The sequence below is a fragment of the Pseudomonas sp. BAV 4579 genome (genome assembly GCF_009765395.1).
Taxonomy (GTDB): domain Bacteria; phylum Pseudomonadota; class Gammaproteobacteria; order Pseudomonadales; family Pseudomonadaceae; genus Chryseomonas; species Chryseomonas aestiva.
Genome location: NZ_WHOV01000150.1, coordinates 1 through 50,302, shown reverse-complemented (window position 1 = coordinate 50,302; position 50,302 = coordinate 1). Strand labels below are relative to the sequence as shown.

Here is a 50,302-nt window from a genome sequence, read left to right as displayed (position 1 = left end):
CGTCTATCCCAAGGAGGAGCGCGGGCGGGTGACCGGCTGGTGGGGCGGGGCGGTGATGCTGGCGCCGGCAGTGGGGCCCTTGTGCGGCAGCCTGCTGCTGGAGGTGTTCGACTGGCGCGCCCTGTTCCTGCTCAACGTCCCGGTGGGCCTGCTGGCCCTGGCCATGGGGCAGGTGGTGCTGCCCGCGGATGCCCCCCGCGAACACCAGCCCTTCGACCTGGCCGGCTACCTGCTGATCGCCACTGGCCTGGGGTTGCTGCTGGTGACCCTCGGCCGGCTGCGCGAGCTGACGGCGCTGGGCGAACCCCTCAATCTGCTGGCCCTGGCGGCCGGATTCCTGTGCCTGCTGGCCTTTGTCCGGCTGCAATTGCGGCGCAGCCATCCGCTGCTGCCGCTGCGACTGTTCGCCCTGCGCGGCTACCGGGCCAGCGTCATCATCGCCGTGGTCCAGGCGGTGGGCATGTTCGAATGCCTGGTGTTGCTGCCGCTGCTGATCCAGCTGGTACTGGGCCACAGCGCGCTCTGGACCGGTCTGGCACTGCTCTGCACGGCGCTGGCGGCGGCGCTGTTCGGTCAGGTCGGCGGGCGCCTGCTCGACCGCCGCGGACCCCGTGGCGTGATCGCCACCGGTCTGGCGCTCAGCGGCCTGGCCACCCTGGCTCTGGGTGTGGTCGGCAGCCATGCCGGACTCGCCTGGATCTGCGCGCTGATGGTGCTGCGCGGCATCGGCCTGGGGCTGTCCTACATGCCGGCCACCACCGCCGGCCTCAATACCCTGCCGGATGCCCAGGTCACCCAGGGCGCGGCCATGAACAACATCGCCCGGCGCCTGGTGTCCTCGGTGGCCGTGGTGGCCGCCTCCCTGTGGCTGGAACTGCGCCTGGGCGGCGCGGCCGGCTGGGGCCCGCGCCAGGCCGCCACCGGCGTCGCCATCCAGGACGCCTTCAGCGTCACCGGTCTGTTCATCCTGCTGGCACTGCCCTGGGCCTGGCGTTTTCCCGCCGGCCAATCCCTTTCCGTTCGGAGGTACTCATGACCGCTCAGCTTTCACTTCCTGCGCAGCCCTGGCCGTCGCCCGCCGACGCCGCCCTCTATTGCCAGGTCGAGCAGCGCGTGGTGGCGCAATTGCTGCAGACGCTGATCTACGAAGAGGTGCTCAGCGCCCAGGTACAGCCAGTGGCGGATGGCCTGGCGCAGTATCGCCTGGCCGGTCGCGCCGCCGATGGCCAACCGGTGCAGTACCTGGGCTATGCGCCTGCCGCTGCCAGCTTCGGTCTGATCCGCCTGGACCCCCAGCGCCTGGTGCGCCAGGACGCCCAGGGGAGCCGTGCGCCGACGCTGCATGAGACCCTGGCCGAATTGCTCGGCGAGCAGAGCGACGCGCCGCTGTGGCCACGCTTCGTCCAGGAGCTGGAGCAGACCCTGCTCAAGGACCTGCAGTCGCGCCGCCAGGATTATCGTCCCGATCGCCCGGCCCACGAACTGGAAGTGGATGCCCTGGAACGGCACTTCATGGATGCCCATGGCTACCACCCCTGCTACAAGTCGCGCATCGGCTTCTCCCTGGCCGAGAATCGCCGCTACGGACCGGAATTCGGCGAGCCGATCCAACTGGTCTGGCTGGCTCTGGCGCGCGAGCGGGCCTCGGTGGGGCACTCTCGCCATCTGGATTTTCCGGCCTTCATCGCTGAGGAATTCGGTGCCCAGCGCTGGGCGGCCCTGGCCGCCGAGTGGCGCGAACAGGGGCGGGCGCTGGACGACTACCAACTGATCCCGGTGCATCCCTGGCAGTGGGAGCAGCACCTCGCCGCGCTGTTCCAGCCCGAGCTGGTGAGCGGCGAGCTGCTCTACCTGGGCACCTCTCGCGACCAGTACGCCGCCCAGCAGTCGATCCGCACCCTGGCCAATCGCAGTGCGCCCCGGCGGCCCTACGTCAAGCTGGCGATGTGCCTGACCAATACCTCCAGCACCCGCATCCTGGCGCGTCATACGGTGCTCAACGGCCCAATCATCACCGACTGGCTGCAGCGCCTGATCGAAACCGATGCCACGGCCCGCGACCTGGACTTCGTGGTGCTCGGCGAGGTCGCCGGCGTCGCCTACGACAGTCGCACGCTGCCGGTCAGTCGCGCGGGGCACGTCTACGGCACCCTCGGCGCCGTCTGGCGCGAGAGCATCCATGCCTATCTGCGTGCGGATGAACAGGCGGTACCCTTCAACGGCCTGACCCAGGTGGAGCATCGTTATGGCCAGGGTACGCCGCAGCCCTTCGTCGCCGCCTGGATCGAGCGCCACGGCCTGGACGCCTGGCTGGGGCAACTGCTCAGGGTTACGGTGACGCCGCTGATGCACATGCTCCACGCCGAAGGCATCGGCATGGAGTCCCACGGCCAGAACATCGTGCTGATCCACCGCGACGGCTGGCCGCTGCGCATCGCCCTCAAGGACTTCCACGACGGCGTACGCTACGCCGAGCGCCACCTGGCACGTCCGGAGCTGCGCCCGACCCTGGAGCCCTTGCCGGCGAGCCACGCGCGGATCAACCGCAACTCCTTCATCCTCACTGAGGACGTGGACGCGGTCCGGGACTTCACCTGCGATGCCTTCTTCTTCATCGCCCTGGGCGAACTGGTGGTGTTTCTGCGCCAGCACTTCGCCCTGGCCGAAGCCGACTTCTGGCAGGCGACCGCCACGGTCATCCTCGACTACCAGCGCGCCCATCCCCAGCACCGGGAGCGCTATGCGCTGTTCGATGTCTTCGCCCCCACCTTCGAGGTGGAGGAGCTGACCAAGCGGCGCCTGCTGGGCGATGGCGAGCGGCGTTTCAAGGCGGTGGCCAATCCCCTGCATCCCTACCGGTCCGCCGCATGCTGAGGCGCAATCGACTCAAGGCCGCCCTGGCGGCCGGCACGCCCAGCCACGGCCTGTTCGCCTCGTTGCCCACGCCCGCCAGCATCGAGCTGATCGGCGAAGCCGGCTACGACTTCGTGATCATCGACCTGGAGCATGTGCTGATCAATCCGGAAACCCTGGAGAACATGATCCGCACCGCCGAGAGCTACGACCTTACGCCGCTGGTGCGGGTGCCGGACGCCGAGCCCAAGCGCCTGCTGGGCCTGCTCGATGCCGGGGCCCAGGGGATCGTGCTGCCTTGCGTGGAAGACCCGACGGTGCTGGCCGCCGCGGTGCGCGCCTGCAAATACCACCCGGAGGGCGAGCGTAGCCTCAATGCCGGGCGACCTGGCTCCTTCGGCAAAACCAGCCTGGCTGACTACGTGACCCGCGCCAATGCGCAGATCCTGGTGGTCGCCATGATTGAGAGCGCCACCGGCGTTGCCCGGGCAGCGGAGATCGCTGCGGTGCCGGGAGTGGACCTGCTGCTCGAAGGGGCGGCGGACCTGTCGCAATCCCTCGGTCGCCCCTGGCGCATCGCCGATCCGGAGGTGCAGGAGGCCCTGCGCCAGACCTGGGCCGCCGCCCAGCGGCAGGGCACACCCTACTGCGCCATCCCCCGGCAGCCGGAGGACCTCGACCTCTGGCGCGCCCGGGGCGTCATCACCTTCGTGCTCGGCGACGAGCGCGGCATCGCCTTCCGGGCCCTGCAGGCCCGCCTGACCGCCCATTCCTGCGGAGAATCCCCATGAACGCCCAGACCCTCGCCACCGATCTGATCCTGCAGGACCTGTTCGACTGCCTGCTGGCCGAAGACGTCTTCGCCCCGCTGGCCGTGACCCTGGCGGCCGCGGCCCCGGAACATCCCGTCATCCTGCAACCGGCCGCCCCGGAGCAGCGCCTCTGGGAGTGCTGCTGCGATCCCCGCGAGCAGCGCTTCATCGCCGCGCGGGTCCGCCCGGGTATCACCCAGGCCTGGGTGAAGGTGCCCGGTACGCCGATCCTGGCGCGCCAGGGCGACGCCTGGAGCACCCTCACGCCGGAAGCCTTCGTCTCCCTGGTCTTCGCCGAGGCGGCTGCCGACCCCGAGCAGGCACGGGGCATCGCCCTGCTGCGCGAGACCCTGGCCACCAGCCTGCGGCAGACCCGGCTGTCGCTGGCACAACCCCTGGTCCCGGGGCCGCTGCTGGAGGGCGACGGCCAGGCCGCCTTCCTGCAACTGGAGCGCTGGGCCGCCCTGCGGGATCGACCCTATCACCCCCTGGCCAAGGCCAAGCTGGGCCTGAACGACGCCGACTACCAGGCCTACCAGGCCGAATTCGGCCAACCCGTGCGCCTGGCCTGGGTCGCGGTGCGCCGCGATCAGCTGCTGTGCGGCGAGGGGGTGGCGGCGGAGGGCCAGGGGCCGGCGGCCGACCTGCTGACCCCAGCGGCGCTGGCCGAGTTGCAGGCCGAATTGCAGCAGCGCGGCCTGGCCGAGAGTCACCTGGCGCTGCCGGTACACCCCTGGCAACTCGCCGAGGGGCTGCCGGGGCGGCTGGACGAGGCCTTCGCCAGCGGCGTCTGCCAGCACCTGGACTTCGCCGGCGCACGTTGCCACGCGACCTCGTCGCTGCGCTCCATGCTCATGGAGGAGGGCGCGGGCGTGGCCCAGCTCAAGTTGCCCATGGCGGTGCATTCCCTGGGCGCCTCGCGCTACCTGCCGGCGGTGAAGATGATCAACGGCTCGCGCAGCGAGGCTCTGCTGCGCCAGGCGCGGGCCCTGGACCCAGTGCTCGCCGAGAGCCTGCACCTGTGCGACGAGAGTCGCTGGTGGGCCTTCATGCCGCCGGCGGCGACCCTCTTCGACGAGGCGCCGCGGCATCTGTCGGCCATGGTGCGCGGCTATCCCGCGGCACTGCTGGCCGATCCCGACTGCCGGCTGCTGCCCATGGCCCCGCTCGGCACAAAGCTGCCGGGCAGTCGCCGGCATTTCTTCGACGACTGGCTGGCAGCACGGGCGCTGGCACCGACGCCGGCCAATGTCCTGCTGTTGCTGGGTGAGCTGTGCCACAGTTTCATCGACCTCAACCTGCGGATGTTCCGCCTCGGCCTGCTCGGTGAGGTGCACGGGCAGAATGCCGTGCTGGTCTGGCGCGCCGGACGCATCCAGGGCCTGCTGCTACGCGACCACGACTCCCTGCGCCTGTACGTGCCCTGGCTGGAGCGCCAGGGGCTGGCCGATCCGCAGTACCGGATCAAGCCCGGCCATGCCCAGACGCTCTATCACGAGCATCCGCGCGATCTGCTGTTCTGGTTCCAGACGCTGGGCATCCAGGTCAATCTCAGGGCCATCTTCGAGACCGTCGCGAACTGCTACGCTGTCCCGCTGACCGCTGCCTGGACGCTGCTGCGCGAGGTACTGGAGGAGCGCATCGCGGCCCTGGATTTCGACGCCGAGGCCCGGGCGCTGCTCCGGGAGACGCTGTTCGAAGCGCCGGACTGGCCGCAGAAGTGGCTGCTGCGCCCGATGATCGAGCGGGCCGGTGGGCCAGGCAGCATGCCGTTCGGCAAGGGCAGGGTGGTCAATCCCTTTCATCAGGTGAGCCATGCCCCCTAGTGTTTCCCTCTCTATGACCCGCCGCCGGCTCCTCGGGCTCGGCGGCGTGCTTGCCACCGGCCTGGCGCTGCCGCCAGGCGTCGCCCGGGCGCAGTCCAGGCGCGTGGCCACGCTGTTCCAGGGTGCCACCGACAGCGCCGTGGCCCTGGGGCTCAGGCCCTGCGGGGTGGTCGAATCCTGGAGCGAGAAACCCGTCTATCGCTACCTGCGCCCGGCGCTGGCGGGGGTGCCCTCGCTGGGTCTGGAAACCCAGCCGAGTCTGGAGGACCTGGCGCTGCTGGCGCCGGAGCTGATCGTCGCCTCGCGCTTTCGCCATGGCCGGATCGCACCCTTGCTGCAGCAGCTGTGCCCGGTGGTGATGCTGGAGGAGGTCTTCGAATTCAAGCAGACCCTGCTGGCCCTGGGCACCGCTGCGGGGCGTGAAGCGGACGCCAGGGCCCTGCTGCAGGCCTGGCAGGCGCGCATCGCCCGTCTGCGCGAGGCGCTGCAACGGCATTACGGGACCCAGTGGCCGCCGACGGTGGCGGTCCTGGACGTGCGCGCCGATCACCTGCGCAGCTACCTGCCCGACAGCTTCGCCGGACGGGTACTCAGCGAACTGGGCTTCGCCTGGCCGGCGGCCAGCCAGGGTAGCGCCGCGCCCTCGATCAAGCTGACCTCCCGGGAAAGCCTGCCGGTGGTGGAGGCCGAGGTGTTCTTCGTCTTCCTGCGCGCCGACCAGGCCGCGGTGCAGCGCAACTACGCCAGTCTGCTCGAACACCCGCTCTGGCAACGCCTGAGCGCCCCCCGCCGCGGGCAGGTCTGGCGGGTCGACGGGGTGGCCTGGAGCCTGGGCGGCGGCATGCTCGCGGCGAATCGGCTGCTGGACGATATCGAGGGTGTTCTGGCCGCCCAGGGGGCCGCATGAGCGCACCCTTCAGATTGCTGCTGCTCGCCCTGGCCCTGGCGCTGACCGCCGTGCTGAGCCTCTCGGTCGGTGCGCGCTGGATCGCGCCTAGCAGCGTGGTGGCGGCGCTGGTGCAGGATCCTTCGCTGGCGCTGGATGCCACCCTGGTCAACACCACGCGCCTGACGCGGCTGCTGGTCGCTCTGGTGGTGGGTGCCAACCTGGCGGTGGCCGGTGCCCTGATGCAGGCCATGACGCGCAATCCCCTGGCTTCGCCGGGGTTGTTCGGCATCAACGCCGGGGCCACCTTCGCCCTGGTGCTGGGCATCACCCTGCTGGGGCTGTCCAGCACGGAAGGCTGGATGCTCTGCGCGCTGCTGGGCGCGGCGGTGGCCGGCATCCTGGTCTGGATCCTGGGCAACCGGGGCCAGGCGCGCCTGACGCCGCTGCGCATCGTGCTGGCTGGCGCCGCCCTGGCGGCGCTGTTCACCGCCTTCAGCCAGGCGTTGCTGGTGATCAATCAGGAGGGCCTGGACAGCGTGCTGTTCTGGCTGGCCGGTTCGGTGGGTGAGCATAACCTGGCCATGGCTGCGCCCCTGCTGGTGTTCAGCCTGCTGGCCCTGGCCGCCGCCATGGTCCTGGCCGGGCAGCTGGATGTACTGGTCGCCGGTGACGACCTGGCCCGCGGCCTCGGCCAGCCCATCGGCCTGATCCGGTTGCTGGCCGGGGTGCTGGTGATCTGCCTGGCCGGCAGCGCCGTGGCCCTGGCCGGCAATATCGGCTTCATCGGCCTGATGATGCCGCACCTGGTGCGCGGGCTGTTGGCCCGCGCGCGCAACGAGCATCGCTGGCTGATCCCCGGCTGCGCCCTGGGCGGGGCGCTGCTGCTGGTGCTGGCCGACAGCCTGGCGCGAGTGGTGATCCTGCCCCAGGAGGTGCCCGTGGGCATCATGACCGCCCTGTTCGGCGGGCCGTTCTTCATCCATCTCGCGCGCCGGGGAGGCCGCCATGGCCGTTGAGATCGTCTGGCGGCTCGGCCGTTTTTCCCGGCGCCTGGCCCCGGCCACCCTGGGGCGGCTGGCCGTCGCCGCGCTGGTGGCCCTGGCGGCCCTGCTGCTGTGCCTCTGCCTGGGCAAGGTCTGGTTGACGCCCACCCAGGTGCTGGCCGCCTTCGCTGACGACGCGCACGGCGGCCTGGGTTTCATCGTCACCCAGCTGCGCCTGCCGCGGGCGCTGCTGGCAGCCCTGGTCGGCAGCGCCCTGGCGGTGTCCGGCCTGCTGCTGCAGGGCCAGGTGCGCAATCCCCTGGCTTCGCCGGACCTGCTGGGCATCACCAGTGGCGCCAGTGCCGGGGCGGTCTGCTATCTGGCGTTTCTGGCCGGGAGTCTCGGGCCGCATGGCCTGCCGCTGGCTGCGATGCTCGGCGCGGGCCTGGCGGCGCTGCTGGTCTATGGCCTGGCCTGGAATCATGGCGCCTCGCCGTTGCGGCTGGTGCTGGTGGGGGTAGGGGTGTCGGCCATGCTCGCCGCGGCCACTACCTTCCTGCTGGTGTTCAGCCCGCTTACCACCACGCTGTCCGCCTACGTCTGGCTGACCGGCAGCGTCTATGGCGCCAGCTGGCCGGAGGTGCGCGCCCTGGGCCTGTGGTGGCTGGCCCTGTTGCTGCCACTGGCGGTCCTGGCGCGCCACGCCGTGCTGGCGCAACTCGACGACGACCTGGCTCGCGGCCTCGGCGTGCGCCTGCAGCGGCAACGCGCGGCCCTGCTGGCGCTGGCCGGGGCGCTGGCCGGGGTGGCCATCGCCTGGGGGGGCGCCATCGCCTTCGTCGGCCTCATCGCGCCCCATATCGCCCGCCGCCTGCTGCCCAGTGGGTTCGCCGGTCAGGCGCTGCTGGCGGCCCTGGTGGGGGCGCTGCTGGTAATGCTCGCCGACCTCCTGGGTCGTACCCTGTTCCTACCCCTGGATCTGCCGGCCGGCATCTTCGTCGCCGCCCTGGGGGCGCCCTTTTTCCTCTACCTGCTGATCCGGCAACGCCCCTGAAGGAGGCTTCATGGCAACCCTGGCCAGCCGCGGCCTGACCCTCGGCTACGGCACCCAGACCATCATCGAGGCCCTCGACCTCGACCTACCACCGGGTCGCGTCTCGGTCCTCATCGGCAGCAACGGCTCCGGCAAGAGCACCCTGCTCAAGGCCTGCGCCCGGCTGCTGGAACCGCGCCAGGGCCAGGTGCTGCTCGACGGCCAGAACATCCACCGGCAGTCCACCGCCGCCCTGGCCCGGCGATTGGCGGTCCTGCCACAGACCCCGGTGGCGCCCGAGGGCATCAGTGTGCGGCAGCTGGTCAGCCTGGGCCGCTATCCCTACCAGAACTGGATGCGTCAATGGTCGGCGGACGATGCCGCGGCGGTGGACAAGGCGCTGCGCCTCACCGACCTGCTGGCGCTGGCGGAGCGGCCGGTGGACGACCTCTCCGGCGGTCAGCGCCAGCGCGCCTGGATCGCCCTGACCCTGGCCCAGGATACCGACTGCCTGCTGCTGGACGAACCCACCACCTACCTGGACCTGGCGCACCAGATCGAGGTGCTGGACCTGCTGCGCCAGCTGAACCGGGAGGAGGGCAAGACCATCGTCATGGTGCTGCACGACCTCAATCTCGCCTGCCGCTATGCCGATCACCTGGTCGCCGTCCACCAGCGTCGCGCTTACGCTCAGGGCGCTCCCGCGGCGGTGTTGACGCAAGCCCTGGTACGGGAGGTGTTCGCCCTGGAATGCCGGATCATCGCCGATCCCTATTTCGGCACGCCGCTGTGCATTCCCTTCGGTCGCGAGGTACCGCCATGTGCCTGAGGCCCACCCTCGACAGTGCCCAACGGGACGAGCTGCGCGCAACCTTCGGCCTGCGCGAAGCCCGGGAGCGCGATGGGCAGCACAGCCAGCCGGTCGCCGCCTGGCTGGACGCCGCGCGCTGCGCCGAGTTGCTCGACGACCTGGGGGCGCGCATGCAAGCCCCCACACGACGGGTCGCGGCGTCGCTGCTGACCAAACGGCTGGGCTTTCTCACCACCGGGGTAGCCTTCCACGCCCTGTCGGCCTATGACCGGCGCCTGGACCTGACGCCGGGCAATGTCTGGATCGAGGATGGCCACGTCCAGGGACGCTGGCACTCGACGCTACCACTGAGCGATACCCGGCCGCTGCCTGCCGTGGAGGATCACGCCACCTCCCGGGCGTTGCTGGCCCGCACCCTGTTCGGCGAGTTGCTGCGGCCGCTCTGGGAGACCCTGGCGCAGGTTGGCCGCGTCTCGCCGCGCATCCTCTGGGAGAACGCGGCGGTGCGGCTCTATTCGCTGTACGACCGGCGCCTTGCCGAACTGGATGATCCGGCCATTCGTGCCCGCTGCGCCGAGGACTTCGCCTGGCTGCTGGCGGCCACGCCGGCGGAGCTGGGACTGGAGACCAATCCGCTGGCGCAATTCCGCCGGCCTGCAACGGCGAATACGGTGGGACGCCCCGTCCGCTTCCGGCGCACCTGTTGCTTTTACTACCAGGCCACGGCACCCGCCGAATACTGCTCCAACTGTCCGCTGATCCGCCCCCGGGAGGCGATATGCCCAGCCACCTGAACGAGCTGCCGGCCGCGCTGATCGCCGGCTACGCCCAGATTTCCGCCTCGACCCTGGGCCATCTCGGACGTACGGGTTACCTGCCCGAGCTCAAGCCGGCGATAGCTGGTGCGCGCCTGCTGGGCCGGGTGGTGACGGCGCGCATTCCCTTGCCCCACGGCGCCCTGTTGCGCGAGGCGCTGATCGCCAGTCGCCCGGGCGACGTCCTGGTGATCGAGGCCGTCGGCGATCCTCACTGCGCCTGCTGGGGCGAATTGCGCACCCTGGCGGCCCTGGTCAAGGGCCTGGCCGGCGTGGTGGTGAGCGGCGCAATCACCGACGTCCAGGCGCTTCGCCAGCTCGGTCTACCGGTCTTCCATCGCGGCATCAGCGCCGTCACCACCCAGGGCGGCGAGGCGCTGGGCGAATTGCACGTCGAACTCCAGCTCGGCGAGACGCTCGTCTGCCCCGGTGACCTCGCCCTGGGAGACGACGACGGCCTGTTCGTCCTGTCGCCCGCGCGGGCCGCAGCCTTGCTGCCACTGGCCCAGGCCAAGGAAGCCGCGGATCAGGCGCGGCGTGCGCAACTGCTGCAGCGGCTCACCGAAGGGCGCTAAGGCTACTATTCCGGCTTGGTGCCGATCTGCTCGCGCAGGAGTTGCAGATAGCGCCGCGCGCCCAGGCCCTGGGGGCGGTTCTTGATCCAGATGACGTCGATCCAGCGACGGATCTGGCTGGCCATGTTGTCAAATTGCACCTGTTCGAGCAGCCCGGCGGCGATCAGTGGGCGCACCAGCGGGTGAGGCAGATAGGCCCAGCCCAGCCCGGCCTGCACCAGGTCCAGCGTCGCCAGATAGCTGTCGGTGAGCCAGACCCGCTGCGACAGCACGATCTGCGGGTCCGAGGCGTTGCGGTCGCCGCCGGCCACCACGATCTGGCGGGTATCGGCCATCAGCGTTTCGCCCAGCGGTCGACCGGTGCGGGTCGAGGGGTAACCGGGCGCCGCCACCGCCGTGAGCAACTGGCTGCCGGCCTCGGCGAAACCTTCCTGCTCGTTGATCCCCGGTCGTTCGAAGATCAGCGCCAGGTCGACGCTGCCCTCGTGCAGCAGGCGGATCGCCTCGGCGCGTGCCGCCGAGCGGATCTCGATTTCCAGCGCCGGAAATTCCTCGGCCAGGGTCACCAGCGGCCGACTCCAGGCACCCGTCTGCAACTCCGGCGCCATCACCAGCACGAAGCGCCGCTCCAGCCCGGCGTGCAATTGCAGGGCATGGGCGTCGAGCAGGTTGAGCTGGCTGGCCACCTGCCGCGCCTGGGGTTCGAGGGCGCGCGCGGCGGGGGTCGGCAAGGCCTTGCGGGTGGCGCGATCGAACAGCACCAGGTCCAGCTCGGCCTCCAGCTGGGAAATCGCCATGTTCACCGCTGACGGCACCCGCCCCAGGACGCGGGCCGCTGCGGAAAAGGAGCCCTCGTCGATCACGGCGAGGAAGACCCGAAGCGTTTCGCTGGTAAAGGCCATGGTTGTCAATTTCGCTGATAACGATCGTCTTTTTGTATCAGCCAGACAGGCTTAGAGTCCAGTCAGACCACAACGGAGACAGTGACATGAGCGAGTCGATGGCGGGCCAGGTGGCCCTGATCAGCGGTGCCGGCAGCGAAGCCGGCATCGGCATGGCGATAGCCCACCGCCTGGGCGCGGCGGGGGCCCGGTTGCTCGTCACCGCCAGCAGCGCCCGGAGAGCGGAGCGGGTGGCGGAATTGCGCGCCGCCGGCTTCACCGCTGAAGGTCAGGCCCTGGATCTCACCGAGGAGACCGCCGTTGGCGACTTCTGCCAGTGGGCCGAGGCGCGTTGGGGCCGCATCGACATCCTGGTCAACAACGCCGGCATGACCATGCAGGGCAGTCCCGAGCCCCTGGTGGAGGTGGCGCGGATGACCCTGGCCGACTGGAATCTGACCCTGGCGCGCAACCTGACCACGGCCTTCCTGCTGACCCGTGCCGTATTGCCCGGCATGCAGGCGCGCGGCTATGGCCGCATCGTCCACGTCAGTTCCGCCACCGGCACCCGGGCGGGCATTCCGCAGGCAGCGGCCTACAGCGCGGCCAAGGCGGCCATGGTCGGCATGAACATGAGTCTGGCGCTGGAGGTGGCCGGGCAGGGCATCACGGTCAACGCCGTCGCCCCTGGCTGGATCGAAACCGCCTCCAGCCTGCCGGAAGAATTGCAGGCGGCGACGCGGGTCCCCGTGGGTCGCGCCGGCCGCCCCGCCGAGGTCGCCGCGGCGGTGGCCTTCCTGGCCTCGCCCGAGGCCAGCTACATCACCGGGGAATACCTGGTGGTGGACGGCGGCAACAGCCGCATCGAAAGCAAGGGGGCCTGACATGCAGCCAGTCGTGCTGATCAGTGGGGTATTGGGGGGCATCGGCCAGGCGGTGCGCGCGCACTTTCTGCAGGCGGGCTGGCGGGTCTTCGGCACCGATCTCGACGGCGCAGCCCTGGCGGCGCTGCAGGCCGACGGCCAGCTTGCCGGCCAGCACGCTGCCGACCTGCGCCAGGCCCGCGCCAGCCGGGAGGTGGTCGCCCGCGTCCTGGACCGCCTCGGTCGACTCGACGCCCTGGTCAACTGCGCCGGCGTCTGGCGCGAAGGCCCGGCCGAGACCTTCAGCGAGGAAGATTTCGACCTGGTGCTGGATGTCAATCTCAAGGCCAGCTTCTTTCTCTGCGCCGCGGCCATTCCCGCGCTGCGCGACACCCGCGGCGCCATCGTCAACCTGAGCAGCGATGCCGGTCGCCAGGGCAATCGCAATGCCGCCGTCTACTGCGCCAGCAAGGGCGCGGTGACCCTGATGACCAAGGCCCTGGCGCTGGACCTGGCGCCCAGCGGGGTGCGCTGCAACAGCATCTCGCCCGGCGATGTGGCGACGCCCATGCTGAGCTTTCAGGCAGAGCGCTACGGCAATGGCGATCCCGCCGCCTATCTGCAGGAATTGCTGGAGAAGTATCCGCAAGGCGAGCAGGCGCGCTTCATCCAACCCGAGGAAGTCGCCGAACTGGCCTTTTTCCTGTGCCAACCCGCCGCCCGCTCCATCACCGGCGCCGACCTGGCCATCGATTGCGGCGTCTCGGCCGGGCACTGAGCCCGGGCCGAGCCGCCTTCAAACCCAAGAGGAGTCCGACATGACCACCAGTGGTATCAGCGAAGCCGCCGTCCAGACCTTCGTCGCGGCCGAACGCGAGCGCTTCCTGGCGCGCAATCCCAAATCCCTCGCCCTGGCCGAGCGGGCCCGGCACTCCCTGTTCGGCGGCGTGCCCATGCACTGGATGAATGACTGGTCGATGCCCAGTGCGCTGTTCGTCAGCCATGCCCAGGGTTCGCGCTTCCACGATGTAGACGGCCACGAGTACATCGACTTCTGCCTGGGCGATACCGGCAGCATGTTCGGCCATTCGCCGGCGCCCATCGCCCGGGCCCTGGCCGAGCAGGGTGCCCGCGGGCTCACCACCATGCTGCCCGGCGAGGATGCCGTGGTCGCCGGGGAGTTGCTCGCCGAGCGCTTCGGCCTGCCGTTCTGGCAGGTGGCGACCACCGCCACCGACGCCAACCGCTATGTCATCCGCTGGGCGCGCGCCATCACCAATCGCAAGATGCTGCTGGTGTTCGACGGCTGCTATCACGGCACCGTCGACGACGTCATGGTGCGCCATCAGGACGGTCGCACCGTGCACCGCGGCGGCCTGATCGGCCAGGCGCACAACCTGGCCGAGACCAGTCGGGCCGTGCCCTTCAACGACCTGGCGGCGCTGGAGGAGGCACTGGCGAAGGGCGACGTCGCCGCGCTGATCTGCGAACCGGCCATGACCAACATCGGCATGGTGCTGCCCGCTCCGGGCTTCATGGACCAGGTCCGCGCCCTGACCCGGCAATACGGCACCCTGCTGATCATCGACGAGACCCATACCCTGTCCACCGGCCCCGGCGGCTGTACCCGCGCCTGGAATCTGCAGCCGGACTTCATCACCTTCGGCAAACCCATCGCCGGGGGCGTGCCCTGTTCGGCCTATGGCTGCAGCCACGAGATGGCCCAGGCCATGCGCCTGGCGCAGCAGCACGCCAGCGAGACCAGCCATGGCCATGGGCACAGCGGCATGGGCACCACGCTGTCGGCCAATGCCCTGGCCATGCGCTGCCTGAGAGTCAACCTGGAGGAAGTGGCGACGCCGGCCGCCTACGAACGGATGCTGCCGCTGGCAGCGCGACTGGCCGCTGGTCTGCGCGCGGTGATCGCCCGCCATGGCCTGGCCTGGTCGGTGACGGAGCTGGGCGCCCGCTGCGAATTCCAGTTCTGCGCCACGCCGCCCACCACCGGCGCCGAGGCGGAAGCCGCCTTCCATGACAGCCTGCAGCAGGCGTTGCACCTCTATCTGATCAACCGGGGCATCCTCATCACCCCCTTCCACAACATGACCCTGTGCTGCCCGGATCTCGCTGCGGCAGACGTCGATCTGCTGCTCGCCACCCTCGACCAGGGCCTCGCCGAACTCCTGGCGCTGCCCGGCGCCCGGGAGTGTCAGCCATGAACTTCGCCGACGCCCAGGAAGCCCGCGACTTCCTCGCCGCCCACCCCGAGGTGCGCAGCATCGAACTCATGCTGATCGATGCCAATGGCGTGCCCCGCGGCAAGTTGCTGCACCGGGACGAATTGCTGGCCATCTACGAAGAGGGCCGGCCGCTGCCCAGCTCCATCCTGGCGCTGACCCTGCAGGGGGAAGACGTCGAAGCCACCGGCCTGGTCTGGGAGGTCGCCGATGTCGACTGCTGGACCTATCCGTTGCCCGGCAGTCTGACCCTGCAACCCTGGCGCAGCACCCCGACCGGTCAGGTGCAGGTGAGCATGCACCCGACCCAGGGGCTGCCGGCCACGCCCGCCGATCCCCGGCACGCCCTGGTACGGGTGATCGAGCGGCTGCAGGCCGACGGCTTCCAGCCGGTGATGGCGGTGGAGCTGGAGTTCTATCTGCTCGACCACACCCGCGACGCCCAGGGCCGGCCGCAACCGGCGCTGCAGATGAATGGGGTGCGACCCGGTTCGCCGCAGGTCTACGGGGTCTACGAACTGGAGCAGCTGCAACCCTTTCTCGATGACCTCTACGCCGCCTGCGAGGTGCAGGGCCTGCCGGTGCGCACGGCCATCTCCGAATACGCCCCCGGCCAGCTCGAACTGACCCTGCTGCACCGCTTCGACGCCCTCCAGGCCATCGACGAAGGCATTCGCTACAAGCGCCTGGTCAAGGGCGTGGCCAACCGCCACGGCTTGCAGGCCTGCTTCATGGCCAAGCCCTTCGGCGACCAGGCGGGCAGCGGCCTGCACCTGCACGTCAGCCTGGCCGATGCCGAGGGACACAACCTCTATGCCAGCGAGGACCCGCAGGGCACGCCGCTGCTGCGCCATTCCATCGGCGGCATGCAGCACCGGATGCTGGATGCCCTGGCGATCTTCTGTCCCAACGCCAACTCCTACCGCCGTTTCCAGGCCAACAGCTATGCACCGCTGGCCAAGAGCTGGGGGGTCAACAACCGCAGCGTATCCCTGCGCGTGCCGGGTGGTCCGGCCAGCAGTCGCCACATCGAACACCGCATCTGCGGCGCCGATGCCAATCCCTATCTGGCCGCCGCGGCCATCCTCGCCGCCATCCACGAAGGCATCCGTGACGAGCGTGACCCGGGGCCGGCCATCGTCGGCAACGGCTACGAGCAGGCCACCGACTTCCTGCCCACCGACTGGCTCACCGCGCTGCAGGCGCTGGAGCGCTCCAGCTGGATCCGGGAGGCGCTGGGTGAGCGTTTTATCGAGGTCTATCTGGCGATCAAGCGCGCGGAGTACCGGCAATTCATGGCCGAGGTGGGGGAACAGGACTGGCGCTGGTATCTGACCCACGCCTGACCTCGCTCCTCAGAACGTCAGGCTGGCCTGCCAACACCGATCCCGGGTTGAGGGCCGGCGGTGCAGCCGCTCGTCCAGCAGCGCCGCGGCCTTGACCTGCTCACCCCCGCGCAGCAGGGCGACCAGCAGGGTGTCTTCGATGACCTCGCGCTGGGCGCCGCTGCCACCGATGCGGGGGACGTCCGCGCGCAGCGGCTCCAGCAGCCGGGCACAAGCGAGATAATCTTCCTCGGCGAAAGCCAGCAGGGCGCTACAGAGCAGAGGGACGACCGGCCCGGCGGGCAGGACACCGTCGCGCAGACGACTTTCCAATCCGGCGACGCGGGTTTCCACCGCCCCACGATCCCCGGTCGCCGCGGCGATCAGTGCCATATGGACGTCGGCAAAGGCCAGCCCCGGTTGCTGGAACAGCCCCTCTGCGCTGGCGGCGGTGGCCTGCCAGAGGCCGGCGGGCACTTCATGGCCATAGAGGCCCAGGCGCCAGAGAAAGGAGGCGTTGTCGCTGACCCGATTGAGCGGGCCGGCGGTGGACGCGGCCGGCGCCACGAAGCGCTTATAGAGGGCCAGCGCGCCCTGGCTGTCACCCTGCTCCAGGGCCACCAGGGCGCCGTGCCAGGCGATATGGCCATGCAGGGTACCGTGATGGGGGTACTCGGGCAGCCAGCCGGCGATCAGGGCCTGCGCGGCCTGGCTGTCGCCGGATTCGTGCAGGACATGGGTCAGCGCATGGGCCGCGTTGACGTTGTGGCGGCGCAGCTCGAGCGCCCGCTCGGCAAGCGCCCGACCGCGGACCACGTCGCCGTTCTCGCCGTGGGACCAGCCGCGGTAGGTGAGGAACCACCAGTCATCCGCGGCGAAATGGCGGGCATGGCGCTCGCAGAGGTCGACCCGCGCCTGGTCGTGATCGGCACGCCCGGAAAAGGCTAGCAAGCCGAAGGCCCCCAGCGGCAGGCCGAGGATCAGGATGTCGCGCGGCCAGCGCTCGGCGTGGTCCAGCGCGCCCTGCAGGGCCTGGGCGGCCTCACCGGCGATCAGCCGCCGCACGACTTCCACATGGCTGCGCTCGCGCTCCGTGCCATGCCGCTCCACCAGCCGCTGCGCCTGGGCGATGGTCTCCCGGGCAGCGCCGGCCTGGTTGTCGATCAGCTGCAGCCGCGCCCGCGCTGCATGGGACAGGGCGAAGTCAGGATCGGCTGCGATGGCCTCGTCCAGCGCCTCGGCGGCACCGGGCCAGAGCGACAGCAAGAGATCGACGCCGGCCTGATAGCGCTCGGCGGCGCGGGCGGCAGCGGTGGACAGGGGAAGGTCGTAGCGGTCGTTATGAAAGGAAGGCATCTTCAACCTGGACTGGCGGAACGGGGCTCTGCGGCAGCATGCCGTGACGGCGCATGCTGCCTAGATAGCAGGCCAGGCCCGCAAAGGATACTGCGGGTCACGCCTGTACGACGTGAAGGCGGCTCCTGTCCGCAGAGGTCTCAGAACACTTCCGCAATCGTTCGCTCCCTCAGTGCCAGGCCGATGCTCATGCCGAGACCGGTATGCATCAGCACGGCGGTGATCTGCGGATCGACCTGCAGGACGCTGAACGGCCCAGGGCCGCGAGCGCCGTAGACCCCTTGCCAGCGCTCGATTACCTCCAGGCGGTCGCCCAGCGTTTGCTCTGCCAACTCCAGCAGCAGGCGATCGACGTGCTCACCGTTGAAAGGTGACGCATCGCTACCGTAGTCATGGGAATCGCCGATGATGAGCTCACCCTGGGGGGTCGGACTGATCAGCAGGTGGATGCCGAGCTCCGCCAGCTCCGGTTGCTGCTGGCGGATTTCCGCGCGGATCGCCGCGGCTTCGGGCAGGTCGGCGAAGGCGCCGTAGTGGACGCAACTCAGCCCGGTCAGCACCGCGTGCTGCAGATCCAGTGGCCGGGTACAGCGGGCGCGGAGCATCTGCAGGCGGCAGACCTGGGGCTCCAGGGTCGCCAGGGGCTCGGCCAGCAGCGTCTGGTAGTCGTGTCCCGAGCAGACCAGGATGTGGCCGGCGGTGAAACGACCCGCGGTGGTCAGGGCAGTGCCCGGTGTCACGTCGCGTACCAGGGTGGAGAAATGAAACTCCACCCCCAGTCCGCGCAGAAACTCGACGATCTGCGGCAACGCCTCCCGGGAGTAGAGCTGCTGGTCGTCCAGGCCATGCAGGGCGGCGCGGTGGTGGGCGAAGCGGCCGTGGTAGAGGTCCTTGAGCGCCGCGCCGCGCAGCAGCTCGACGCGATAGCCCAGCGCCCGGGCACGGCCGGCGCAAAAGGCGTCGAGCAGGGCTTCTTCCGCAGGGGTACGGGCGAACAGCAGGGACCCGCGCTGCAGCAGGGACAGCCCAGCCGCACCCGCCAGCTCGGCCCAGAGCCCTCGCGAGCGTTGTGCCAGCGCCAGCATGGTGCCGGGTGCCTGACCGGTGACCAGGGCCTGGCCAAAGTTGCGGATGGACGCGCCGAGCGGCGTATGACTGCGTTCGATGACCCGGACCCTGAGGCCGCGGCGAACCCCGGCCCAGGCGTGGGCCAGGCCGAGGATGCCGGCACCGACCACCAGCAGATCACATTCGTGCTGACTCATGAGAAGACCCCCGGATTCAAGGTTGGCGCGGTTCGGATTTGCCGTCGTAGCGCTGGCGCCATTCGGCGAGGATGCGCTCGCGGTTCTGCGCGGCCCAGGCGAAGTCGTTGGGCGCCAGGCGCTGTTCGTAGTTGGCGGGCAGTTCGGCCATGGGCGTGGCGATACCCGGTTGCGCCAGGACGGCGAAATTGGCCTTGTAGAGATTCATGGCTGCCGGGCTCGCCGAGAAGTCGGCCAGCTTGCGCGCCGCCTCCAGGTGGTCGGTGCCCTTGACGATGGCCGTCGCCTCGATTTCCCAACCCAGGCCCTCGGCGGGCAGCACAATTTCGAGAGGCGCGCCCTGGCGCTTGAGTTGCACCGCCGGGTATTCGAAGGAGATACCGATGGGAAACTCGCCGGCCGCCGCCTGCTTGCAGGGCTTGGAGCCGGAGTGGGTGTATTGGCCGATGTTCCGATGCAGGCGGTCCAGGTAGTCCCAGCCCTTGGCCTCGCCGAACATCTGCAGCCAGGCGCTGAAGTCCAGGTAGCCGGTGCCGGAGGAGGCCGGATTGGGCATCACGATCTTGCCCTGGTACTCGGGACGGGTCAGGTCTTCCCAGGTCTTGGGCAGCGGCAGGCCCTGGCGTTCGGCCTCGATGCGATTCACACAGAGGGCCGCCGCCCAGACGTCCATGCCGACCCAGGCCGGTGGATTGGCTGTGTCGCGGTAGCGGGCGCCTATCTGCGCCAGATTCTGCGGTGCATAGGGCTGCAGCAGTCCCTGTTTTTCCAGGATCGCCAGGCTCGAAGCGGCCAGGCCCCAGATGACATCGGCCTGGGGTCGATCCTTCTCGGCGAGCAGCTTGGCGGTGACGATACCGGTGGAGTCCCGCACCCACTTGAGGTGGATGTCCGGATGCTGGGCTTCGAAGGCCTCCTGGTAGGGCTTCAACTGCTCGACCTCCAGGGCACTGTAGACAGTGAGTTCGGTGGCGGCCTGGGCGGGTAGCAGCCAGGCGCAGGCCAGGGTAGCGGCCAGGGCGGTACGCAGGAACATGGTCGGATCTCCTCGGGAAGAGCTGCTCAGCTGGCCTGGGGGCTTTCGCCGCGGGCCAGGCGGGTATCGATGTCGGCCACCACCGCCGGCAATTCGGCAAGGGTGTCGATCTGGTAGTGCGGACGACTGGCGGCGAGCAGGGCGTGGATACGCGTGCGCTCGGTGTTCAGGCGTTCGGCGGGCAGGGCCTGGTATTCCTCCCAGGACAGGCCCAGGTGGTTGCCGGAACAGCGCAGGGCGACCGTCCACATCCCGGCGCGGCGGCCTTCCAGCAGGCCGGGTGCGGTGTCGTCGACCTTGACGCAGGCGGCGACGTCGTCGATGCCCAGGGCGATGACGTTGGCCAGCGCCTGGGCCGGTCCGGGACGGGCCTTGGGCACCTCGTCGGTGGCCACCACGTGATCGGGTCGATAGCCCGCCGCGGCGGCCAGTTCAGCAACCCGGTCCATCACCGCGCGGGGATAGCCGGAGCAGCTGCCGATCTTCAGCCCGCGGGCGCGCAGGGCGGCGATGGCCTCCAGCGATCCGGGAATCAGCGCCGAGTGCTCGGCGATCCGGGCGATCTGCAGGGGCAGGAAACGCTCATGGATCGCCGTTACGTCGGCATCGTCAGGCAGCCGGCCGAAGCGGCGCTCGAAGCGCGCGGCCACCGCAGGCTGATCGCAGAGCGCGCGGATGTGATCCCACTTGCCCAGTCCCATCGGGGCCCGGGCTTCGGCGAGACTGAGCTCCACGTCGAACTCGGCGAAGGCCTCGACGAAGATGCGCGTGGGCGCGAAGGAGCCGAAGTCGATCACGGTGCCGGCCCAGTCCAGGATGGCGGCCTGCAGGCGGGTAGGGGCTTGATAGTCCATGGGCGAGGTCCTTGGGTCAGGAAGCGGTGGGAATGCGCCAGGCCTGGGTGCGGCGCAACAGCCCGCGGGAGAGCCCGGCGAGCAGCAGCGAGACGCCGGCGCTGGTGAGCAGGATCAGGGTGGCCATGGCCGCGGCGCCGCCGACGTTGCCGGCATCGTCCAGATTGAGCACGGCGATGGCGGCCAGCAGGCTGTCGGGGCTGTAGAGGAAGATGGCCGCCGAGACGGTGGTCATGGCCGAGACGAAGAGATAGCGGATGCTGTCCAGCAGCGCCGGCAGGCACAGCGGTACGGTCACCCGCAGGAAGTGCAGGGCCAGGGGTACCTTGAGCGCGCGCGCGGCGGCTTCGAATTCGTCGTCCAGCTGGCGCAGGGCGGTTGCCGCGGTGAGCTGGGCAGTGGTGAGAAAGTGCGCCACCGTACAGACCGCCAGCAGCGGCAGGCTCCATAGAGGCCGTGAAGTGGATTGGCCGGGAGGTTGTAGAAGAAGACATAGCCCAGGCCCAGCACCAGCCCGGGTACCGCCATGGGGATGAAGCACAGCAGCCGCAGCAGCCGGGTCAGGGTCGTCTGGGGCGTCTTTTCCACCAGGTAGGTGCCGGTGAAGATCAGCAGTCCACCCAGCAGGGCGCTGCTGCTGGCCAGCAGCAGGCTGTTGCCATAGGCCTGCCAACCGCCGGGGAGATCGGCGAAGGCGTAGTTGTGCAGCGACAGGGACAGGTCGTACGGCCAGAAGCGCACCAGCGAAGAATAGACCGCAGTGCCGTAGACACCGACCAGCAGGGCGCAGACCAGCACCACCAGCAGGAGCAGGCCGTGATCGCGCAGGGGGGCGGAGCAGGGCCGGTAGGGCTGCACGCGACCATCCAGGGCACCGCGCTGACGGCGCCGCAGCCAGAGATCCACGCCGAAGCTGAGCAGCGCGGGCAGCAGCAGACAGAGGCCGATCAGGGCTCCCCGACCGAATTGCTGCTGGCCCATGACCACCTTGTAGGCCTCCAGCGCCAGCGTCTGGTAGTGGCCGCCGACCACGACGGGAATGCCGAAGTCGGTGATGCAGAGGCTGAGCACCAGGCAACTCGCAGCGAAGACGCCTTGGCGAGCCGCCGGCCAGACCAGCGTGCGAAAGGTCCGCCAGGGTGAGGCGCCGAGACTGGCCGCCGCATCGAACAGGCGGGCGTCGGCCAGCGCCAGGCTGCCCAGCAGCACCATGAGCGCATGGGGAAAGGTATAGAGCGCCTGGCCGAGAACGATGCCCCAGAAGCCATAGATGTTGTCCGCTACCAGGCCACGTAACAGGCCCTGGTTGCCGAACAGATAGATCAGGGCGATGCCCGGCAGCATGGACGGTGCCAGCAGCGGCAACAGCGACAAGGCTCGCCAGAGTCCCTTGGCCGGCAGGCAGGCCCGCTGCAGGGCGTAGGCGAACAGAAAGGCGATCGGCACCACCAGCGCGACGACCGTCGTTGCCGTGGCCAGGCTGTTTTCCAGCAGCCAGCGAAAGTGGGCGCTGCTGAAGAACGCCAGGGCGCTGGCCAGGCCGCCACCCTGACTCGGGTCACCGGCCAGGCCGCGCCAGAAGATCGCCAGCAGCGGCAGCACCACGGCGAAGAGCAACAGCACCAGCAGCAGGCTCTGGCCGCCGAGGACGAAGCACCGATCGGCGCGGTCCGTTGCAGGATAGCGCTCGCCTCGGGCCGCGAGCAGGCGCTGGGAAAGGATCACGCGGCGAACACCTGCAGGGCGTGGGGCGGCAAGGCTACGCGCAGGCTCCCCCGATCGAGCGTTGCGGCGATCTCGGGCGCCAGTTCGGCAATCAGCGACAGGCCGGGCAGGGCGTTGAGCTCGAAGCCGAGACGGCAGCGATTGCAGAGAAAGATCCGCTCGCGCACCCGCCCCTGGAGCAGGTTCGGTTGGGGGACGGGCGGATTGACGAGGATCGCCTCGGGTCGGCAGAACAGTCGCCCCGGACCGGCGGGTGACGGCGTTGGCAGCGTGAGGGCCTGATCGCCGATCCAGGCGACGCCCTCCCGTAGCTCATAGGGCAGCCAGTTGCCCCGGCCGATGAATTCGGCGACGAAGGGGCTGGCCGGGCGGCGATAGAGGTCTTCCGGCGCGGCGTACTGTTCGATGCGACCCTGGTTGAGTACGGCGATACGGTCGGCCATCAGCAGTGCCTCGTCCTGATCGTGGGTGACCATCAGGGTGGTGATGCCCAGCTGGCGTTGCAGGCCGCGTAGTTCGCCGCAGAGGCGCTCGCGCACCTGGGCGTCCAGCGCCGACAGGGGTTCGTCCAGCAGCAATAGCGAGGGACGGGGCGCCAGGGCACGGGCCAGGGCAATGCGCTGCTGCTGGCCACCGGAGAGTTGGCTCGGGTATTTGCGCGCGCTGTCGCTCAGGCCGACCAGGGCCAGCAGCTCGGCCACCCGTGCCTGGCTTGCGGTTCGCGACCAGCCGCGCAGGCCGTAGGCGACATTGGCCGCCACGTCGAGGTGGGGAAAGAGCGCATAGGACTGGAACAGGATGCCGTAGTCGCGGGCCTGGGGTGGCAGGTGCGAAACGTCGCGTCCACCAAAGGCGATGGTGCCGGCGTCCTGGCGCTCCAGCCCGGCGATGCAGCGCAGCAGGGTGGTCTTGCCGCAACCGGACGGGCCGAGCAGGCAGACCAGCTCCCCGGCGGCGACGTCGAGGGAGACGTCATCCAGCGCCAGGAAATCCTCGAAGCGCTTGTGCAGTCCGCGCAGACGCAGATCGACGGTAGCCATGGCAGAGACCTCGTGAGGGTGTTGACGAGGTCGATACTGGGCGTGGGGCGCGACATCCTGATGGCAACAGGGCCAAAGCGGCCGATAGTGGTATCGGCGAATTTGGGTAGTCGGTCAGCCCTGGCGGGCTTCGCGAGCCACGGCGAGAAAGGCGGCCGGCAATCGCGCCTGGCGTCTTTCCTTGAGGCAGTAGAGGTATTCGACGATGGTCGGCGCCGCCTCCAGGGCTATCACTCGTAGCGCAGCGTGGTCCGGCACCTCGTGTCGCGCGATCACCGCTACCCCGAGGCCGCGCAGTACCGCCTCGCGGATCGACTCCCGGCTGCCGATCTCCAGCAGGCTGCCCGGACGGACACCCGCCGCCGCCAGCCAATCGTCGGTGAGCTGGCGGGTAATGGATCCCGCTTCCCGGCAGAGCAGACACTGGCCGGCCAGCGCGGCCGGTGCCAGGCGCGTGTGCCCAGCGAGGGGATGGCTGCGATGCACGGTCAGTACCAGGGGGTCTTCGCCCAGCACCAGGCGGGTGAACCGCGGATCGGGTTCCAGTTGCGAGGAGGCCGCCAGATCAACGCGATAGTCTTCCAGCGCTTCCACCACCTGCTGGGAATTGCCGATGCTCAGGGTGACCTCGATGTGCGGATAGCGCAGCCGAAAATCGCGCAGCACGTCCAGCATGTAGTAGGGCGCCGTCGCGGCGAGGCGCAGCTTTCCCTGCAATTCGGCGCTGTTGCGCAGGAGAAAGTCGATGTCGGCTTCGCGCTGCAGGAGTTCCTGCACCTTGGGCAGCAATTGGACGCCGACGTCGCTGAGCTGCAGCCGTCGACCACCGCGATGGAACAGTTCGATCCCGTACTGCGCCTCCAGGTTGCGGATCTGGGTGGTCACCGTCGGCTGGCTCAGGCAGAGCTTCTTCGCCGCCTGGGTGATGCTGCCCAGCCGCGCGACCATGTGAAACGCCTTGAGCTCCTGGCTGAGCATGGCTGACGAGGCTCCGGAAAGAGGGCTACTTGAAGGGATGAGGCGCATACCTTAGCCGCCTGACCTTTGACCCGGAAGAGGTGAAGCGCGCCCATGCGGCTGAGCTACGCCACGGCATCCACTTCGGTGATCAGTAGCTGTCCCGATGCTCAGATCGCCGCGTCCGAGGCGAGAAATGCCTCGTAGCGAGCGAAGGCCAGGGTTGCGGTGGGCATGTCCCGCCGTCTCTACCGACACACCCCAATAGCCAAGGTCGCCGCCGCCGTACGGGTTTCCACGCCGAGTTTCACGTAGACGTGTTCCAGGTGCTTGTTCACGGTGCGGGGCGAGAGGCCGAGGATGTCGCCGATGTCGCGATTGGTCTTGCCGCAGGCGACCCAGTGCAGGACCTCGACCTCGCGGCCGGTCAGCTGGTAGCGGCTGCTGAGCGGCGCCAGGTCCAGTGCGGTCCTGGCGTGCGGGCGGCTCGCTGGCAGGCCGCGCGCCGCCTGGAGTTCGCGCGCGGTGCGCAGGTGGGCCGCGACCCGTGCCAAGACCTCATCGGTCTTGAGTGGCTTGGTCACGTAGTCGATGCCGCCCGCGGCGAAGGCCTCCACCACGTGCTCGCTCTCGGTCAGGGCGGTCATGAACAGCACCGGGATGTCGGCCAGTTCGGCCTGTGCCTTGATCCGCCGGCAGGTCTCGAAGCCATCCAGTCCAGGCATCATGGCGTCCAGCAGCACCACGTCCGGGCGGCGCCGCTGCATGCGCTCCAGAGCACTGGCGCCATCCAGGGCCACCAGCACCATGTAGCCGCTGGCGTCCAGGGCGTCGGAGAGCAGGGCGAGGTTGTCCGGCGTGTCATCGACGATCAGCACCACGCTGGGCGGTAGGGCGGCGGTCATGGAATCTCTCCTTCCAAGGGCAGGTCGGCCGGCTGCAGCGCGTCTTTGAGACGGCGATTGAAGTCGTTGAGCTGAAAGCGTTTCACCAGTGCGCGCAGGGTATCGACATAGGCGGCGCTGGCCGGCTCCTCGTGCTCGATGCGGTCCAGGCAGGCGTGGATGCCTTTCACATAGCCCAGCGCCCCCAGCTCCTGTAACGCTTCCAGACTGACAGCGCTCGGCGGCTGGAGCGAGATCGATCGTGCACCAGGCGGTTCGGCGGTCCGCTCCAGCCAGATCAGATTCAGGTGCACCCTGATCTTTTCCAGCAACTGCGGCGTATGGACTGGCTTGGCCAGGTAATCGTCGCAGGCGGCCGCGGTGCTGCGTTCGCGATCGACGGCGAAGGCATTGGCGGAAATGACGATGATCGGCGCCCTGGACAGGCCATTGCGGCGGATCAGCGTGCTGGTCTCCAGCCCGTCGAGCAGCGGCATGGAAAGATCCATGAGGATGAGGTCCGGCTGCCAGAGGGCAACCTGGCGGATGGCGTCCTGGCCATTGGCGGCCTCCGCCAGTTCGAAGCCCAGGGGTTCGAGCATGCCGGCCAGCACCCGGCGGTGATCCAGGTGGTCGTCCACCAGCAGCACCCGGCGTCGCGGGCCCTGATAGCCGCTGATGCTGTGTTCGACGTGAACCAGCGCCTGGGGCACCCGCACCTCGGACAAGAATAGGCGCACCACGAAGCGGGTGCCCTCGCCGGGTGTGCTGGTCACGTCCAGGGCGCCGCCCATCAACGTCACCAGCATGCGGGTGATGGTCAGGCCCAGTCCCAGGCCGTTGTCCTGGCGCAGCGGATCACCCCGTTCGAAGGGCTGGAACAGCCGCTCCAGCTGCTCTGCGGCGATGCCCAGACCACTGTCGATGACCTCGAAGGTGGCGGTTTCCCGCGCATAGGTGACCGCCAGGATCACGCCACCCTGGTCGGTGTAGCGCACGGCATTGCCGAGCAGATTGATGAGGGTCTGCCGCACCCGTTTTTCATCGCCGCGCACCACGGCGGGCAGGCGTCCCTCGACCTCGAGGGCAAAGCTCAGGCCCTTGTCCTGGGCCTGGGGCGTGAACATCTGCTGCAGCTGTTCGAGAAATTCCGGGAAGGGAAGCTCCGAGGGTTCCAGCTGCAGCTTGCCCGCTTCGATCCGGGCCACGTCGAGCAGGCCGTCGATCAGCGAGAGCAGGTGCGAGCCATTGCGGTAGATGGTGGCCAGAGCATCCAGCTGATGGCCGCTGCTGGCCGGATCGCGCTGCAGGATCTGGGTATAGCCGAGAATGCTGTTCAGCGGCGTGCGCAACTCGTGGGACAAGCCCGTGACGTAGCGGCTCTTGGCCGCGTTGGCGGCTTCGGACGCCTCCTTGGCCCGCTGCAGCGCTTCGTCGGTCTTGCGGTGCGCCTCGATCTCCTGCATCAGCAGCGCGGTCTGCCGGGTCGATTCCTCCAGCGCCACGTGGCGGCTCTCGCGGGTCAGCACCACCCACCAGGCCAGGGCGCCGGCAAACAGCGTGAGCACCATGAAGGCCTTGAAGAAGCCCTGATACAACAGGTGACGCTCATCGACCTGCAGCCCTTGGGAGACCTGGCTGTAGATCAGCGCCAGGGCGCAGAACATCAGCCCGACCATGACCAGCAGCACGCCCAGGTAGTGCGCCAGGCGGGTATGCAGGCGCGGCACCGAAGTGTTCGGCAGCAGCCAGCGCAGCAGGGTATCGACCTGCTCGGCGAGGCGCGCCCTGGGCTTGCAGAGATCGCCACAGCGGGCATCCAGGGCGCAGCAGAGCGAGCAGATGGGCGCGCCGTAGGCAGGGCAGAAGGCGATGTCTTCGCGCTCGAAGGCGTTGGTGCAGAGCACGCATTCCAGATGGATCTGTGCGGGATGCAGCAACTTCAGCACGCTGGTCCGGGCAATGTAGTAGCGGCCTTGGGTGAGCCAGGCCAGCAGCGGCGCGCAGATCAGCGCGGAGACCAGGGATACTAGGGGTGAGGCGGCTTGCGCCAGGGCGCCGAACAGCCCCGCATGAGCCAGACCGGACAGCAGGGAGGCGAGCAGCATGGCACCGACGCCGACCGGGTTGATGTCGTAGAGGTGCGCCCGCTTGAACTCTATGTGCCGGGGTGACAGCCCCAATGGCTTGTTGATCACCAGGTCGGCGACCACGGCGCCGATCCAGGCGATGGCGATGTTGGCATAGAGCCCAAGCACCTCCTGGATGGCCTCGAACACCCCCAGCTCCATCAGCATCAGGGCGATCAGCACGTTGAACACCAACCAGACCACCCGTCCCGGGTGACTGTGGGTGACCCGGGCGAAGAAGTTGGACCAGGCCAGGGAGCCGGCTTAGGCATTGGTCAGGTTGATCTTGACCTGGCTGACGATGACGAACAGCACCATGGCCCCCATGGCCCAACCGGGCGAGGCGAACACGTAGCCGAAGGCGACCAGGTACATCTGGGTGGGTTCGGCGGCGCGCTCCAGGGGAATTTCGTGCTGCAGGGCGAGAAAGGCCAGGAAGGCGCCGGCCAGCATCTTCAGGGCGCCAGGCACTATCCAGCCGGGACCGGCCATCAGCAGCGCCGCCCACCAGCGCCGGCGATTCTGCGCGGTCTTTTCCGGAAGAAAGCGCAGGTAGTCGACCTGCTCGCCCACCTGGGTCACCAGGGCCAGCGCCACGGTACAGGCGGCGCTGAATGACAGCAGGTTGAAGGCCCCGGCCTCGCCCTCGCGGCCGGCGAAGGTGGTCCAGTCCGCCAGGGCCCCGGGATTCTTGGCAATGACGAAGGCATAGGGCAACAGCAGCAGGATCAGCCAGAGCGGCTGGCTCCAGAGCTGCAAGCGGTTGATTAGGGTGATGCCATAGGTGACTAGGGGGATGACGATGATCGAGCAGATCACGTAAGCAAGGGCCAGTGGAATACGGAAGTACAGCTCCAGGGCCAGCGCCATGATCGCCGCTTCCAGGGCGAAGAACAGGAAAGTGAAGCTGGCGTAGATCAGCGAGGTGATGGTCGAGCCGATGTAGCCGAAGCCGGCACCCCGGGTCAGCAGGTCCATGTCCACCCCGTAGCGCGCCGCGTAATAGCTGATCGGCAGGGCGGTGAGAAAGATCACCAGGCTCGCCGCCAGCACCGCCCAGAGGGTATTGGTGAAGCCATAGCTGATCGCCAGGGCGCCACCGATGGCCTCTAGGGCCAGAAAGGACACGGCGGCCAGGGCCGTGTTGGCGATGCGGAATTCCGACCACTTGCGAAACGACCGGGGGGTGTAGCGCAAGGCGTAGTCTTCCAGCGTTTCGTCGGCCACCCAGCTGTTGTAGTCCCGGCGGATCTTGGCGATACGTTGCGTCCCGGTCTGCTGCACGGCAGGGCTCCTGGGGTCTGCGTAGCGGGGGTCAGGCAAGTTCCATGCCTTGGCCCATGGTGGCACCTGGCCGCTCTCCTGCACGGTCTGGTGGGTCGGGCGTGCCCCGCGCGAGCGCGCGACAGACAGAGCATGCCCCAGGGCGTTGCAGCGGGCTGTACGTCAGATGACGTAGGTCGTTACGTCATCCTGCGTATGTTCCGCACCGACGGTCCAAGCCCATCCTTGCTCCGCAGCGCAAGCCGCAGTCCCGGTCACCAGGGGCGGCCGGCACATCACCTAGAGGAGCGACAAGATGCACAGATCAGCGGGCGTGAAATCCAGCCTTCCGCGGCGCCTGGCACTGGGCGCCGCGGCTTTGTCCCTGTTGGCAGCCAGCGTGTTCAGCCAGGGCGTGATGGCGGACGCCGCCAATACCACTGGCCTGGCCGTGACCGATACCACTGTCACCGTTGGCCAGTTGCATTCCGCCACCGGCACCATGGCCATCTCCGAGACTGGCGCGATCCAGGCCGAGCGGCTGGCCATCGACCAGATCAACGCCCAGGGCGGGGTCCTTGGGCGGCAGATCAAGATCATCCAGGAAGACGGCGCGTCCGACTGGCCGACCTTCGCCGAGAAGGCCAAGAAGCTACTGGAGGCCGACAAGGTCGCGGCGGTGTTCGGCTGCTGGACCTCGGCCTCGCGCAAGGCGGTACTGCCGATCTTCGAAAAGGACAATGGCCTGCTCTACTACCCGACCTTCTACGAGGGCCTGGAGCAGTCGAAGAACGTCTTCTACACCGGCCAGGAAGCCACCCAGCAGATCCTCTCGGCGCTGGACTGGCTGGCCAAGGAGAAGGGCGCCAAGACCTTCTACCTGGTGGGCTCGGACTACATCTGGCCGCGCACCTCGATGAAAATCGCGCGCAAGCACATCGAGAACGTGCTGCATGGCCAGGTGGTGGGGGAGGAGTACTACCCCCTGGGCGGCACCCAGTTCGGCTCCCTGACCAACAAGATCAAGCTGAAGAAGCCTGACGTGGTCTTTGCCGCGGTGGTCGGGGGCTCCAACGTGGCCTTCTACAAGCAGCTCAAGGCGGCGGGCATCACCTCGGCCAAGCAGAATCTGCTGACCCTCTCGGTGACCGAGGATGAAATGCTCGGCATCGGCGGCGAGAACATGGCCGGTTTCTACTCTTCGATGAAGTACTTCCAGACCCTGGACAATCCCAATAACAAAGCCTTCGTCGAGGCCTTCAAGGCCAAGTACGGCAAGGACGCGGTGGTGGGTGACGTCACCCAGGCGGCCTACCTCGGTCCCTGGCTGTGGAAGATGGCGGTGGAGAAGGCCGGCAGCTTCGACGTCGACAAGGTGGTGGCGGCCTCACCGGGCCTGGAGCTGAAGACCGCGCCGGAAGGCTACGTCAAGGTCCACGAGAACCATCACCTCTGGAGCCGCTCGCGCATCGCCCAGATCCAGCCTGACGGCACCTTCAAGGTGGTCTACGAGTCGCCCGAGCTGATCGAGCCCAATCCCTTCCCCAAAGGCTACCAGTAAGCCTTGACCGGAGGCGTCGCCTGACCGACGCCTCCGTCCACCTTCGCGGGGAGATCTCCATGGAAAGCTTATCCGACTTCGGCGCCATCGCCGTGATGCAGGGCTTCAACGGCCTTTCGGTATTTTGCGTGTTGCTGCTGATGGCGCTGGGACTGGCGATCATCTTCGGGCAGATGGGCGTGATCAACATGGCCCATGGCGAATTTCTCACTTTGGGGGCCTACACCACCTACGTGATGTCCTCACTGACCCTGCACCTGTTTCCGGCCTTGCAGCCCTACTATTTCTTTTTCGCCCTGATCCTGGCGTTCTTCGTCGCTGGCGCCATCGGCTGGCTGGTGGAGTGGGCGATGATCAGCCGGCTCTACCAGCGGCCGCTGGACACCCTGCTGGCCACCTGGGGCCTGTCGCTGATCCTGCAACAGGTGTTTCGCTCGGTATTCGGTGCCCGCGAGGTCAGTGCCGAACTGCCCGAATGGATCATGGGCTCCTGGAGTCCGACCGCCAGCATCGACATCCCCAAGAACGGTCTGTTCGTCATGGTCGTGACCGCGCTGCTGACCCTGACCCTGTTCTTCATGCTGTACCGCTCGCGCTGGGGGCTGCAGGTGCGCGCCACCATGCAGAACCGGGTGATGGCCCGCGCCGTGGGCATCAACACCCGCCGCGTGGATCGCCTGACCTTCGCCCTGGGCTGCGGCGTGGCCGGGGTGGCGGGCGCGGCCTTCACCACCATCGGCTCCATCGGTCCGACCTCGGGCTCGCTGTACATCGTCGATACCTTCCTGGTGGTGGTCTTTGGTGGCGCAGCCAGCCTGCTCGGCACCATCGCCTCGGCCTTTGGCATCGCGCAGGCGCAATCTCTGTTGGAATTCTTCCTCTCCGGTTCCATGGCCAAGGTGCTGACCCTGTCGGCGGTGATTCTCATCCTGATGCTGCGGCCCCAGGGGCTGTTCTCGGCAAAAGTCCGCAAGTAGGGAGTCCCCAATGAACAAGGCAATCGACAACCTGCTCGGTGGCCGGCAGGGCGCCTTCGGCCTGCTGGTACTGGCTGCGCTGATCCTGCTGGTGTTTCCGCTGACCCTGGACATCTTCCGCCTGAGCATGGTCGGCAAGTACCTGACCTACGCCTTCGTCGCGGTCGGCCTGGTGCTCTGCTGGGGCTATGGCGGCATCCTCAGTCTCGGCCAGGGCATCTTCTTCGGCCTCGGCGGCTACTGCATGGCGATGTTCCTCAAACTGGAAGCCTCGGACCCGGAAAGCACCAAGATCCAGTCCACCCCCGGCATTCCCGACTTCATGGACTGGAACCAGATCACCGAGCTGCCCTGGCTCTGGCAGCCGTTCCATAGCTTCGGCTTCACCCTGGTGGCGGTGATCGCGGTTCCGGTGCTGCTGGCCTTCATCATCGGCCTGGCGATGTTCAAGCGGCGGGTAGGGGACGTGTACTTTTCCATCGTCACACAGGCCATCGCCGCCATCCTGACCATTCTCATCATCGGCCAGCAGGGCCTCACCGGCGGGGTCAATGGCATCACCGACCTGAAGACGCTGCTGGGTTGGGACATCCGTTCGGACAGCGCCAAGGTGGTGCTGTATTTCGTCAACGCGGCGCTGCTGTTCGGCTGCATCCTGATCGGCCGCTTCGTCCTGAGCTCCAAGCTGGGCCGGTTGCTGGTGGCCATGCGTGACAAGGAGGAGCGGGTGCGCTTTTCCGGCTATGACGTGGCCAGCTTCAAGATCTTCGTGTTCTGCCTGGCCGCGGCCTTTTCGGCGGTGGGTGGCGCCCTGTTCGCCCTGCAGGTGGGCTTCATGTCGCCGTCCTTCGTCGGCATCGTGCCCTCCATCGAGATGGTCATCTTCGCCGCGGTCGGCGGCCGGCTTTCGCTGTTGGGGGCCGTGTACGGCGCGCTGCTGGTGAATTTCGGCAAGACCTACTTCTCCGAATCCTTCCCCGAACTCTGGCTGTACCTGATGGGCGGACTGTTTATCGTGGTCGTCCTCTATTTCCCCAACGGCCTGGCCGGTCTCTGGAAGAGTCATGGCCAGCGCCTGGTCGCGCGGCTGAAACGCACACCGATCAGCGCCCCCGCCCCGGCGCCTGCGTCGCCCAAGACGCGCAAAGCCTCCCAGTTGGAGACCACGCCATGAACAGCAGCCCCATCGGCTTCCAGTTGGCCAAACCCGTGCTGGCCATCGAGGGTCTGACCGTTTCCTTCGACGGCTTCAAGGCGGTGAACGACCTCACGCTCTATGTCGACCGTAACGAGGTCCACGTGGTGATCGGCCCCAACGGCGCCGGCAAGACCACGGTGCTCGATCTGATCTGCGGCAAGACCCGCGCGACCGCTGGCAGCATCGAATTCAATGGCCGCGAGCTGACTCGGATGAAGGAATTCGACATCGTCCGGGCGGGCGTCGGCCGCAAGTTCCAGAACCCTTCGATCTACGAAAACCTCACGGTGTTCGAGAACCTGGAGATGTCCTATCCCGAGGGCCGCAAGGTGTTCGGTGCGCTGTTCTTCAAGCGCAGTGCGGCGGTGGTCGCGCGGGTGGAGGCGGTGGCCGCGGAGATCTTTCTCGCCGACCTGCTGCACCAGCAGGCCGATCTGCTCTCCCATGGCCAGAAACAGTGGCTGGAGATCGGCATGCTGCTGATGCAAGACCCTGAACTCCTGATGCTCGACGAGCCGGTGGCGGGCATGAGCGTGTCCGAACGGGCCCAGACCGCCGAGCTGCTCAACCGCATCAGCCAGGGGCGCTCGGTGCTGGTCATCGAGCACGACATGGAATTCGTCAAGAGCATCGCCCACAAGGTCACGGTGCTGCACCAGGGCAAGGTACTAGCCGAAGGCAGCATGGAGGCGGTGCAGAGCAATCCCAAGGTTATCGAGGTGTACCTGGGGCACTGAGGTCTCACCTCCAGCCCTTTTCCTGCAGTCGATCACGGGAGATCCCGGTCATGTTCACGATCCAGAATCTTGTCTCCGGCTACGGCCAGAGCCGCATCCTTCATGAGCTAAGCCTAAAGGTGGCGCAAAAGGAAATCGTCGCCGTCATGGGTCGCAACGGCATGGGCAAGAGCACCCTGTTCCGCAGCCTGATGGGCATCCTGCCGGCGTGGAGCGGCCAGGTGGCGGTGGACGGCCAGGACGTCTCCCGGCTGGAGACGCACCAGCGCGTCGAGCGCGGCATCGCCTATGTCCCGCAGGGGCGAATGATCTTTTCCCATATGACGGTGCTGGAAAACATCCAGACCGGCCTGCCGGCCTCGGCCCGGGGCAGGGTGCCGGACGATCTTTATGCGCTGTTCCCGGTGCTGCACGAGATGCGCCAGCGCAAGGGTGGCAACCTCTCCGGCGGCCAGCAGCAGCAACTGGCGATCGCCCGCGCCCTGGCCACCAATCCCAAGGTGCTGCTGCTGGACGAGCCGACCGAGGGTATCCAGCCTTCGATCATCAAGGACATCGCCCGCACCCTGAAAGAGATCCGCGCCCTGCGCGACCTGACCATCGTGGTCTCCGAGCAGGTGCTGTCCTTCACCCTCGACATCGCCGACCGCTTCCTGGTGATCGAGAAGGGCCGCTTCGTGGTCGAGGAGACCCGCGACAAGGTCGACGAGGCCACCATCAGCCGCTACCTGTCGGTCTGACCCCGGCGCTCTGCACGGCCGCCCTGCAGCAGCACGGCGGTCGCTTCCGGCTGCCTGGCAGTCCCGTCCAAGCCTTGCCTTGTTTGGATTTGCGCCTACGTCATCCGACGTATTTGCAGCCCCAATCCCAGCCCCGAGACTGACCTGGAACCCACCCGCTACCGCCAACAGCCAGGAGCTGCGCGATGACCGACACCCTGATCAAGGTCGACCTCAACCAGGCCGCCACCGACAACGAAAACGTCCACAACCGCTGGCATCCGGACATCCCCATGGCCTGCTGGGTCAAGCCGGGTGACGACTTCATCCTGGAAACCTACGACTGGACCGGTGGCGCGATTAAGAACGACGACGACGCCAGCGACGTGCGCGATGTCGACCTGTCGACCGTGCATTATCTTTCCGGTCCGGTAGGGGTGAAGGGCGCCGAGGCGGGCGATCTGCTGGTGGTCGAACTGCTCGACATCGGCGCCAAGGCCGAGTCCCAGTGGGGCTTCAACGGCTTCTTCTCCAAGCAGAACGGCGGTGGCTTTCTCACCGATTACTTTCCCTCGGCGCAGAAATCCATCTGGGACTTCGAAGGCATGTTCACCAAGAGTCGCCACATCCCCGGCGTACGCTTCGCTGGCTTGATCCACCCCGGACTGATCGGCTGCCTGCCGGACCCCAAGTTGCTGGCCAACTGGAACGCCCGCGAGCAGGAGTTGATCGACAGCAACCCGAACCGGGTACCGCCCCTGGCCAATCCGCCGTTCGCCGCGACCGCCCACCTGGGCAAGCTCACCGGCGCGGCCCGCGACGCGGCAGCCGCCACCGGCGCGCGCACCGTGCCGCCTCGCGAGCATGGCGGCAACTGCGACATCAAGGACCTGTCGCGGGGTTCGAAGATCTTCTTTCCGGTGTACGTGGAGGGTGCGGGCCTCTCGGTGGGCGACCTGCACTTCAGCCAGGGCGACGGCGAGATCACCTTTTGCGGCGCCATCGAGATGGCCGGCTGGGTGCACATGAAGGTCGAGCTGATCAAGGGTGGCATGGCCAAGTACGGCATCAAGAATCCCATCTTCAAACCCAGCCCCATCGTGCCCACCTACAACAACTTCCTGATCTTCGAAGGCATCTCGGTGGATGACGCCGGCAAGCAGCACTACCTGGACGTCAACCTGGCGTACCAGCAGGCCTGCCTGAATGCCATCGAGTACCTGAAGAAATTCGGCTACAGCGGCGCCCAGGGTTACTCGCTGCTGGGCTCGGCGCCGGTGCAGGGCCATATCAGCGGGGTGGTCGACATTCCCAACGCCTGCGCCACCCTCTGGCTGCCGACGGACATCTTCGAGTTCGACATCAACCCCACTGCCGCCGGACCGACCCGCTACCTGGACGGCAGCATCGACATGCCCATCGCCTACGACAAGTGAGCCACCCGGGTGCGGCCACCGGTCGCGCCCCCGCCGCCAGGAGCCCGTCATGCCGATCTACGAATACGACTGCCCCGACTGCGGGGATTTCACCCTGTTGCGCCCGATGGCCCAGCGCGACGATCCCTGCAACTGCCCCGCCTGCGCCGCGCCCAGCCACCGAGTGATTCTCAGCGCCCCTGGTCTGGCGACCCTGGCGGGCGGCGCGCGTCACGCCCACGAGACCAATGAACGTTCGCGCCACGCGCCCCAGTCCCTCGCGGAGTACCAGGCCAAGCGCGGTCATGGCGCCGGTTGCAGCTGCTGCGCGCCGAGCAAGCCGGTGGCGCGCAGCAAGACCAATCCCCATGGCCTGAAAACCAGTCCGTCAACCCGCCCCTGGATGATTAGCCACTGATTCCCGGTCCAAGCCTTTCAAAGGAGCCACTCCATGCGCCATGGCGATATTTCCAGCAGCCCCGATACCGTCGGCGTCGCTGTCGTCAACTACCGGATGCCCCGCCTGCACAGCAAGGCGGAGGTGCTGGCCAACGCCCAGCAGATTGCCGCGATGATCAAGGGCATGAAGCTCGGCCTGCCGGGTATGGACCTGGTGGTGTTCCCCGAGTACAGCACCATGGGGATCATGTACGACAGGGACGAGATGATGGCCACCGCCGCGACCATCCCCGGCGAGGAGACGGCGATCTTCGCCGCCGCCTGCCGCGAGGCCAGGACCTGGGGGATCTTCTCGCTCACCGGCGAGCGCCACGAAGAGCATCCGCACAAGGCGCCCTACAACACCCTGGTGCTGATCGACGATCAGGGCGAGATCGTGCAGAAGTACCGCAAGTGCATTCCCTGGTGCCCCATCGAGGGCTGGTATCCCGGTGACCGCACCTATGTCAGCGAGGGCCCCAAGGGATTGAAGATCAGCCTGATCATCTGCGATGACGGCAACTATCCGGAAATCTGGCGCGACTGCGCCATGAAGGGCGCCGAGCTGATCGTGCGTTGCCAGGGCTACATGTATCCGGCCAAGGAGCAGCAGGTGCTGATGGCCAAGACCATGGCCTGGGCCAACAACTGCTATGTGGCGGTGGCCAACGCCACCGGCTTCGACGGGGTATACAGCTACTTCGGCCATTCGGCGCTGATCGGTTTCGATGGCCGTACCCTCGGTGAGTGCGGCGAGGAGGAGATGGGTATCCAATACGCCCAGCTGTCGATCTCGCAGATTCGCGATGCCCGCGCCAATGACCAGTCGCAGAACCACCTGTTCAAGCTGCTGCACCGCGGCTACACCGGGGTCTACAACTCCGGAGACGGCGACAAGGGCGTGGCCGACTGCCCCTTCGACTTCTATCGCACCTGGGTGCTGGATGCCCAGAAGGCTCAGGCCGACGTCGAGCGGATGACCCGCTCCACGATTGGCGTGGCCGATTGCCCGGTGGGCGAGTTGCCGCATCCCGGCCAGGAACGCCAGCTGGGTTGAGCCAGGCCGCAAAGGTGAGGGGACATGCCGTTCGTCAATGACCTGATCGAGCACAGTCGCGACCAGCTTGCCTGCGAGGGTCAGCCGCCGTTGCCCTCGCGCTTCCTGTTCGAACCCGCCGCAGTCATGGCGCTCCTGCGGGCGCGCATCCTGGGGCAAGACAGGGTGCTTGACGAGGTCGAAGCCTTGCTCAAGGTGGTCAAGGCCGACATCGGTGATCCGGCAAGGCCCCTGGGCGTGAGTCTGTTCCTTGGTCCCACCGGGGTCGGCAAGACCGAGATCGTGCGCCTGCTGGCCCAGGCCATTCATGGTCGGGCAGACGCCCTCTGCCGTATCGACATGAACACCCTGGCCCAGGAACACTACGCCGCGGCCCTGGCCGGCGCGCCGCCCGGCTATGTGGGCAGCAAGGAAGGCACCACGCTGTTCGATGCCGAGGCCATCGCCGGCAGCTACGGCCGCCCTGGAATCGTGCTGTTCGACGAGCTGGAAAAGGCCGATCGCCAGGTCATCCGTACCCTGTTGAATGTACTCGACAGCGGCCAGCTGGTGCTCAGCGCCGGCAGCAAGCGCCTGGATTTTCGCAACAGCCTCATCTTCATGACCAGCAACCTGGGTGCCCGGGCCGTCCAGCAGCAGCGTACCCGCTTCGCGCACGGCTGGCGGCGCTGGCTCAAGCTGTCGGCGGACCCAAGACCTGTCCTGGAAGAGGCGCTGCACGCGCACTTCGATCCGGAATTTCTCAATCGTATCGAGCGGATCCTGGCGTTCGAGCGCATCGATCAGGACTGGCTACCCGGGCTGCTCGCCATCGAGCTGGACAAGCTCAATCAGCGCCTGGGCCGCCAGGGGAAAAGCCTGGAGCTGCACGACAGCGCCAGGGCCTTCCTGACCCGTGATCACGATCCCCGCTTCGGCGCTCGTGATCTGGTCCGGCGCCTGCGCCGGCTCTTGGAGCCGGCGGTGGCCGACTGTTTGCTGGCACAGCCGACGGCGGTCCGGCTGCTGGCGGTTCAGGAGGGGGAGCGTCTGGTGGTGCGCGAGGTGGACGCCGGGTGATGGCTTCCCCCCGGGCTCGGGACCCTGCGGATTCCCGAGCCCGGGGGGCACGCTAGCGGGCGCTGCGGCTCGCCAACCACGGCCGCCATCCACCATGCGCCGTGATGTCCTCGGCCCCCGCCAGGCCATAGGGCTCGCAGATGAAGCCGGTTTCCCAGCTGCCATCGGCCAGTTCCACCTTGCCCAGGCCGAGCGGGGCGGGGATGCCGGTGAGAAAGCTGCCCAGTTCGCTGCTGGGCAGCTCCCAGACCTCCACCTCGATGGCGGCGCCGTCCTCGGTGACCCGGACCATGCCCGGGCGTAGCGGCGGGCCGCCGGCCAGGGCGTGGAGGCGATAGTGCGGCGCGCTCCGGGTCAGGGCCAGGCGGCGGGCACCGCGGGCCAACAACTGACCATTGAGGGGCAGCCCCTGCAGATGGGCACCGCAGACCACCAGGCGGGCACGGTCATGCCGGGCGGGGCGCGCCGGCAGGCTGGCGTGCGGCAGGGCGCCGCCGACCAGCGCCAGGCCCTGGGCTTCCTGCAGGGCCGCGGCCAGGCTCAGCAGGTACTGGTCGGTGAAGACCCGGCCGAACAGCGTCACGCCCCAGGGCAGGCCGTTGGCCATGACGCCGGCCGGCACGGCTACGGCGGCGTAGTCCAGCAGGTTCATGAAGTTGGTGTAGTAACCCAGATCGGCGTTGCGGGCGACCGGTTCGGCGGCCAGTTCCGCCAGGGTCACCGGCCGCGGATAGGTGGGGGTGAGCACGCAGTCCAGTTCAGCCAGCAGGGTGTCGCACCGGGCTTTCAGCGCCTGCAGGCGGTAGCCGGCGCGAAAGGCGTCCACCGCCGTGGTACCGGAGGCCTTTTCCAGCACGGCGCGGATCACCGGCAGTACGGCGTCCGGCTCGGCCTCGATCAGGGCGCCGGCCACGCTGTAGCGCTCGGCGACCCAGGGGCCTTCATAGAGCAGGCGCGCGGCTTCCAGGAAGGGTGTGAGGTCCAGCGGCACGGCTTCGCCCCCCAGGGCTTCCAGGCGCGCCTTGGCCGCCGCGAACAGCGCCGGGCTTTCCGGGCAGCCGAGGAATTCCAGCTGGGTCGGGACGCCGAAGCGGAAGGGTCGCGGGCGGCCGAAGGCGCTGGCATCGTTCCACTGTGGATTGGCGCGGCTGTAGGGATCGCGCGGATCGAGGCGGGCGGTGAGCGCCAGCAGCGTGCTGGCTTCGGCGGCGGTGGCGGTAAAGAAGGTCACGCAGTCCAGGGTCTGGCAGGCGGGCACCACGCCGGCGGTGGACAGCAGTCCCTTGCTGCCTTTGAGGCCCACCAGGTTGTTCAGCCCCGCAGGCACGCGCCCGGAACCGGCGGTATCGGTGCCCAGGGCGAAGCTGGCGACACCCAGGGCCAGGGCCAGGGCCGAACCGGCACTGGAGCCGCCGGAAGGATAGTCCGGGTGGACACTGTTGCGACAGGCGCCGTAGGGCGAACGGGTGCCGTTGAGGCCGGTGGCGAACTGGTCGAGATTGCACTTGCCCAGCGGCACGGCGCCCAGGGCGACCAGCTGTTCCACCAGGGTCGCCGAACGTTCGGGCACATAGGCATAGGCCGGGCAGGCTGCCGTGGTGGGGATGCCGGCGAGGTCGATGTTGTCCTTGATCGCGAAGGGGATGCCATAGAGCGGCAGCTCGGCGGGATCGCGAGCGTCCAGGGCGGCGAGGTAGGGCTCCAGCTCGGCTGGGGTCAGCAGGTGGATGAACAGGTGGTACTCGGGATTGAGGGCCGCGGCCTGTTCCCGCAGTTCGGCGAAGAGCGTGCGTGGGGTCTGGGTCCCGGCGGCATAGGCGGCGCTCAGGGTGTCGAGGCGCAGATCGAATGTCATGGTGGCTTCCTTCAGGTTTTGTCGATGACCAGCAGGCGCTGGCCGGCGCGGATCGGCGAGCCGGGCTGGACCTGCAGGTCGTGGATCCGGCCGCTGCAGGGCGCGAGCAACGGGATTTCCATCTTCATGGATTCCAGGATCAGCAACGGCTGGCCGGCTTCCACCTGGTCGCCCGGCTGCACCTGGGCCTGCCAGAGATTGCCGGCCACCGGGCTTTCCAGCGCCAGCTGGTGGCTGGCGAGGGGGGCATCCTCGGTGGCTTCGACGGCAGCTTCCTGACTGTCGAAATGCGCCTGGCCGGAGTCGATCCAGCGTTGCCGCTCGGCGGCGAAGGCGCTCTGCTGGCGCGTGCGGAAGGTGGCGATACCCTCGGCTTCGCGTGCCAGGAAGGCCTGGTAGTCGGCCAGGGACAATTCGCTCTCTTCGATGCGCAGGGGCACGCGACCCAGGGGGAAGTCGGCGCGGATGCGCAGCAATTCCTCCGCCGAGACTTCATAAAAGCGGATCTGATCGAAGAAGCGCAGCAGATAGGGCTGGCCGTGGAAGGCTTCCACGTTACGGTAGCGATTCCACATCTGCAGGGTGCGCCCGACGAACTGGTAGCCGCCGGGGCCTTCCATGCCATAGACGCACAGATAGGCGCCACCGATGCCCACCGAGTTTTCCGCGGTCCAGGTACGCGCCGGGTTGTACTTGGTGGTCACCAGCCGATGACGCGGATCGAGGGGGGTGGCCACCGGCGCGCCCAGATAAACGTCGCCGAGGCCCATCACCAGGTAGCTGGCGTCGAAGACGATGCGCTTGACCGCCTCCAGGGACTCCAGGTCATTCACCCGGCGGATGAACTCCAGGTTGCTCGGGCACCAGGGGGCGTCCTTGCGCACCGTGGTGGTGTATTTCTCGATGGCCAGGCGGCAGGCCGGATCGTCCCAGGACAGCGGCAGATGGACGATGCGCGAGGGCACCCGCAGGTCCTGGGCATCGCCCAGCGCCTGCCAGCAGCGACTGACCGCCGCCAGCAGCTCTGCCAGGGGCAGTGTCTCGGGCTGGTAGTGCACCTGCAGCGAGCGGATGCCGGGGGTGAGCTCGCACAGCCCCGGCAGCGCCAGGGCGGCCAGCGCCTGCATCAGCCCATGGCCGCGAAAGCGCAAGGCCAGGTCCAGCTCCGGCGGGCCGATCTCCAGCAGCAGATGGGTATCCCCGGACAGCCGCGCCACCAGGCGCTCGGCGCCCTGGCCCAGGTCCAGCACCACGGGATCGCCGCGCCTGGGCGTGATGGCGATCTCCGCCTGCGGCTGCAGACTGCTTTCCTCGGCCAGGCGTGCCTGCTGCAGGCGCCGCGCGGTGGCCAGGTCCACCGGCAGGAAGCGCAGCCGGTCACCGGCCTTGAGCTGGCCGAGTTGCCAGAGGTCGGCTTCGATCACCGTGACCGGACAGACGAAGCCGCCTAGGCTGGGGCCGTCGGGGCCGAGGATGACCGGCATGTCGCCGGTGAAGTCCACGGCGCCCACCGCATAGGGATTGTCATGGATATTGGAAGGATGCAGACCGGCCTCGCCGCCGTCTTCGCGGGTCCATTCCGGCTTGGGGCCGATCAGGCGCACGCCGGTGCGACTGGAGTTGAAGTGCACCTCCCAGTCGGTGGCGAGAAAGAGATCCAGATAGGCCGGGCTGAAATAGTCCGGCGCACCGTGCGGCCCATAGATGACGCGCAGGGTGCGGGTCTCGGGCAGCTGGGTGGTCAGGGCGACGGGGAGCCGGGCCTCCGCGCGTGCGTCGGTCAGCGGGTGCAGGTGCAGCACGTCGCCGGCGCGCAGGGCGCGGCCACCGTGGCCGCCGAACTGGCCGAGGGTGAAGGTGCTACGACTGCCCAGGTAGTCGGGCAGGTCCAGGCCGCCTCTCAGGCAGAGATAGCTGCGGGCGCCGGCGCCGGTGATGGTGCCCAGGTGCAGGATGGCACCCGCGGGGACGCGAAAGACGCTGTCCATGGCCTGGGGTTGGTCGTCCAGCAGGATCGGCAGCGCCGCGCCGGTGACCACCACCACGGCCTCGGTGTTGAATCTCAGGGTAGGGCCGGCCAGGGTGATTTCCAGGGCGGCCGCGCGGCCGTCGTTACCGAGCAGGCGATTGCCCAGGCGCAGGGCGCGGTCGTCCATGGGGCCGGAAGGGGGAATGCCCACCGACCAGTAGCCGAGGCGCCCGGGGGCGTCCTGCACCGTGGTCTGGGTGCCGGCGCTGAGTACCTCCAGGGTGGTGGCCTGGTAGGTCAGCCCTTCCAGGCAGCGCGTCCAGGGCTGGCCCGAGGCGAAGGGCGCGGCGGCGAGGATCTGCCGCAGGTAGTCGCCATTGGTTTCCACGCCATAGAGCCGGGTCGCGGCCAGGGCCTGGTCGAGACGCTGCCGAGCCGAGTCCCGGTCCGGGGCCCAGGCGATGACCTTGGCCACCAGCGGATCGAAATAGGGCGGGATCTCGCAGCCGGCCTCGACCCAGGTGTCCAGGCGCAGCGCCCGGCCATCCGCGGGTGGGAAGTCGACCTGGGTCAGCAGGCCTGGGCTGGGCTGGAAGTCGCGCCCCGGATCTTCGGCATAGAGTCGCGCCTGGATGGCATGACCCTGGGGCTGCAGCCCCGCGGCGAGCACGGCCAGCGGCGGCAGTTCGCCGGCGGCCAGTTCGATCATCCAGCGCACCAGGTCTAAGCCCCAGACCTGCTCGGTGACGCCGTGCTCGACCTGCAGCCGGGTGTTCACCTCCAGGAAATAGAAGCGGTCGGCGGCGCTGTCGTAGACGAATTCCACGGTACCGGCGCTGCGATAGCGTACCGCGCGCGCCAGCTCCAGGGCGGCGGCGCAGAGTGCCTCGGCCATGCCGGCCGGCAGGTTGGGCGCCGGGGTTTCCTCCAGCACCTTCTGGTTGCGGCGCTGCACCGAGCAATCGCGCACGCCCAGCGCCAGCACCTCGCCCTGGCCATCGCCGAACACCTGCACCTCCAGGTGCCGGGCGCGTTCGATGTACTTCTCCAGGAAGACGCCTGCGTCGCTGAAGTTGTTCTGGCCCAGCCGGCGCACGGCGTCGAAGGCCTCGGCGAGTTCAGGGTCCGTGCGGCACACGCGCATGCCGATGCCGCCACCACCGGCGGTGCTCTTGAGCATCACCGGATAACCGATCCGTTGCGCGGCCGCCAGGGCGGCTTCCAGGGTCTCCAGCAGCTCGGTGCCCTCCAGCAGCGGGACGCCCTGGGCGCGTGCCAGGGCGCGCGCCGTGTGCTTGAGACCAAAGGTGCGCAATTGCTCGGGGGTGGGCCCGACGAAGGCGATGCCGGCGGCTTCGCAGGCCTCGGCGAAGGCGGCGTTCTCGGAGAGGAAGCCATAACCGGGGTGGATGGCCTGGGCGCCACTCTGGCGCGCGATCTCGAGCAGCTTAGCGGTGTCCAGGTAGGTGGCCGCGGCGGCGCCTTCGCCCAGGCTGAAGGCCTGGTCGGCCGCGCTGACATGGCGGCTGGCGCGATCGGCTTCGCTGTAGACGGCAACCGCGGCGACGCCCAGGTCGCGCAGGGTGCGCTGGATGCGGCAGCTGATGGCGCCACGGTTGGCGATGAGCAGGGTGGTGAACATTCGAGGCGTCCTCGAAGGCGGCGGGCCGTCCCGCCAGATAAAAGCTCCCGGGGTCGTCCCCAGGAGGCCGCGCGAGGGCGGTAGGTCAATCGGCGTCTAGCGCTTGCCGCGGTAGCTGTAGCGTCCGGCGCGGACTTCACACAGCCGATAGAGGCGCGGCCGCAGCCACTGCCAGAGCTGGCATGCGCGGGTCAGTCCCATAGCAGCACCTCCGCCGGAGTGGGATTCCAGCCGTTGCAGGGGTTGTTGAGTTGCGGGCAATTGGAGATCAGCAGGATGACGTCGGTCTCGGCGCGCAACTCCACATACTTGCCGGCGCCGGAGATGCCATCGGCGAAGGTCAGGCCGCCGTCCGCGGTCACCGGCACGTTCATGAAGAAGTTGATGTTGGCGCCGATGTCGCGCTTGCCCAGGCGCCCGTCATGGCCACCGGCGCAGAGGAAGTTGTCACGGCAGCTATGCATCTGCCGGCGATCCAGGGCGTAGCGCACCGTGTTGCTCTCCTGGGAGCAGGCGCCGCCCAGGGTGTCGTGGCGGCCACAGGTGTCGGCGACGATGGTCAGCAGGGGATTGCCCAGGTTGGAATAGAGCACGCTGCCGGTCGACAGATAGACCCGGCCCTGGCGTCTCAGGGTGCGCTGGGGATCGTAGCGTTCCTGGGGGTTGGCGGCGGCGTAGAAGAGGGTGTCCACCGCCTGGTTGCCTTCCAGGTCATGGATGCGCAGGGTCTGGCCGGCCTTGACCTCCTTGAGGTAGGGCGCTCCGGCCGGCAGGAGGGCGCGGTAGCTGGCATCTTCCGGGCGTTTGGTGCTGGCGATCAGGGTCATGGCGGGGCCTCAGAGGAAGTAGCGGGCGGTGTTCTGGAAGGCGCGCTCGTTTTCCGGGCGCGAGGTGCGGCAGCGTTCGGCCACCTCGGGCGCCGCGCGCAACTGGGCGAGATCGACCGGGCGCGGCGCATAGACCGGGTCCGGGTCCAGCGGATGCTGCAGGGCGGTCAGCACCACCAGGGTGTTCATGGGCGCATGGAGCTCGACCAGATCGCCGGCGCGGGAGTTGCCGGGCACGAAGGCAAAGGCGCCCGCGGCATCCACGTCCACCCGGCTGAACAGGTTGAGGGTCATCAGCAGGTCTTCCAGGCCCAGGCCCCACTTGGCCAGTTCCACCAGCAGGTTGTCGGTGCCGTTGCGGTGGAAGCCGTTGCGCAGCTCCTGGTAGCGACCTGCGCCGTATTTCTCCGCTACCTCGGCGGCATTGGCCACGCCGCCGAAGCTGTCGTGCCAGCCGCAGGTGTCGCGCACCACGGCCGCCAGCACCCGGCCCATGTCGGAATAAAGACAATGGCCGGCGGTGAGACGCGCGGTGTGCTGGCCCTTGAGGGTATCGGGCAGGTTCAGCCGCTCGCTGCGGTCATCGGCATTGAACAGCAGCAGGCTGACATTGGCGCCGCCTTCCACGTCGGTCAGCCGCAGGGTCTGGCCGCGGCGCAGGATGAAGGAGGCGGTACCGCCGCCGGGGACGCGTTCCTGGTAGAGCAGTTCGTCAGTCATGGGCAACCTCGTCAGGTAAGGGCTGGCCGCGTCCCGGCCGCATGCACGGGCCGGGTCTTGGCGGTCAGGGGCAGGTCGTAGGTGATGCGGGCGCCATAGGCGCCGGGGGCTTGCGGGTCCTGGCGGACCTTGTCGAACACCAGTACCCGGGTGGCCAGGCTGAAGCCCTCGTGCAGGTCATGGGTGACCATGAACACGGTGAGCGGGCGCTCGTGCCAGAGCTCCAGCAGCAGGGCGTGCATGTCCTTGCGGATGCCGGGATCGAGGGCGCCGAAAGGCTCGTCCAGGAGCAGGATGCGCGGCCGGATGATCAGCGCCTGGGCGATGGCGAGGCGCTGCTGCATGCCGCCGGACAGCTGTCCCGGGTACTTGCCCAGCGCCTGGCCCAGGCCGACGCGTTCGAGCAGGGTGGCGGCCTGTTCCCGGGCCTGGCGCTTGGCCGTGCCCAGCAGCCGGCCAAGCAGCGGGGACCTGGGCAATTCCAGGCCCAGGGCGACGTTGTCCAGCACGCTCAGGTGGGGAAACACCGAATAGCGCTGAAAAACCACCCCCCGCTCGGGATCCGGTTCCGCCGAGAGCGGCTGACCATCGATGCGGATCTCGCCGCGGCTGGGGCGCTCCTGGCCGAGCAGCAGGCGCAGGAAGGTGGACTTGCCGCAGCCGGAGGCACCGACCAGGGCGCAGAATTCGCCTTCGCGCACCTGCAGATTGAGGCCTTCGAGCACCACCTGCTCGCCATAGCGCTGCCAGAGATTGCGGACCTCGATCATCAGCGACCCTCCCCGTACCAGGGAAAGGCGCGCCGCGTCAGCAGGCGCAGGCCGGCGTCCAGCAGCCAGGCCAGCAGGGTGATCCAGGCGACATAGGGCAGGATCACGTCCATGGCCAGATAGCGCCGCACCAGGAAGATGCGATAGCCCAGGCCATCGGTGGCGGCGATGGCCTCGGCGGCGATGAGAAACAGCCAGGCGGCACCCAGCTGCAGCCGCAGGGCGATGAGCAGGCGCGGCAGCAGTTGCGGCAGCACCAGGCGCAGGATCACCGTCCAGCTGTTGGCGCCCAGGGTCTGGGCCTTGATCAGCAGTTCGCGGGGCAGCTCCCGGGCGCGCTGGTCCAGCTCGCGGATCAGCACCGGGGTGACGCCCACCACGATCAGCATCACCTTGGCCAGTTCGCCCAGGCCGAAGACAATGAAGAGGATCGGCAGGATCGCCAGCGGCGGGATCATCGAGAGCACCGTCACCAGTGGCGACAGCGGCGCGCCGACCAGGGGCAGGCTGCCCGCGGCGATGCCCACCACCAGGGCGATCAGCGCGGCGATCACCAGGCCCAGCCCCAGGCGTTGCAGGCTGGCCAGGGTGTCCTGCCAGAACGGATAGCCCCCGGTACGCACGTCGGCGGTAAAGGCCAGGCGCTGCACCGCATCGGCCATCTGCGCCACGCTGGGCAGCAGCTTGTCGTTGGGGTTCTCCGCCAGCCGGGTGGCCGAGCCCACCAGATAGAGCAGGGCGAGCAGGGCGAAGGGCAGCAGGACCAGCAGGAGCCGGCCGCCCCGATCGGGATGCCGATTGATGAAGCGCATGGGCGTCCTCCTCGCGGCGGGGCTCAGAGCTTGCCGTCGGCGGCCAGCTGTACGAAGGTCGGATCGAAGCGCAGCTTGAGATTGCCCGCGTCGCCGCTGGTCTTGCCGCCCGGATAGGCGATGCCGATGGCCTCGGCGCTGGGTGCGCCCTGGCCCAGCAGGCCGTGTTCGAAGGAGAAGTGGGCGATGCGCTGCATGGTGGTCGGCAGCGCGGGATCCCTGACGAAGGCCAGGGCCTCGGCGGGCGTGGCGAACAGCCGGGTCTTGTCCAGTTGCGCCTGGAAGCCGGCGAGATCGGTACCCGAGGCCTTGGCCATGGCTTCCAGGGCCGCCTTGCCCTTGGCGTCGCCGGACTGCATCAACGCCAGCATCTCGAACCAGGCACCGGTCAGGGCCTTGCCCAGGGCCGGGTTGTCCTTGAGCGTGGCGGTGTCCACCACCAGCATGTCGAGGATCTCGCCGGGAATCTTGCTGGAGTCGAACACCTCGGTGGTGTCGGGCTGGGCCTTGATCTCGGCCAGCAGCGGATTCCAGGTCACCACGTTGCGCACGTCGGCGGTCTGGAAGGCGGCCACCATGTCGGCGTCGGAGGTGTTGACGGTGGTCAGGTCCCTCTCGCTCAGTCCCACGCTCTGCAGCGCGCGCGCCAGCAAATAGTGGGAGACGGAGAACTGCACCAGGTTGACCTGCTGGCCCTTGAGGTCGGCCAGGGTCTTGCCCTTGCCCTTCATCACCACGCCGTCGTTGCCGTTGGAGTAGTCGCTGACGATCAGCGCCGTGCTATCCACGCCGCCGGCGGCCGGAATGGTCAGGGCGTCCATGTTGGTCATGGCGCAGCCGTCGAACTGGCCGGTGGTGTATTGATTGATGGATTCGACGTAGTCGTTGAGCTGCACGACCTCGATGTGGATGCCGTATTTCCTGGCCCACTTGTCGATGATGCCCTGGGCCTGGACTTCGCCCCAGGGCATCCAGCCGGCATAGATAGTCCAGCACACCTTGAAGTCGTCGCGCGGCGCCGCCTGAGCGGTGGCACCAAGGAGCAGGGAACAACCGAGAACGAGCGAGGCGAGCAGGGGATGGCGCATGGGACCTCCAATAGGATGGACGACGGGACAGGAGCACGCGACTGGCGCTGTGTCTCCCGGGCTTTTGTCCCGCCGTGTAACCCCATCAGAGGTCGACGACTCTCGGACCAGACACCCGCACGAGCGAGTCGGAACCCTAGTCATCCATTGCAGATTGTGGTGCATCAAACCGGCTGGCCGGTGCTCCTGCACGCTATGGCCTTTGCCAGATGCGTGCCAGTTGCCGCCAGGCCCCGTGCCATGCTGGTTGTTTGCCATGACGGCGGAGGGCTACCGGCCGCGCCGCCCTGTTGCAGTGCGTTGTGGCGGCGCGATGCACCGCTTTGATTCAGCGTACCAGCGCCGTGATCAGCGCCTGGCGAAAGGCATTCACCGCCGGCGGCAATTCGCGGCCTGCCATGCTCTGCAATTCGATCCGTCGCGCGGCCAGGCCTTCGTCCAGCAGAGGTAGGGCCACCAGTTGGCCTTCGCGCAGGCGGCTACGCAGGCTCAGTTCGCTTGAGAGCGCCACGCCACCGCCCAGGGCGGCGAAACGATAGAGCGCCTGCATGTTGTTGCTCACCAGCACCGGCTCGAAGGAAAGTCCCTGGACGCCACAGCAGATGTCGAACAGCTGACGCACCGTGGTATCGGGCATCGGCAGCGCCAGCGGAAAGGGCTGCAGATCGGCCAGGGTCAGCCCGGTACGACGGGCAAGGGGATGCTCGGGCGCCACCACCGCCTCGATGGCGCCACTCAGGGTGGCGTCGACGCTGATGTCCGGCTCAGGCCTGAGGCTGAAGGTGAGGCCCAGGTCGGCGTCACCTTCCTGGACCCGGCGCGTGACCGCCGCCGGCGCGCAGACCTCCAGGGAAAAGTGGATGCCGGCATAGCCCTGGCGAAAGGCCACGATGACCTCGGGCAGGAAGTCCAGGGAAAAGCCTTCGGTGGTGGCCAGGCGTACCTGGCCGCGGCGCAGGTCGGCGAGGCCGCGCAACTCCGCCGCCACCTGCTCGCTGGCCAGCTGCGCCTTGCGCGCATGCACGGCCAGCCGCTCGCCGGCGGCGCTGGGCACCACGCCGCGAGCGCGGCGTTCGAGCAGTGGCGTCTCCAGTTCGCGCTCCAGCTTGGCGATCTGGCGACTCACCGCACTGGCGGCGACGTTGAGCCGCTGGGAGGCTTCGCTGATGGAGCCGCAGCGCACCACCTCGAGGAAATAGCGCAGGGCGGTGGACTGAATGCCGTAGGGGTGCATGGGGCCTCCTTTGCCGAAAAGGCATGGCTCGCATCTAAATATTTTGCTTGTGGCATGGGATGGCAAGACCTAGAGTCGGGTCAAGAGACCAACAACAGGCTTCAGCAAGAACTCCTTTCCCGCGCTTCGCGGACCTGCCTTTGACCAACCACCGCCCCGGAGACAGACGGCATGGGACTCAAAGGTTTCGCTTGTGGCATCGCGTTTTCCCTCTTCCTGGCCCAGGGCCAGGCCTTCGCCGGCAAAGCCAACGACACCCTGGTCTACGCCTCCGACACCGAACCCGAAAACGTCAGCCCCTATCACAACGATGCCCGTGAAGGCGTCATCCTCGCCCACCTGGCCTGGGATACCCTGATCTACCGCGATCCCCAGACCGGTGAATACAGGCCGATGCTGGCCACCGGCTGGCAGCAGGTCGATCCGCTGACCCTCGACTTCGAGCTGCGCCAGGGCGTGACCTTCCACAACGGCGATCCCTTCACCGCCGATGACGTGGTCTTCACCTTCAACTACGTGACTTCGCCCGAGGGCAAGGTGGTCACCCAGCAGAACGTCAACTGGATCAAGAGCGCCGAGAAGCTGGGCGAATACAAGGTCCGCCTGCACCTCAAGCAACCGTTTCCCGCCGCGCTGGAATACCTGGCCAATCCCTTGCCCATCTATCCCGGCAAGTACTTCCAGAAGGTCGGTCTGGCGGGTTTCGCGCAGAAGCCGGTAGGTACCGGGCCCTATCGCATCGTCGCCGTCACCAGCGGCCAGGGGGTCACGCTGGAGCGCAATCCGGACTACTTCAAGGACAGCCCCCAGGGGCAGCCGCGCATCGGCCATATCCAGTTCCGCGTCGTCCCCGACGCCGAGACCCGGCTCGCCGAACTCATGACCGGCGGCATTGACTGGGCCTGGCGCGTGGCGCCGGACCAGGCCGAGCAACTCAAGGCCGCGCCCAATCTCACCGTGGAGAGCGGTGCCAGCATGAGGATCGGCTTCCTCAGCATGGACGCCCAGGGCGCCTCCAGCCCGGATTCGCCCTTCGCCAAGGCCGAGGTGCGCCAGGCGGTCAACTACGCGATCAACCGCAAAGCCATCGCCAGCCAGCTCATGGGGGGCGGCAGCCAGCCGCTGCAGGTGGCCTGCTATCCGGAGCAATTCGGCTGCGACGCCAAGGCGGTACCGGGCTATCCCTACGACCCGGCCAAGGCCAAGGCGCTGCTCAAGGCCGCCGGCTATCCCAACGGCTTCAGCACCGAGATCTTCGCCTACCGGGAGCGCGACGTGGTCGAGGCGCTGATCGGCGACCTGCGTGCGGTGGGCATCGACGCCAAGCTGCGCTATCTGAAATACGCCGCCCTGCGCGATCAGCAGCGCGCCGGCAAGGTGCCCATGGCCTTTCTCGCCTGGGGTTCGTTCTCCATCGCCGACGCCTCGGCGGCCACCGGCGTCTATTTCAAGGGCAATGCCGACGACGTGGCCAAGGATCCCCAGGTGATCGACTGGCTCAAGGTGGCCGACACCGCCATGGACCCGGCCGTGCGCAAGGAGAACTACCGCAAGGCGCTGCAGCGGATCGCCGCGCAGGCCTACTGGGCGCCGGTGTTCAACTATTCCATCAATTACGCCTTCACCTCGGACCTGGCCTTCCAGCCCTATCCGGACGAATTGCCGCGCTTCGCCCTGGCCCACTGGAACTGATCCGTCCCGGCGCCCCGCACGGGGGCGTCTTCAGAACCTGTTCAAGAGCTCGCGAGCTAGAGCCAAACAAGGCGAAAAGGCCTGAGGAAGCGGAGTTTACGAATGGTAAATGAGCATTCC

40 protein-coding genes, 2 pseudogenes and 1 riboswitch are annotated in these 50,302 nt (G+C 68.1%); of the genes and pseudogenes, 24 read left to right on the top strand and 18 right to left on the bottom strand.

From position 1 onward, the window contains the following. The 10 genes from GSQ95_RS22880 to GSQ95_RS22835 all read left to right on the top strand — a co-directional run. Positions 1 to 1,036 (top strand): MFS transporter (locus GSQ95_RS22880; RefSeq protein ID WP_158973924.1); only part of this gene is annotated, 1,036 nt, incomplete at its 5' end. Beyond that, a complete protein-coding gene (locus GSQ95_RS22875; protein ID WP_158896919.1) occupies positions 1,033 to 2,874 on the top strand; it encodes an IucA/IucC family siderophore biosynthesis protein in 1,842 nt (613 codons plus the stop codon). The genes GSQ95_RS22880 and GSQ95_RS22875, both read left to right, overlap by 4 nt. Then, a complete protein-coding gene (locus tag GSQ95_RS22870; protein ID WP_158896918.1) occupies positions 2,868 to 3,644 on the top strand; it encodes an HpcH/HpaI aldolase/citrate lyase family protein in 777 nt (258 codons plus the stop codon). Before GSQ95_RS22875 ends, GSQ95_RS22870 begins: the two co-directional genes overlap by 7 nt. After that, on the top strand, positions 3,641 to 5,491 hold the full coding sequence (locus GSQ95_RS22865; RefSeq protein WP_158896917.1) for an IucA/IucC family siderophore biosynthesis protein: 1,851 nt from the start codon (positions 3,641 to 3,643) through the stop codon (positions 5,489 to 5,491). Before GSQ95_RS22870 ends, GSQ95_RS22865 begins: the two co-directional genes overlap by 4 nt. Next, on the top strand, positions 5,481 to 6,398 hold the full coding sequence (locus GSQ95_RS22860; protein ID WP_158896916.1) for an ABC transporter substrate-binding protein: 918 nt from the start codon (positions 5,481 to 5,483) through the stop codon (positions 6,396 to 6,398). The genes GSQ95_RS22865 and GSQ95_RS22860 overlap by 11 nt, the downstream gene beginning before the upstream one ends. Then, positions 6,395 to 7,396 carry an iron ABC transporter permease gene (locus tag GSQ95_RS22855; RefSeq protein ID WP_158896915.1) on the top strand — a complete coding sequence of 334 codons (1,002 nt, stop codon included), beginning with the start codon at positions 6,395 to 6,397 and terminating at the stop codon, positions 7,394 to 7,396. Before GSQ95_RS22860 ends, GSQ95_RS22855 begins: the two co-directional genes overlap by 4 nt. Beyond that, a complete protein-coding gene (locus tag GSQ95_RS22850) occupies positions 7,386 to 8,417 on the top strand; it encodes an iron chelate uptake ABC transporter family permease subunit (RefSeq protein ID WP_158896914.1) in 1,032 nt (343 codons plus the stop codon). The genes GSQ95_RS22855 and GSQ95_RS22850 overlap by 11 nt, the downstream gene beginning before the upstream one ends. A 10-nt stretch (positions 8,418 to 8,427) precedes the next feature. Continuing rightward, entirely contained in the window at positions 8,428 to 9,225 is a 798-nt protein-coding gene (locus GSQ95_RS22845; protein WP_158896913.1) for an ABC transporter ATP-binding protein, read from the top strand. Continuing rightward, positions 9,216 to 10,001, top strand: a complete 786-nt coding sequence (locus GSQ95_RS22840; protein WP_158896912.1) for an IucA/IucC family C-terminal-domain containing protein — start codon at positions 9,216 to 9,218, stop codon at positions 9,999 to 10,001. Before GSQ95_RS22845 ends, GSQ95_RS22840 begins: the two co-directional genes overlap by 10 nt. Continuing rightward, complete coding sequence (locus GSQ95_RS22835) at positions 9,986 to 10,597, top strand: RraA family protein (RefSeq protein WP_158896911.1); 612 nt, start codon at positions 9,986 to 9,988, stop codon at positions 10,595 to 10,597. Before GSQ95_RS22840 ends, GSQ95_RS22835 begins: the two co-directional genes overlap by 16 nt. Positions 10,598 to 10,602: 5 nt before the next feature. On the opposite strand, the gene GSQ95_RS22830 is transcribed toward GSQ95_RS22835, so the two are convergent. Then, positions 10,603 to 11,499 (bottom strand): LysR family transcriptional regulator, encoded by an 897-nt coding sequence (locus tag GSQ95_RS22830; protein WP_158973923.1) that lies wholly within the window; start codon positions 11,497 to 11,499, stop codon positions 10,603 to 10,605. Between the two features lie 86 nt (positions 11,500 to 11,585). Here GSQ95_RS22830 and GSQ95_RS22825 point away from each other — a divergent pair, with 86 nt between their 5' ends. The 4 genes from GSQ95_RS22825 to GSQ95_RS22810 are packed head-to-tail and all read left to right on the top strand — an operon-like array spanning position 11,586 to position 15,924. After that, positions 11,586 to 12,362: an SDR family NAD(P)-dependent oxidoreductase gene (locus tag GSQ95_RS22825; protein WP_158894050.1), complete on the top strand. Its 777-nt coding sequence runs from the start codon at positions 11,586 to 11,588 to the stop codon at positions 12,360 to 12,362. Between the two features lies 1 nt (position 12,363). Continuing rightward, positions 12,364 to 13,119, top strand: a complete 756-nt coding sequence (locus GSQ95_RS22820; RefSeq protein ID WP_158973922.1) for an SDR family NAD(P)-dependent oxidoreductase — start codon at positions 12,364 to 12,366, stop codon at positions 13,117 to 13,119. A 40-nt stretch (positions 13,120 to 13,159) separates the two neighbouring features. Beyond that, positions 13,160 to 14,560, top strand: coding sequence for an aspartate aminotransferase family protein (locus GSQ95_RS22815; protein ID WP_158892342.1), 1,401 nt, complete (start codon positions 13,160 to 13,162; stop codon positions 14,558 to 14,560). After that, positions 14,557 to 15,924 carry a glutamine synthetase family protein gene (locus tag GSQ95_RS22810; protein WP_158892344.1) on the top strand — a complete coding sequence of 456 codons (1,368 nt, stop codon included), beginning with the start codon at positions 14,557 to 14,559 and terminating at the stop codon, positions 15,922 to 15,924. Before GSQ95_RS22815 ends, GSQ95_RS22810 begins: the two co-directional genes overlap by 4 nt. Positions 15,925 to 15,933: 9 nt before the next feature. Here GSQ95_RS22810 and GSQ95_RS22805 read toward each other — a convergent pair whose 3' ends face one another. The 9 genes and pseudogenes from GSQ95_RS22805 to GSQ95_RS22765 form a co-directional block, all read right to left on the bottom strand. Continuing rightward, complete coding sequence (locus GSQ95_RS22805) at positions 15,934 to 17,259, bottom strand: tetratricopeptide repeat protein (protein ID WP_158892346.1); 1,326 nt, start codon at positions 17,257 to 17,259, stop codon at positions 15,934 to 15,936. 140 nt (positions 17,260 to 17,399) lie between these two features. Beyond that, on the bottom strand, positions 17,400 to 18,524 hold the full coding sequence (locus GSQ95_RS22800) for a TIGR03364 family FAD-dependent oxidoreductase (protein ID WP_158892348.1): 1,125 nt from the start codon (positions 18,522 to 18,524) through the stop codon (positions 17,400 to 17,402). 16 nt (positions 18,525 to 18,540) lie between these two features. Then, complete coding sequence (locus tag GSQ95_RS22795) at positions 18,541 to 19,560, bottom strand: putative 2-aminoethylphosphonate ABC transporter substrate-binding protein (RefSeq protein WP_158892350.1); 1,020 nt, start codon at positions 19,558 to 19,560, stop codon at positions 18,541 to 18,543. A 26-nt stretch (positions 19,561 to 19,586) separates the two neighbouring features. Then, entirely contained in the window at positions 19,587 to 20,414 is an 828-nt protein-coding gene (phnX, locus tag GSQ95_RS22790; RefSeq protein WP_158892352.1) for a phosphonoacetaldehyde hydrolase, read from the bottom strand. Between the two features lie 16 nt (positions 20,415 to 20,430). After that, positions 20,431 to 22,136, bottom strand: a pseudogene (locus GSQ95_RS22785) (putative 2-aminoethylphosphonate ABC transporter permease subunit). Beyond that, on the bottom strand, positions 22,136 to 23,179 hold the full coding sequence (locus GSQ95_RS22780) for a putative 2-aminoethylphosphonate ABC transporter ATP-binding protein (RefSeq protein WP_158892354.1): 1,044 nt from the start codon (positions 23,177 to 23,179) through the stop codon (positions 22,136 to 22,138). The pseudogene GSQ95_RS22785 and the gene GSQ95_RS22780 overlap by 1 nt, the downstream one beginning before the upstream one ends. Before the next feature lie 114 nt (positions 23,180 to 23,293). Beyond that, a complete protein-coding gene (locus GSQ95_RS22775) occupies positions 23,294 to 24,157 on the bottom strand; it encodes a LysR substrate-binding domain-containing protein (RefSeq protein WP_158892356.1) in 864 nt (287 codons plus the stop codon). A 227-nt stretch (positions 24,158 to 24,384) separates the two neighbouring features. Next, complete coding sequence (locus GSQ95_RS22770) at positions 24,385 to 25,041, bottom strand: response regulator transcription factor (RefSeq protein ID WP_158892358.1); 657 nt, start codon at positions 25,039 to 25,041, stop codon at positions 24,385 to 24,387. After that, positions 25,038 to 28,433: pseudogene (locus tag GSQ95_RS22765) on the bottom strand (ATP-binding protein). Before GSQ95_RS22765 ends, GSQ95_RS22770 begins: the two are co-directional and overlap by 4 nt. Positions 28,434 to 28,728: 295 nt before the next feature. On the opposite strand from GSQ95_RS22765, the gene urtA reads away from it, so the two are divergent. The 9 genes from urtA (at position 28,729) to GSQ95_RS22720 (ending at position 37,573) form a co-directional block, all read left to right on the top strand. Next, entirely contained in the window at positions 28,729 to 29,973 is a 1,245-nt protein-coding gene (gene urtA, locus GSQ95_RS22760) for an urea ABC transporter substrate-binding protein (RefSeq protein ID WP_158892359.1), read from the top strand. 59 nt (positions 29,974 to 30,032) lie between these two features. Then, positions 30,033 to 30,950 carry an urea ABC transporter permease subunit UrtB gene (gene urtB, locus GSQ95_RS22755; RefSeq protein ID WP_158892361.1) on the top strand — a complete coding sequence of 306 codons (918 nt, stop codon included), beginning with the start codon at positions 30,033 to 30,035 and terminating at the stop codon, positions 30,948 to 30,950. 10 nt (positions 30,951 to 30,960) lie between these two features. Then, positions 30,961 to 32,124 (top strand): urea ABC transporter permease subunit UrtC, encoded by a 1,164-nt coding sequence (urtC, locus tag GSQ95_RS22750; RefSeq protein WP_158892363.1) that lies wholly within the window; start codon positions 30,961 to 30,963, stop codon positions 32,122 to 32,124. After that, positions 32,121 to 32,885, top strand: a complete 765-nt coding sequence (urtD, locus tag GSQ95_RS22745) for an urea ABC transporter ATP-binding protein UrtD (protein WP_158892366.1) — start codon at positions 32,121 to 32,123, stop codon at positions 32,883 to 32,885. The genes urtC and urtD overlap by 4 nt, the downstream gene beginning before the upstream one ends. 50 nt (positions 32,886 to 32,935) lie before the next feature. Then, the gene (gene urtE, locus GSQ95_RS22740) at positions 32,936 to 33,625 is read left to right on the top strand and encodes an urea ABC transporter ATP-binding subunit UrtE (protein WP_158892368.1); all 690 of its coding nucleotides are present in this window, start codon (positions 32,936 to 32,938) and stop codon (positions 33,623 to 33,625) included. Between the two features lie 185 nt (positions 33,626 to 33,810). Beyond that, on the top strand, positions 33,811 to 35,040 hold the full coding sequence (gene fmdA / locus GSQ95_RS22735; protein ID WP_158892370.1) for a formamidase: 1,230 nt from the start codon (positions 33,811 to 33,813) through the stop codon (positions 35,038 to 35,040). Positions 35,041 to 35,089: 49 nt separating this feature from the next. Then, positions 35,090 to 35,437, top strand: coding sequence for a zinc ribbon domain-containing protein (locus GSQ95_RS22730; protein WP_158892372.1), 348 nt, complete (start codon positions 35,090 to 35,092; stop codon positions 35,435 to 35,437). Between the two features lie 33 nt (positions 35,438 to 35,470). Then, a complete protein-coding gene (locus tag GSQ95_RS22725) occupies positions 35,471 to 36,514 on the top strand; it encodes an aliphatic amidase (protein WP_158892374.1) in 1,044 nt (347 codons plus the stop codon). 24 nt (positions 36,515 to 36,538) lie between these two features. Then, positions 36,539 to 37,573, top strand: a complete 1,035-nt coding sequence (locus tag GSQ95_RS22720; RefSeq protein ID WP_158892376.1) for an AAA family ATPase — start codon at positions 36,539 to 36,541, stop codon at positions 37,571 to 37,573. 52 nt (positions 37,574 to 37,625) lie between these two features. On the opposite strand, the gene atzF is transcribed toward GSQ95_RS22720, so the two are convergent. The 8 genes from atzF to GSQ95_RS22680 all read right to left on the bottom strand — a co-directional run bounded on the left by atzF (position 37,626) and on the right by GSQ95_RS22680 (position 48,490). Then, positions 37,626 to 39,428, bottom strand: coding sequence for an allophanate hydrolase (gene atzF, locus GSQ95_RS22715; protein ID WP_158892378.1), 1,803 nt, complete (start codon positions 39,426 to 39,428; stop codon positions 37,626 to 37,628). A gap of 11 nt (positions 39,429 to 39,439) precedes the next feature. Continuing rightward, a complete protein-coding gene (gene uca, locus GSQ95_RS22710) occupies positions 39,440 to 43,039 on the bottom strand; it encodes an urea carboxylase (protein WP_158973921.1) in 3,600 nt (1,199 codons plus the stop codon). Positions 43,040 to 43,230: 191 nt separating this feature from the next. Next, positions 43,231 to 43,866, bottom strand: a complete 636-nt coding sequence (locus tag GSQ95_RS22705; RefSeq protein WP_158895544.1) for an urea amidolyase associated protein UAAP2 — start codon at positions 43,864 to 43,866, stop codon at positions 43,231 to 43,233. Positions 43,867 to 43,875: 9 nt separating this feature from the next. Beyond that, on the bottom strand, positions 43,876 to 44,586 hold the full coding sequence (locus tag GSQ95_RS22700) for an urea amidolyase associated protein UAAP1 (protein ID WP_158895542.1): 711 nt from the start codon (positions 44,584 to 44,586) through the stop codon (positions 43,876 to 43,878). Positions 44,587 to 44,597: 11 nt separating this feature from the next. Continuing rightward, entirely contained in the window at positions 44,598 to 45,356 is a 759-nt protein-coding gene (locus GSQ95_RS22695; RefSeq protein WP_158895540.1) for an ABC transporter ATP-binding protein, read from the bottom strand. Beyond that, the gene (locus tag GSQ95_RS22690) at positions 45,356 to 46,168 is read right to left on the bottom strand and encodes an ABC transporter permease (protein WP_158895538.1); all 813 of its coding nucleotides are present in this window, start codon (positions 46,166 to 46,168) and stop codon (positions 45,356 to 45,358) included. The genes GSQ95_RS22695 and GSQ95_RS22690 overlap by 1 nt, the downstream gene beginning before the upstream one ends. A gap of 23 nt (positions 46,169 to 46,191) precedes the next feature. After that, positions 46,192 to 47,256: a putative urea ABC transporter substrate-binding protein gene (locus GSQ95_RS22685; protein ID WP_158895536.1), complete on the bottom strand. Its 1,065-nt coding sequence runs from the start codon at positions 47,254 to 47,256 to the stop codon at positions 46,192 to 46,194. A gap of 51 nt (positions 47,257 to 47,307) precedes the next feature. After that, a riboswitch (guanidine-I (ykkC/yxkD leader) is annotated at positions 47,308 to 47,407 on the bottom strand. A gap of 177 nt (positions 47,408 to 47,584) precedes the next feature. Beyond that, positions 47,585 to 48,490 carry a LysR family transcriptional regulator gene (locus GSQ95_RS22680; protein WP_158895534.1) on the bottom strand — a complete coding sequence of 302 codons (906 nt, stop codon included), beginning with the start codon at positions 48,488 to 48,490 and terminating at the stop codon, positions 47,585 to 47,587. 171 nt (positions 48,491 to 48,661) lie between these two features. On the opposite strand from GSQ95_RS22680, the gene GSQ95_RS22675 reads away from it, so the two are divergent. Further along, on the top strand, positions 48,662 to 50,182 hold the full coding sequence (locus GSQ95_RS22675) for an ABC transporter substrate-binding protein (protein WP_158895532.1): 1,521 nt from the start codon (positions 48,662 to 48,664) through the stop codon (positions 50,180 to 50,182). Positions 50,183 to 50,302 lie beyond the last annotated feature (120 nt).

What these genes read in the sequence shown, in the direction of transcription:
- GSQ95_RS22875 (WP_158896919.1), top strand. Translation starts at nt 1,033, where the DNA reads ATGACCGCTCAGCTTTCACTTCCTGCGCAGCCCTGGCCGTCGCCCGCC.
- GSQ95_RS22870 (WP_158896918.1), top strand. Translation starts at nt 2,868, where the DNA reads ATGCTGAGGCGCAATCGACTCAAGGCCGCCCTGGCGGCCGGCACGCCC.
- GSQ95_RS22865 (WP_158896917.1), top strand. Translation starts at nt 3,641, where the DNA reads ATGAACGCCCAGACCCTCGCCACCGATCTGATCCTGCAGGACCTGTTC.
- GSQ95_RS22860 (WP_158896916.1), top strand. Translation starts at nt 5,481, where the DNA reads ATGCCCCCTAGTGTTTCCCTCTCTATGACCCGCCGCCGGCTCCTCGGG.
- GSQ95_RS22855 (WP_158896915.1), top strand. Translation starts at nt 6,395, where the DNA reads ATGAGCGCACCCTTCAGATTGCTGCTGCTCGCCCTGGCCCTGGCGCTG.
- GSQ95_RS22850 (WP_158896914.1), top strand. Translation starts at nt 7,386, where the DNA reads ATGGCCGTTGAGATCGTCTGGCGGCTCGGCCGTTTTTCCCGGCGCCTG.
- GSQ95_RS22845 (WP_158896913.1), top strand. Translation starts at nt 8,428, where the DNA reads ATGGCAACCCTGGCCAGCCGCGGCCTGACCCTCGGCTACGGCACCCAG.
- GSQ95_RS22840 (WP_158896912.1), top strand. Translation starts at nt 9,216, where the DNA reads ATGTGCCTGAGGCCCACCCTCGACAGTGCCCAACGGGACGAGCTGCGC.
- GSQ95_RS22835 (WP_158896911.1), top strand. Translation starts at nt 9,986, where the DNA reads ATGCCCAGCCACCTGAACGAGCTGCCGGCCGCGCTGATCGCCGGCTAC.
- GSQ95_RS22830 (WP_158973923.1), bottom strand. Translation starts at nt 11,499, where the DNA reads ATGGCCTTTACCAGCGAAACGCTTCGGGTCTTCCTCGCCGTGATCGAC.
- GSQ95_RS22825 (WP_158894050.1), top strand. Translation starts at nt 11,586, where the DNA reads ATGAGCGAGTCGATGGCGGGCCAGGTGGCCCTGATCAGCGGTGCCGGC.
- GSQ95_RS22820 (WP_158973922.1), top strand. Translation starts at nt 12,364, where the DNA reads ATGCAGCCAGTCGTGCTGATCAGTGGGGTATTGGGGGGCATCGGCCAG.
- GSQ95_RS22815 (WP_158892342.1), top strand. Translation starts at nt 13,160, where the DNA reads ATGACCACCAGTGGTATCAGCGAAGCCGCCGTCCAGACCTTCGTCGCG.
- GSQ95_RS22810 (WP_158892344.1), top strand. Translation starts at nt 14,557, where the DNA reads ATGAACTTCGCCGACGCCCAGGAAGCCCGCGACTTCCTCGCCGCCCAC.
- GSQ95_RS22805 (WP_158892346.1), bottom strand. Translation starts at nt 17,259, where the DNA reads ATGCCTTCCTTTCATAACGACCGCTACGACCTTCCCCTGTCCACCGCT.
- GSQ95_RS22800 (WP_158892348.1), bottom strand. Translation starts at nt 18,524, where the DNA reads ATGAGTCAGCACGAATGTGATCTGCTGGTGGTCGGTGCCGGCATCCTC.
- GSQ95_RS22795 (WP_158892350.1), bottom strand. Translation starts at nt 19,560, where the DNA reads ATGTTCCTGCGTACCGCCCTGGCCGCTACCCTGGCCTGCGCCTGGCTG.
- phnX (WP_158892352.1), bottom strand. Translation starts at nt 20,414, where the DNA reads ATGGACTATCAAGCCCCTACCCGCCTGCAGGCCGCCATCCTGGACTGG.
- GSQ95_RS22780 (WP_158892354.1), bottom strand. Translation starts at nt 23,179, where the DNA reads ATGGCTACCGTCGATCTGCGTCTGCGCGGACTGCACAAGCGCTTCGAG.
- GSQ95_RS22775 (WP_158892356.1), bottom strand. Translation starts at nt 24,157, where the DNA reads ATGCTCAGCCAGGAGCTCAAGGCGTTTCACATGGTCGCGCGGCTGGGC.
- GSQ95_RS22770 (WP_158892358.1), bottom strand. Translation starts at nt 25,041, where the DNA reads ATGACCGCCGCCCTACCGCCCAGCGTGGTGCTGATCGTCGATGACACG.
- urtA (WP_158892359.1), top strand. Translation starts at nt 28,729, where the DNA reads ATGCACAGATCAGCGGGCGTGAAATCCAGCCTTCCGCGGCGCCTGGCA.
- urtB (WP_158892361.1), top strand. Translation starts at nt 30,033, where the DNA reads ATGGAAAGCTTATCCGACTTCGGCGCCATCGCCGTGATGCAGGGCTTC.
- urtC (WP_158892363.1), top strand. Translation starts at nt 30,961, where the DNA reads ATGAACAAGGCAATCGACAACCTGCTCGGTGGCCGGCAGGGCGCCTTC.
- urtD (WP_158892366.1), top strand. Translation starts at nt 32,121, where the DNA reads ATGAACAGCAGCCCCATCGGCTTCCAGTTGGCCAAACCCGTGCTGGCC.
- urtE (WP_158892368.1), top strand. Translation starts at nt 32,936, where the DNA reads ATGTTCACGATCCAGAATCTTGTCTCCGGCTACGGCCAGAGCCGCATC.
- fmdA (WP_158892370.1), top strand. Translation starts at nt 33,811, where the DNA reads ATGACCGACACCCTGATCAAGGTCGACCTCAACCAGGCCGCCACCGAC.
- GSQ95_RS22730 (WP_158892372.1), top strand. Translation starts at nt 35,090, where the DNA reads ATGCCGATCTACGAATACGACTGCCCCGACTGCGGGGATTTCACCCTG.
- GSQ95_RS22725 (WP_158892374.1), top strand. Translation starts at nt 35,471, where the DNA reads ATGCGCCATGGCGATATTTCCAGCAGCCCCGATACCGTCGGCGTCGCT.
- GSQ95_RS22720 (WP_158892376.1), top strand. Translation starts at nt 36,539, where the DNA reads ATGCCGTTCGTCAATGACCTGATCGAGCACAGTCGCGACCAGCTTGCC.
- atzF (WP_158892378.1), bottom strand. Translation starts at nt 39,428, where the DNA reads ATGACATTCGATCTGCGCCTCGACACCCTGAGCGCCGCCTATGCCGCC.
- uca (WP_158973921.1), bottom strand. Translation starts at nt 43,039, where the DNA reads ATGTTCACCACCCTGCTCATCGCCAACCGTGGCGCCATCAGCTGCCGC.
- GSQ95_RS22705 (WP_158895544.1), bottom strand. Translation starts at nt 43,866, where the DNA reads ATGACCCTGATCGCCAGCACCAAACGCCCGGAAGATGCCAGCTACCGC.
- GSQ95_RS22700 (WP_158895542.1), bottom strand. Translation starts at nt 44,586, where the DNA reads ATGACTGACGAACTGCTCTACCAGGAACGCGTCCCCGGCGGCGGTACC.
- GSQ95_RS22695 (WP_158895540.1), bottom strand. Translation starts at nt 45,356, where the DNA reads ATGATCGAGGTCCGCAATCTCTGGCAGCGCTATGGCGAGCAGGTGGTG.
- GSQ95_RS22690 (WP_158895538.1), bottom strand. Translation starts at nt 46,168, where the DNA reads ATGCGCTTCATCAATCGGCATCCCGATCGGGGCGGCCGGCTCCTGCTG.
- GSQ95_RS22685 (WP_158895536.1), bottom strand. Translation starts at nt 47,256, where the DNA reads ATGCGCCATCCCCTGCTCGCCTCGCTCGTTCTCGGTTGTTCCCTGCTC.
- GSQ95_RS22680 (WP_158895534.1), bottom strand. Translation starts at nt 48,490, where the DNA reads ATGCACCCCTACGGCATTCAGTCCACCGCCCTGCGCTATTTCCTCGAG.
- GSQ95_RS22675 (WP_158895532.1), top strand. Translation starts at nt 48,662, where the DNA reads ATGGGACTCAAAGGTTTCGCTTGTGGCATCGCGTTTTCCCTCTTCCTG.